The sequence below is a fragment of the Pelagibius sp. genome, from assembly GCF_028289705.1.
Classification (GTDB): domain Bacteria; phylum Pseudomonadota; class Alphaproteobacteria; order Kiloniellales; family Kiloniellaceae; genus Pelagibius.
This window is the reverse complement of the sequence record NZ_JANQOI010000129.1, coordinates 56,592-113,337: the sequence shown is the minus strand read 5'-3', so window position 1 is coordinate 113,337 and position 56,746 is coordinate 56,592. Positions and strand designations below refer to the sequence as shown.

Sequence of the window (56,746 nt, the reverse complement as noted above, 5' to 3'; positions counted from 1 at the left end):
TGAAGCCGTGGATTACCGAAGCCATGGGCAGGCAGAAGGTGGTCGCCCCGTCGTCGGTCTGCCAGGCGCTCTTGGCGACGTCGGAGAAGTTCTCCATGCCGGCCAGGCCGTTCAGCGACGCCAGGTGGCCCTTGTTGAACAGATCCAGCGAAGCGTCGAAGGGACGGCAGGTGATGAGGTCGCCGGCCGTGCCGCCGGAGAGCTTGGCATTGAGGCTGGCGTTGTAGTCGGCCGGCGGCGTCGGCGCGAAGACCACCTCGATGTCCGGGTGCTTCTTGGTGAAAGCCGGAATGATCGTCTCGTTCCAGATGTCGATGTCGTCGTTGCGCCAGCTTTCGATCTTCAGGGCAGTCTCAGCCATCGAAGCCGCCGGCAGGGTGATCAGGGCCGCGCTCAAGGCGAGCACTGCCGTCGCCGTCGTCGTAACCAGGTTGCGAAGTTGAAGTTTCACCATTCCTCTCCCTTTTCTTGGGTTTCTTATCGGCAATATCGTTGGCGCTGTCCTAGCTTGCCAAATTCAAGCGCTCCATGGCGACTCTCAGGTTGCCGCCGCTGGCGGCCAGAAGGTCGCGGGCCTGCGCCTCGCTTGCGCCCCGGGCGATGAGAATCGCGTCCTTGACGCGGCCCCGGCCGCGCTCGAGCGCGGCGTCCGCCTGAGCGGGTTCGACGGCGGCCACCTCGGCGACGATGCGGGCCCCGCGCCCCTTGAGCTTCTCGTTGTCGGCAACCAGGGAGACCATCAGCCCGTCCACCACATGGCCCAGCCGCGTCATCGCCAGCGACGAGAGCATGCCGAGCGTCGCCTTCTGGGCCGTTCCGGCATTGAGCCGCGTCGAGCCGGCAATGACCTCGGGGCCGCTGTCCAGGAGGATCGGCCGTTCCGCCGCCTGCAGCAGGGGGGTGTCGGCGCAGTTCGCGATCCCCACGGTCAGCGCCCCCGCGGCGCGGGCCGCGCGCGCGAGAGCCACCGTGAAGGGGGTCGTGCCACTGGCAGCCACAGCGATCACCGCGTCGGCCGGGCCAAGGCGGTGGTCTTTCACCGCCTGTTCGGCGCTCGCCGCATCGTCCTCGTCACCGCCGGTGATTTGCAGCCGCGCCTGATCGCCGCCGGCCATCAACAGCAGCAGACGCTCCGGCGGCCAGCCGAAGGTGGAGTTCATTTCCATGCCGTCCTGGATCGCCAGGAGCCCCGAGGTCCCCGCGCCGCCGTAGACCAGGCGACCGCCGCCCTCGCCAAGCCGCGCGGCGACCGCCGCTGCTGCGGCGGCGATGTTCGGCAGGGCCGGCCGCACGGCAGCGACGGCCGCCATCTGGCCGTCCCAGAAAGCCGCCAGCACCTCGGCGTCGGGCCAGAGATCGAGGCCCTTGTACCGCGGCGAAAACTCTTCGGTTGCCCGCATGTCGATCTGTTCCGGATCCACCACCCTGTCGTCCCACACAGACCGGGACGCTATGATGCCAATATAAAACCAAAACAATGCCATTGTCGAGAAGATTTTAACCTTTCCGGTTCACTAAAGTTGATGATCACGTATATATTGCTGATAATAAATGATTTTTCCATCCTCCGCTCTGATCTCTGTTTGGTGGCAGACAAAAAATCTTAACCATAATCGCTTAACACTTGAAATTGGATATCAATTGGTATTATCTAGAGCAAAGAACACGACGAGCCGGAGGACAGGCAGGCCCATGACGCAGCGGCAACTCTTTCTCGGCATCGACGGCGGCGGCACGAAGTGCAGCGCCCGCATCGTCGATGCGGAGAACCGGGTCGTCGGCGAGGGGCGCGCCGGTCCGGCCAACTCGCGCCTGGGGATCGACCGGGCGTTCCATGAAATCGAGAAGGCCGCCGCCGCGGCACTCGCCGATGCCGGCGCGGAGTCGGACGACCTGTCCCGTCTCCATGCCGGGGTCGGCCTGGCGGGGCTCTCCCTGCAGAGCGATCTGGAGAAGGCGGCGGCGCAGCCCCACCCCTTCGCCTCTCTGGCCATCGACACCGATGCCTTCGTCGCCTGCCTGGGCGCCCACGGCGGGGAGGACGGCGGCATCCTGGTGCTGGGCACCGGAAGCTGCGGCTGCGGCCTTCTGAACGGCGAGACCGTCACCGTCGGCGGCTGGGGCTTCCTGCTGGCCGATCACGGCAGCGGCGCCTCCGTCGGCCACCGGGCGGTGCGTGCGAGCCTGCTCGCCCACGACGGAGTGACCGCGCTTTCCGACTTGAGCCGCCAGGTCCTTTCGAAATTTGACGGATCGCCGGAGAAGGCGGTGCTCTGGGCTGCGGAGGCGAAGCCTGCCGACTTCGCCGAACTCGCCCCCACTGTCGCCGAGCATGCCGAGGCTGACGATCCGACGGCCTGCGACCTCATGCGAAAGACCGGGGAGGACGCGTCGATCCTGATCCGCGCCCTGGCCCGCAAGGGCCTGACCCGGATCGCTTTGGTCGGCGGCTTCTCCCCGGCGCTGCGGCCCTGGCTGGCCGAGGATGTCCGCCCCCTGCTGGTGGAGCCCCGGGGCGATGCTCTGGACGGCGCCCTCATCCTGGCGCGCCGTGGCCTGGCCCAGCAAGAGGCGCGGCCGTGACGGTGCTCCAACGGGTGATCAGCGAGCTGAAGGAGGAGGCGAACCTGGCCGCCGACAGCCCGACGCCGCTCTACCGCCGCCTGCAGCGGGGCATCCGCAAGGTCGTCGAACAGGGCGCCATCGGCGCCGAGGACGCCCTGCCCCCGGAGCGCGAACTGGCCCAGGGGCTGGGCGTTTCCCGCGTGACCGTCCGCAAGGCGCTGCGCCAACTCGTCGACGAGGGGCTGCTGGTGCAGCAGCGCGGCGCCGGCACCTTCGTCGCCTCCCGCGTCGAGCAGCCGCTCTCCAGCCTCACCGGTTTCACCGAGGACATGAGCGCGCGGGGCATGACGCCCGGCGTCGAGTGGCTGGACCGTTCCCTCGGCACGGCCATGCCCGAAGAAGCCCTGGCCCTCAACCTCTCCCCCGGCGCCGCCGTCTCGCGGCTCTACCGCATCCGCCTGGCGAACGACAAACCCATGTGCCTCGAACAGGCGACCCTGCCCCGCGATGTGCTGGACCAGCCCGAAGTGGTCGAGGAGTCCCTCTACGGCGTGCTGGAGAAAACCGGCCAGCGCCCGGTCCGGGCCCTGCAGCGCCTGCGCGCCCAGCTTCTGCAGTTCGAGCAGGCGCGCCTGCTGCAGGTCGAACCCGGAACGGCCTGTCTCTACATCGAGCGGCGGTCCTTCCTCGCCAACGGCCGTCCCGTCGAGTTCGTGCGCTCCCACTATCGCGGCGATTCCTACGACTTCGTCGCCGAGCTCAGGCTGTGAAATGAGAGCCTCATGACCCTCACCCAGACCCGAATGGCCGCGGAGACGCGGCAGGCCCCGGAGGTGGTGGCGCGCCAACTGGCCGCCAACACCGCGATCTGCGAGCGCCTGGCCGCGCGTTTCGGCTCCGCGCCGCCGCGGCTGGTGGCGACCTGCGCGCGGGGCAGCTCCGACCACGCCGCGACCTACGCCAAGTACCTCATCGAGACCGCCTTCGGCGTGCCGGTCATGTCCGCCGCGCCCTCGGTGGGCTCGGTCTACGGCGCCCGGATAGCCCTGGAGCAAAGCCTCTTCGTGGTCGTCTCCCAGTCTGGCAAGAGCCCCGACCTGGTGGCGAACGCCAGATGGGCCAAGGCGAACGGCGCCTTCGTGGTTGCGCTCGTGAACGTCGAGGACTCGCCGGTGGCCGAGGCGGCCGATGCGGTGCTGCCGCTGCGGGCCGGGCGCGAGGAGAGTGTCGCCGCCACCAAGTCCTATATCGCCGCCCTTGCGGCCATCGCCCAGATGACCGCCCATCTGTCCGGCGACAGCCGGCTGCAGGCCGCCCTGCAGGCTCTGCCCGGACAGCTCGAGGCCTCCCTCGCGCTCGACTGGGACCGGGCCGTCGCCCCCCTGGCCGCCGCCGGCGACCTGCTGGTGATCGGACGCGGCCTCAGCTTCGGCATCGCCCAGGAAGCGGCCCTGAAGTTCAAGGAAACCGCCTCGATCCACGCCGAGAGTTTCAGCGCGGCGGAGGTGATGCACGGCCCCCTGGCCCTGGTCGGGGAGGGTTTTCCCCTCCTGGCCTTCAGCCAGAACGACGAGACCCGCAGGTCCGTGCGGGAGCTGATCGCGGTGCTGCGCCAGAAGGGGGCGAAGGTCTTCGCGGCCGAGGAGGGTCCGCCGGCGCCGGAGCGCCTGCCGGTGGTGCCGGACATGCACCCGGCCACCGCGCCCATCGCCATGGTGCAGAGCTTCTATTGTCTCGCCAACGCCATCGCCCTCGCGCGCGGTCTCGATCCCGACCATCCGCCGCACCTGAAGAAGGTCACGGAGACAACCTGATGCGGCAGATCTTGGTCAACGGCCGGGTCTTCGACGGCGAGACTATCCTCGACGGACAGGCGGTGGTCCTGGACGGCGCGATCGTCGCGGCGGTGCTGCCGGCAAGCGATGCGCCCCACGACGCGGAGAGGGTCGATCTGCAGGGCGGGCTGCTGGCGCCGGGGTTCATCGATGTGCAGGTGAACGGCGGCGGCGGCGTCCTCTTCAACGACACGCCCACTGTCGAGGGCATTCGCGCCATCGCCGAGGCGCACCGCCGCTTTGGGACCACCGGGCTGCTGCCCACCCTGATCAGCGACCAGTGGCCGGTGATGACGCAGGCGGCCGAGGCGGTGGCGGCGGCGCTGGCGGAGGGCGTACCCGGCGTCCGCGGCGTCCACTTCGAAGGCCCTTACCTCAACGTGGAGCGCAAAGGCGTTCACAACGCACAGGTGATCCGCGCCGTCGATCCCGAGGCGCTGGCCCTTTTCGCCTCCGGCCGGCTCGGCCAGGTGGTGGTGACCCTGGCGCCGGAGAGGGTGGCGCCCGCATTCATCGAAGACCTCGTCGCCGCCGGCGTGAAGGTCTGCGCCGGCCACACGGCGGCGACCTACGAACAGGTTCGGCGTGGGCTGGAGGCCGGCATCACCGGCTTCACCCACCTCTTCAACGCCATGTCGCCGCTCACCAGCCGGGAGCCCGGGGTGGTCGGCGCGGCGCTGGAGGATACGGACTCCTGGTGCGGGCTCATCGCCGACGGCCACCACGTCCACGACGCGGCCCTGAAGGTCGCCATCGCCGCCAAGGCGCCGGGCCGGATGATGCTGGTCACCGACGCCATGCCCAGCGTCGGCGCCGCCATCAAGCGCTTCGAACTCGGTGGCCAGGAGATCGTCGTGGCGGACGGGCGCTGCGCCACGCCGGAGGGGCGTCTGGCGGGCTCCGACCTGGACATGGCCGGCGCCGTCCGCCACAGCATCCGGCATCTCGGCCTGCCGCCGGCAGAGGCCCTGCGCATGGCCGCGCTCTATCCCGCGGCCTTTCTCGGCCTGGAGGGGCGGCTCGGCCGCATCGCGGCGGACTTCGACGCCGACCTGGTGCTGCTGGACGACGACCTGCAGGTCCGTGAGACCTGGATCGGCGGCAATGCAAATTCGAGACGTTAGGGGAACTTCGATGTCAAAGGCGCTTTCGGTTCTGGTGGTCGGCCTCGGCAACATGGGACTTTCCCATGCCAGGGCCTATCACGGCATGGCCGGCTTCGAGATCGCCGGCCTCTGCAGCCGCCATGCGACCGGCCTGACCACGCTGCCGGAGGCGCTGGCCGGCTACCCGCGCTTCGACGACTACGCGCAGGCCCTGGCAGAACTCCGCCCCGATGCCGTCAGCATCAACACCTGGCCGGAAACGCACGCCGCCTATGCGACGATGGCGCTGGAGGCCGGGGCCCATGTCTTCCTCGAAAAGCCCCTGGCCGAAACGGTGGAAGAAGCCGAAGCGCTCGTCGCAAAGGCCCGCGAAACAAACCGCAAGCTGGTGGTCGGCTACATCCTGCGCCACCACCCCTCCTGGCAGAAGTTCGTGGAGCTGGCCCAAGGCCTCGGCAAGCCGCTGGTCATGCGCATGAACCTGAACCAGCAGAGCAGCGGCGACACCTGGACGGTCCACAAGCACCTCATGGACAGCATCTCGCCCCTGGTCGACTGCGGCGTGCACTACGTGGACATGATGTGCCTGATGACCCGGGCCAAACCCGTGCAGGTCCAAGCCATCGGCGCGCGTCTCACCGAGGAGGTGGCGCCGGAGATGTACAATTACGGCCAGCTTCAGGTGCGCTTCGACGACGGCTCGGTGGGCTGGTACGAGGCCGGCTGGGGCCCGATGATGAGCGAGACCGCCTTTTTCGTGAAGGACGCCATCGGCCCCAAGGGCTGCGTCAGCATCGTCGGCGTCGACGAAGGCACCGACAAGATGGCCTCCGACGACATCGACGCCCACACCAAGACCAACGCCCTGCGCCTGCACCACGGCGACCTGACTGCCGAGGGCCGCTTTGCCCGCGCCGACAGCATGATCACCATGGACGACGAGCCGGGCCACGACGAACTCTGCCTGCGCGAGCAGATCTTCTTCCGCGACGCGATCCTCGAAGACCGGAACCTCGACGACCACCTCGCCGACGCCGTCAACAGCCTAAGAATCGTCCTGGCGGCCGACCGCTCCATCAAGACCGGCGAGGTCGTGAGGCTGTGAGCCACGACTGCACGCCAACTCCCGGTTGACAACTAGTGCATATTGCACTAATTTTGCCACCGTCCGTGGTGAAGATCGCAGGTACTTCGCTTGTAACGAAAGAATCCTGTGATCGCTTGTTCCCGGACACGGAACATGTGCCGGTGGTGTAGAGTACGGTTACTTCTCCTCAAAGAGAGAGGTCGCGGGTTCGAATCCCGCCAGGTCGTACGACCTGTAGCTCAGTGGTAGAGCGCTACTGTACCGTTCTCGCCTGTTCCCCGGCTTCACGCACGGGCGCAACCCGAGGAGTACGAGGTCATGCGCCTGAACAGCCGGCGGGAGCCTTCTGCGGCGACGCATGAGGGCGCCCCCGCCAAGATCATCAATCCCGAGCAGCGACTGCGCCGTTCCGTTCTCTCCTGCCTGCTTTGGGAGGACGAGTTCTACGAGGACGGCGAGAGCATTGCCGATCGTATCGTGGCCGCCGCGGAGGCAGTGCCGCCTGCGGTTCTGGCCCAGGTCGCCCGCGAAGCCCGGCAGCAGTACAATCTGCGGCATGCGCCCTTGCTGCTGCTGACGGTGCTGGCGAAGACCGGCAGCGGAAACAGCTTCGTGTCCGAGACCATCGCAGACACGATCAGCCGTGCCGACGAGCTGTCCGAGTTCCTGGCTTTGTATTGGCGCAACGGCAAGACGCCTTTGGCCGCACAGGTCAAGAAGGGCCTTGCCAGAGCCTTCCGAAAGTTCGACGCCTATCAGCTCGCCAAGTACGACCGTGGCGGCCCGATCAAGCTGCGCGATGTCTTGTTCATGGTCCACGCCAAGCCCAGCGAAGGCCAGGCCGAGACCTTCCGGGCGCTGGCGGAGCGGGAGTTGGAGAGCCCGGACACCTGGGAAGTCGCCCTTTCCGGCGGCGCCGACAAGAAGAACACCTTCGAGCGGCTGATCCGGGAGGACAAGCTGGGCTACCTCGCCTTGCTGCGGAACCTCCGCAACATGGCCGAAGCCGGCTGCGACATGAGCCTGGTCCGCGATGCGATCATCGCGCGCAAGGGTGCGCGGCGAGTCCTGCCGTTCCGCTACGTTGCGGCGGCGCGGGCCTGCCCGCAGATGGAACCGGCGCTCGACGAGGCGTTGTCCGAGGCCATTGCGGAGATGCCGCCCCTCGAAGGCAAGACGCTTGTCGTGGTCGACGTGAGCACCTCCATGGATTCCGCGTTGTCGCGCAAGTCCGACATGACGCGCATGGACGCTGCAGCGGCGCTGGCCAGCATCATCCACGGCGATCTCCGGATGTTCTCCTTCTCCGCGGGTGGACGACGGTATTGGGGCGAGCGTTGGGATGGCCAGCCGGTCCTGGTCGAGGTGCCGCCGCGCCGGGGGATGGCGGGCGTCGCCGCCATCGTCACCTCTCAGCAGCGCGCTGGAACGCTGCTCGGCCAGGCGGTCAAGGAAGCCAACGCCATTCCCCACGACCGCCTGATCGTCATCACCGACGAACAGAGCCAAGACCGCGTTCCCGATCCGGTGGCGAAGCTGGCCTACATGATCAACGTTGCCAGCAACCAGAACGGCGTCGGTTATGGGCGATGGACGCACATCGACGGCTTCAGCGAACAGGTCTTGAGATTCATCGTTGAGTATGAAGCCGCAAGAACTGGCTGACTTGAGTCGGCAGATATTCGGTGATCGTGGCTGGCAGACGCGGTTGGCTGAAGCCTTGAATGTGGATGGCTCGACGGTGCGGCGCTGGGTTTCCGGCGCCGTCCCCGTTCCCGGCCCCGCCGAAGCCGCCGTGCGCTGCTTCGCCCGCGAAGCCGCCCGCCGCCGCGACGAGGCCGGCGAATGACGTCTCGGAACACCGACTCAGACTGACGGAAATGCCTGGCACATAGCCGGCACCTTTCGGAAATCAGATATCCGCCTAATCCTGCTAAGTCCTTGGAAGAATGGTGCCCAGGGGCGGAATCGAACCACCGACACCATGATTTTCAGTCATGTGCTCTACCAACTGAGCTACCTGGGCACGGGAGGGACGCCGGGGGGTGCGGCTGGGCCGCATGTGTTGGTAACCTCGGGCGTCTCCGGGCGCTGCGAACAGCGACGCAGGCTTATAGGCCCTGGGCCCGGCTCTGTCCAGCCCCGAGCCCTGAGATTCTTACGGTTTTTCAGGGCTCCAGGGTGAGCCGCAGGGTCAGGGCCTCGCCGTCGCGCAGAACGGTGATTTCCACCACCTCGCCGGGCCGCTTCATGTGGATGGCGCTCATCGCCTCGGCCACCTTGCGCACCGGCCGACCGTCGACGGCGGTGACCAGATCGCCGCGTTTCAGGCCCGCGGTCTCTCCGGCGCCGCCCGGCTGCACGCCCCAGAGGCGCAGGCCGGCCCACTGCGCCCGCTCCTCCCGCTTCAGGGGGGCGAGGCCGAGGCCGGGCTTGCCGCGCCGGACCTCGCCATGGGCCAGCAGGTCCTCCACCACCCGCCGCACCAGCTCGGCGGAGGCGGCGAAGTTGACGCCGATGTTGGCATCGCTGTCCCGGGTGAAGATGGCGGTGAGCAGCCCCACCAAGCGGCCCTGAGCGTCGACCAGCGCGCCACCGGAGGAGCCGGGATTGGCCACAGCATCGGTCTGAATGAAGTCCTCGATGGGATTGAAGCCCATGCCGGAGCGGTGCACCGCCGAGACCACGCCGCAGGTGACGGAACCATCGAGTCCGAACTGATTGCTGACCGCACAGACCGGGGCGGCCAGGGCCGGCTCCGGGCCGTAGGGCAAGGGCGGCAGCGATTCCGCGATTTTCAGGAGGGCCAGGTCGCTGGGCCGATCGCGGCCCACCACCTCGGCCGGCAGTTGCCGTCCGTCGGGCAGGCGCACGGTGATAGAGATGGCCTGGTCGACCACGTGGTCGGCGGTGACCAGATAGCCGTCCTCGGTGATGGCGACGGCAGAGCCTTCCCGCGCGAGGTCCGCCGGGCCCTGCTGCTGTCCGCCCGGGGGATCGCCGGGCCGGAAGGGCAGCACCGAGACGACGGACTGCAGCACTTTCGGCTCAAAGACCGCGGCGGCCGCACCACCGCCGTGCAGCGATGCGAGGGCCATGCCCAGCATCAGAAGGACCGGCAGGGCGCGCAGACCAGAGGACACCGCCACGCCTCAGAGTCCGTCTTCGTCGCGGTCCGGGGGCACCTCGCCGTCCGGCACCTCGTCGGTGGGCACGCGGTAACTGCCTTTCATCCAGCGCCCGAGGTCGATATCGGCGCAGCGCTTGGAGCAGAACGGCCGGAAGCGGTGGAGCGTCGGCTTCGAACAGATCGGACAGAGCCTGCGCAGCCCGTCCTTGCGCGGCAGGGGCACCACCCGCTGATCGTTGTGACGGCCGTCCTCGTCCATGCGTCCTCCCCCTGGCCCTCTTCCCAGCCCCTTCAGCCTAGCACGAGCTCGTAGCGCTCCACCAAGGGATCGGCGGTGACCGTGACGGCGCTGCCCAGGCGCTGCTCGACGGCGGCCAGGGCGGCGGCCTGCCCGCCCTTCAGGGCTTCCGCCACTGCCGGGGCCGCGCGCAGGCCGGGGGCCCTCACGGCGCGGCCCATTGCCGCAGCGGCCAGGGCGCGAAGGGCCTCGCAGGCAAGAGTCTCCGGCGTTTTCTCCCAACCGCTGCCGCCAAGGCCGCTGCGGCGGCACAGCACTTCATGCAGCGGCGGACGGCTACGCCGCCGCGTCATCTCCAGAAGGCCGGAGGGCGACAGGCCGAAGACCTGACAGGGCTCCGGGTCGCTCTCCACCGCGCGGCGCAGGGCCGCGGCCAGGGCCTTGCGGTCTTCGGCTTTCCTGAGGGCGAGAAAATCCACCACGATGAGGCCGGAAAGCGCGCGCAGCCGGAGCTGCCGGGCGATCTCCGGGACCGCCGCGTGGTTGACCTGCCGGGCCAGCGCCTCGGCCCCGCCGCGCCCGTCGTGGCGCCCCGCGTTGACGTCGATGGCCGTCAGGGTTTGGCCCGGCTCTATGAGCAGGAAGCTGCCGCCGGCGCAGTCGACCCGCGGCTGCAGCAGGGCCTCGACCTGCGTCTCCAATCCCTTGGTCTCGAACAGCGGTTCCCGGGCGGTGTGGAGCGAGAACTGGCAGCCGTCGGCGCCGGCTTCCCGCTCCAACTGTTTCAGCAGCGCGGCATCGTCGGCCACGACCCCGGTGACGGCCGCCGACCTCAGCAATCCGGCGAGCGGTGCGGCGCCGGCCGGCAGGCGTGCCGGTGCCCTATGGCCCTCGGCCCGGGCGGCCTCGGCGGCGCTTACCCTGGCGCTGACCCGCGCGCCCTTGCCGGCGGCCGGGGCGCGAACCACCTTCACCGTGAGCGCCGTTCCCTCGGGCGGAGGCGGCCCGATCATCTCCCGCTTCGGCAACAGCCCGGACCGCTCCAGCCCCAGATCGACGAAGGCGCCGTCCAGGCCCTTGTCGAAGCGCTCGACACGGGCGAGGAAGAGATCGCCGGCCTGGGGCGGCGCATCGCCGCGCAGGACCAGCAGCTCGACAAGCGCCTCGTCCCGGACCAGGGCGGCGCGGACTTCGCCCCCCAGGGCGGAGACGATCAACTCGCCCGGCATGGCCGGTTCATGGCCGGTAGCCCAGACCGGCCAGCAGGTTCCGGGTCTCCACCAGCGGCAGTCCCACCACGTTGGGATAGGAGCCGATGATGCGCGGGATGAAGGCCGCCGCGGCGCCCTGGATGGCATAGCCGCCGGCCTTGCCGCGCCACTCCCCACTCGCCAGGTAGTCGTCGATCTCCTGCCGGGAGAGCCGCTTGAAGACCACGGCGGTGGTGACCAGGGTCTCCGCATGGCGCCCGTCCGGTGCCCGCAGGGTGACCGCCCCCAGGACCCGGTGGCGCCGGCCGGAAAGCAGCGCAAGGCAGCGGCGCGCCGCCGCCTCGTCCTCCGGCTTGGGCAGGATGCGCCGGCCCACCGCGACCACGGTGTCGGCGGCCAGCACGAAGGCACCGGGGTGGCGCGCAGTCACCGCCGCTGCCTTCTCGGCGGCGATCCGCCGGGCATAGTGCGGCGGCAACTCACCCTTCCTCGGGGTCTCGTCGATATCGGCCGGATCGATGTCCGCCGGCATCAGGCCGATCTGTTGCAGGAGTTGCAGGCGCCGCGGCGATGCCGAGGCCAGCACCAGGGGCGCCGCCGCCGGCGGAGCGTCAGCCTCGGCAGGATGGTCAGTCTGATCGTGAGGGACGGCCATGCGATGGCCTGTCGGATTACTTGTAGCGGAAGGTGATGCGGCCCTTGGTGAGGTCGTAGGGCGTCATTTCCACGTTCACCCGGTCGCCCGCCAGAACGCGAATGCGGTGCTTGCGCATCTTGCCGGCGGTATGGGCCAGCACTTCATGATCGTTGTCGAGCTTTACCCGGAACATCGCATTGGGCAGCAGCTCAATGACGGTACCTTGGAACTCCAGCAAATCTTCCTTGGCCATCAGTCCTTCTATCTTGGCTATCTTGCCTGGCTATTTTGACAGTTCCGCCGCAGCGCTTCGCACCGCAGCCCCGATCCTCTCCGTGAACCCCGGCCTCTCACCCCGGGAAATCGCGGCGGATCATACAGAAAAGCTTTCGGAAGAACAAACGCCCCGATTCGCATGGGTTTGCCCCGCTTTCGCGCCAAGCAAAGGCTACTGATCGGGCTTCAGGTCGAGGGTGAAACGCGCTTCGATCCGCTTGCGCAACTGGTCCCGGACAGCCCGATAGGCATCCAGGCGGGTCTCCCGGTTTCCCTCGACCAGGGTGGGGTCGAAGGTGTTCCAGAACTCCACCTCGCAGGCCATGGTGCGGGTCATTTCGACGGCCCGGTGCTGGGCCTCCGGCGAAAGGGAGATGATCAGGTCGTAGGAGCTGTCCTCCAGATCGTCGAAGGACTTGCTGCGATGCCGGGAAAGATCGATGCCGATCTCGTCCATGACCTCGATGGCGAAGCCGTCGATCTCCTTCGCACGCACGCCCACGGAATCCACATAGATGCGGTGGCCCAGGAGATGCTTCAGCAGCGCCTCGCCCATGGGCGAGCGCACGGCGTTTTGGCTGCAGACGAAGAGCACCGCTTCGGGAAGATCGCCCATGCGGGCCTAACCGCGGATATGGAGCACGCAGATCAACGTGAACAGCCGGCGGGCGGTGGGGAAGTCGATCTCGATCTTCCCTTCCAGGCGTTCCCGCAGCAGTTCCGATCCGTCGTTGTGGAGGCCGCGCCGGCCCATGTCGATGGCCTCGATCTTCGCCGGGCTGGCGGTCTTGATGGCCTCGTAGTAGCTCTCGCAGACGGCGAAGTAATCTTTGATCACCCGACGAAAGGGCAGCAGCGGCAAGGTGACGACGCCCAGGCTCTCCTCCGCCTCGGTGCGGATGTCCCAGAGCAGGCGGTTTTCGGAGATCGAGAGGTGGAGATGGTAGGGCCCGGAGAAATCGCCGATCGGGCTGAAGGCGTTATCCTCCAGCAGATCGTAGATCGCAACCGCCCGCTCGTGTTCCGCCTCCGGGCTGCGGCGCACCACCGAGCTGTCGTCCAGGGTGATGTCGACCAGTTTCTGGGTGGCGTCCGCCGCCGGCTGTTCGCTGCCTTTTTCGTCGGTCATGCCGGCCCCGTCCTCGCCCCCGAAGGAGGTTCACCGAGACTCGGGATTGGCGGCCAGCCGCAAGGCGACGGAGGCCGCGTGGGCATCCAGGCCCTCGGCTTCGGCCAGGCGCACGGCAGCCGGCCCGATGGCCCGCAGCGAGTCGGCATCGCAGGCGATGAGCGAGGAGCGCTTCATGAAATCCAGCACCGAGAGGCCGGAGGAGAAACGCGCCGAACGCGCGGTGGGCAGCACGTGGTTCGGCCCCGCAAGATAGTCGCCGATGGCCTCCGGCGTGAAGCGGCCCAGGAAGATCGCCCCGGCATTGCGGACCTGCTTGGCCAGCGCCTCGGGCTCGGCCAGCGCCAGTTCCAGATGCTCCGGCGCGATGCGGTCGATCAGCGGCACCGCCGCGTCGAGCCGGTCGACGGTGATTACCGCGCCGTGGGCCTGCCAGCTCTCCCGCGCGATGGCGGTGCGCGGCAGGTCCTGAAGGCGCTGCTCGACCTCGGCCTCCACCGCATCGGCAAAGCCCTGGTCGTCGGTGATCAGGATGGCCTGGGCGGCGGTGTCGTGTTCGGCCTGGGAGAGCAGGTCGGCGGCAATGAAGTCCGGGCGGTTATCGGCATCGGCCACCACCAGGATCTCCGAGGGGCCGGCGATCATGTCGATGCCCACGGTCCCGAAGACCTGGCGCTTGGCGGCGGCCACATAGGCGTTGCCCGGCCCGACGATCTTGTCCACCGGGTCGATGGTTTCGGTCCCGAAGGCCAGCGCCGCCACCGCCTGGGCGCCGCCGACGCGGTAGACCTCGGTCACCCCGGCCAGCCGGGCGGCGGCCAGCACCAGCGGATTGACCGCACCATCGGGGGTCGGCACCGTCATGACCAGCCGCTCGACGCCGGCCACCTTGGCCGGCAGGGCATTCATCAGCACCGAGGAGGGATAGGCGGCGGTGCCGCCGGGAACATAGAGACCGGCGGCGGCAACGGCGGTCCAGCGGTGGCCCAGGCGCACCCCGGCGGGATCGCGGTAGTCCAGGTCCTCCGGCTTCTGGCGGCGGTGATAGTCGGAAATCCGCTCCGCCGCCAGCCGCAGCGCATCCAGGGTCGCCGGCTCGCAGCGCTCCTCGGCGGCGGCCAGCTCGGCTTCGGGAATGCGCAGGTCCTCAGCGGTCAAGGTCAGGCGGTCGAAGCGGGCGGTATAATCGAGCAAAGCAGCGTCGCCGCGGCTCCGCACATCGGCCACAATCTCGGCTACGGCCGCATCGACATCGGCGGCGGCCTCGCGCTTGCCGCCGAGAAAGGCGGCGAAGGCGGCCTCGAACCCCGGGTCCGCAGCGCTGAGCCTAAGCGGCATCGGCGACCTCGCGGAACCGCTCGACAAGATCGGACAGTTCCTCGGAGCGGGTCTTGAAGGCCGCGCGGTTGACGATCAGGCGGGAGGTGACCGTGGCGATGGTCTCCACCTCCACCAGATCGTTGGCCTTCAGGGTCGAGCCGGTGGAGACCAGATCGACGATGCGCCGGCAGAGGCCGAGGCCCGGTGCCAGCTCCATGGCGCCGTTCAGCTTGATGCATTCGGCCTGCACGCCCCGGGCGGCGAAATGCCGGCGGGTAATCCCGGGATACTTGGTGGCCACGCGGATGTGGCTCCAGCGGCTGGGATCGTCGCTTTCGGCGAGATGGCGCGGCGCGGCCACAGCCAGCCGGCAGTGGCCGATCTGCAGGTCGACCGGCGCATAGAGCTCCGGGTAGTCGAACTCCATCAGCACATCGTTGCCGGCCACCCCAAGATGGGCAGCCCCGAAGGCCACGAAGGTGGCCACGTCGAAGGAGCGCACCCGGATGATGTCCAGGCCCGGTCGGTTGGTGGAGAAGCGGAGCTGGCGCGCGTCGTCGTCGGAGAAGGCCGCTTCCGGGCGGATGCCGACCCGGGCCATCAGGGGCGTCAGCTCCTTCAGGATCCGGCCTTTCGGCACCGCCAGAATGAGGGCTTCGTTCGAGGTCACGCTTGGGCTCCGCGGCTGAAAATCGACCAATGCCGCCCTGGTATGGCGATTTTTCCCTGGAATTGCCACCGCCTTTTTCCGCCAGCGGCGCCCCGGCGGGACCGCCCGGGCCCGGGCCGCATATCAGGAGTCTGAGGGCGCTTCGCTCTCTTTGCGCTCGTGTTCGGGGCGCTCGTGTTCGGGGCGCTCGTGCTCGGGGCGCCAGCGTGTCGGCCAGGGCTGGCCGAGATCCTCCAGGTGGCAGCGCACCGCTTGGACGTCCAGGCGCACCGCCGCATCGCCGGAGAACAAGAGGGTGATGGCACGCGGCTGGGTGGTGATGGTCAGGAGGTTGAGGATCTCGTCCTTGCCGGGTCCCAGCCCGCGAAAACGCACCTTTTCCACTTTGTCGAAGCAGACCCCGCAGTTCACCCGTTCGAAGGGCGGGGGATCGTCGCTGTCGTCGAAACGCACGTCTTCACCCTCGGGCGTCGCTTCCGGGGCGGAGGGCGCTTCCCTGGCCGCCGGATCGTCCTGCTCCTTCGGCCACTGGAAGCGGTTGGCCACCATGACAAAACGCTTTTCCTTGGGCAGGAAGGTCATGTCGGCGCGCGGCACCAGGGCGTCCTGCAGCAAGGCCGCGATGACGTCCATATCCTCGGGATCGCGGGCGCGCAACTTCAGCGGCGGAGACTCGGCCATGGCGTCGTCTCCGGCCCTTAGTTCGGCGCCCGGCGGCGGGTGATGGCGGCGCCGCAGGCGGCGAGCTTCTGCTCCAGCCGCTCGTAGCCGCGGTCGAGGTGGTAGACCCGGTTCAGCACGGTCTCGCCCTCCGCCGCCAGGCCGGCGAGCACCAGCGAGACCGAGGCCCTGAGGTCGGTGGCCATGACTTCGGCACCGGTCAGGCGGTCCTGCCCGCGCACCATGGCCGAGGCGCCGTGAACGTTCACATTGGCCCCCATGCGGCTCAGCTCCGGCACATGCATGAAGCGGTTTTCGAAGATGGACTCGGTGATCATCGCGGCGCCTTCCGCAGTGGACATAAGCGCCATGGTCTGTGCCTGCAAGTCCGTCGGGAAGCCGGGATAGGGCTCGGTCATCACGTCGACGCCCTGGATGCGGCCGTTGGCGCGCTGCACCTTGAGGCCCCGGTTGGTTTCCTGGACCAGGACCCCCGCTTCGGTCAGCACCTCGATGACAGCGGAGAGGTGCTCGGCGCGGCCGCCGATCAGGTCCAGTTCCCCGTCGGTGATGGCCGCCGCCATGGCGTAGGTGCCGGTCTCGATGCGGTCGGCGACGACAGAGTGCTCGGCGCCGCGCAGCCGCTCGACCCCGCGCACGGTGATCCGGTCGCTGCCCAGGCCCTCGATCTCGGCGCCCATCTTGATGAGGCATTCGCCGAGGTCGGTCACCTCCGGCTCCCGGGCGGCGTTGACGAGCTGGGTCTCGCCCTTGGCCAGGGCCGCCGCCATCATCAGGTTCTCGGTCGCCCCCACCGAGACCTTGGGAAAGACCACGGCAGCGCCGGTCAACCCCTGGGGTGCGGCGGCGTAGATGTAGCCTTCCTTCAGCTCGATCTCGGCGCCCAAGAGCTCCAGGCCCTTGAGGTGCAGGTCGACGGGTCGGGTGCCGATGGCGCAGCCCCCGGGCAGGGAGACCTGGGCCCGGCCCTCCCGCGCCAGCAGCGGGCCCAGGACCAGCACCGAAGCGCGCATCTTGCGCACCAGATCATAGGGCGCGACCACCGAGTCGATGCGCTCGGCCCGCAGTTCCAGGACCCCGCCGTCGCTGCCGTTCTCCGCCCCGCCGTTCATGTGCAGGCCGACCCCGTGCTGGGCCAGCAGCCGCGCCATGGTCGAGATGTCCGCCAGATGGGGGACGTTGGAGAACACCAGGGTCTCCTGCGTCAGCAGGCTGGCCGCCATCAGCGGCAGGGCCGCGTTCTTCGCTCCGCTGATGCGGATCTCGCCTTTCAGCGGTTTGCCGCCCTGGATCACGATCTGGTCCATCTCGTACTCACTTCCGGGCCGGCGGACAGGTGCCGGCGGCCCTCTGCTTCAAAACGCTAGAGCCGCGGCAGGGTAACCCCGCGCTGGCCCATATACTTGCCCGCCCGGTCGGCATAGGAGACATCCGGCGCCGAGGCTCCCTTCAGAAAGAGGAACTGGCAGGCGCCCTCGTTGGCGTAGACCTTGGCCGGCAGGGGCGTGGTGTTGGAGAACTCCAGGGTCACATGGCCCTCCCACTCCGGCTCCAGCGGGGTCACGTTGACGATGATGCCGCAGCGCGCGTAGGTCGACTTGCCGAGGCAGATCACCAAAACGTCTCTCGGAATACGAAAGTACTCCACCGTACGGGCCAGGACGAAGGAGTTCGGCGGAATGATGCAGACGTCCGTCTCGCGCTCGACGAAGCTCTGTTCGGAGAAGTCCTTCGGGTCCACCAGGGCGTTGTCGACGTTGGTGAAAATCTTGAATTCGGGGGCTACCCGGGCGTCGTAGCCATAGGAGCTGACGCCGAAGGAGATGACGCCCTCGCGGCGCTGGGCCTCGACGAAGGGCTCGATCATGCCCTCGCGCGCGGCCATGTCACGAATCCAGCTGTCCGGCATGATGGCCATGGCCGTCACGCTCCCTTTCGCTTGCGTTTCAAGGGCCCGCTGAGGAGCAGACTCCGGCCGTCGCCGGGACTCCTGCGGGCGCTGGGGAACCGCGCGTTTCTACTGGAACGCTGCCCGGTCCACAAGCCGCCGCGCGCCAGGGCTGCCCCGGACCCGCCGCCGGAGCCGGTAGCAGAAGCTGTCACCGTGACCACAGGCTCACCTCAGTCGCGCTCCGGCCGGTCGCCGCCACCGCCCCCCGTTTTTTGGGTGTCGGAATCGGAGGCCTGGGAGTCGAGGCGTTCGCGCTGCTGGGCCTTGCGCTTGCGCAGGTTCTCGCGCAGGGCCGCGGCCAGGCGCTGATCGCGCTCCGAAACGCCCGTGGCGCCCGGCGCCCCCTTGGGGCCCTGCGCCCTGCCCGTCCGGCTGTCGTTTGGCATGGCGCGACACTGCCGCCCGATTGTGGCGAGGTCAAGGCCGCCCCGCCCTCGCGCCAAAGCTGGACTCAGGCCCGCGGAGCCGCGGAAACGCTCCCGTCCGCCGGCCCCATGGAACCCCTTGCCATCGCCGTGCGCTGGTGGCATGGTCCGCGCCATTCAGACCGTAGCCCTCTTGTGCCGCCGTAGCTCAGGGGTAGAGCACACCCTTGGTAAGGGTGGGGTCGGGTGTTCAATTCACCCCGGCGGCACCATTCCTTTGCAGACCCACCAATCGCCACCTGAGAGATTTGCCGCCGACCCAGCGGAACCCTTGGCATGATCGGCAAAAGCGGTTGTTCGCTTACACCGCGACCAATGGAAATGTGACGCCGAGCGCCCAGGCGAGAATCAGGCCGAGGGCGAGGCCGGGGGCCATCGCCGTGCCGCTGCGCCGTCCGACCCAGCGGCCCATGAGGCCGAAGATCAGAAAGAACAGCACGATCACCGGCAGCACCATGATGAGAAAGAACAGCCGCTCGAAGTCGAGGGCGACGGCAAGGCCGAGGGAGGCAAGAAGGGCAAGCCGGGCCGCGACGCGCCGCCAGAGCCGTGCCCGGCCCGCCTCGGTCAGCAGACTGTCGGCCAGCATGAAGGGCACTGCCCCCACCGCCAGGGCGAGGATGACCGGCACGCGGCCGAGGTGGGGCACGAAGCTGGCGGCGTAGCGATCCAGCGCAAGACCGAAGACGCCGATGCCGAAGACCGCCAGCGCGCAGGCCGGCAGCACGGCCAAGCGGCCGAAGCGCAGGCCGCGCCATTTCAACAAGGCGAGCGCGATCAGTCCGTAGACCAGCAGGTGCAGCGTAAGGTAATCCGCGACCAGCACCGGAAGAAGGCGTAGTTCAAGCGGGTAGAGCAGCAGCGGCGTCAGCACCGCCGGCACCAGGGTCGCCGCCGCGAAGCTGCTGGCGATCGGGGTTTCCGGGCGGCGGCGCCCTTCGGGCAGGAGCGCCGCCAAAGGCCAGGCGAGGAGCAGGATGGCGCCCAGCAGCAGAGCGATCCAGCCGCCGGTCGTAGCGACCGGACCACTGCTTCTGCGGCCGTAGGCGGCGTCGATCCAGGCGCGGGCCTCCCTCAGCGAGGTTGTGCTGTAGAGCACGCCGACGTGCTCGACCATCGGTGCCACCACGGCCCGGCGCAGCACGGCGCCTGCCGGGCTTGTCGCCGTTTCGCCCTCTTCGGCCTGCGGATCGACGCGGCGCAGGGCGTCCAGCGCCACCCTGCGCAGGCCCGGTTCCCAGGCGCCGGTGATCACCAGAAGCCGCTTGGGCAGATCGGCGGTCACCGCTTCCGAATACATCGACACGGCGACGACGGCGGCGATCCGCGGGTCGGCAATCGTCTGGCGCACCACGATGTCGGTGGCCATGGAATGGCCGAGCAGGGCAACGGGGCCGGATGCGTTCAGCCGGTCCCGGGCGGCATCGATGACCGCTGCGGTCTCCGCCACCAAGCGCCGGGTCGCGCCCTCGATCTCCGTCAGATCCCCGGACATGGGGACCGGGTTGCGTCCGTGACCCTGAAAATCGAAGCTGACGGCGGTGTAGCCGGCCTGTGCCAGGGTCAGGGCGAAAGCCTCCATCAACTGGCGCGAGCCGGCGAAGCCGTGGGCAATGACCACAAGGGGTCCGTTGGTCCCCGGTTGGCGGTAGACCGTCGCCGGCGTCTCCCCGGCGCGCAGCGGCGCGATGGCCAGCCCGGCGCGCGCGGCCTCCAATTGCCACAGGGCCAGCGCAATCAGCGCTGCTGCGACAATGCCGGTCAGGCGTTGGACCGCCGTCACCTCTCCCCCCTCTCGGCCGGGCTTGCCACCGCAGGCCGGAGACCCTCTGCGTTATCCTCGGGCCCCAATCCAAGACCGAAACGGGACGAGTGTCCAGATCGCCTGTCGCATTCGATTGTCCAATCGATGTAACATCGGTCCCGGGTTCGACGGAATCGTGAGGGTCAACGGAGCGATGACAGGACTGCAGACCAGCCACTTGCCTGCCCGGCGCGGGGGCGGTGTCTGACCATGGCCGATCTCTATCCCTTCTCCGCCATCGTCGAGCAGGAAGAGATGAAGCTGGCCCTGCTCATCGCGGTGATCGACCCCTCGATCGGCGGGGTCCTGGTGTTCGGACATCGCGGCACGGGCAAGTCGACGGCGGTGCGCGCGCTGGCCGCCCTGCTGCCCAAGATGCAGGTGGTGGCCGGTTGCCGCTATCACTGCGATCCGGCGGCCGAACCGCGGACCTGCGCCGACGACTGCGGCCTGCGCCGCGGGCGCAAGGCAGAGGAACTGAAGACCAAGTCGGTCGCCGTCCCGGTGGTCGACCTGCCGCTGGGGGCCACCGAGGACCGGGTGGTCGGCGCCCTCGATCTGGAGCGGGCGCTCACCGAGGGCGTGAAAGCCTTCGAGCCCGGTCTCCTGGCCCAGGCGCACCGTGGCTTTCTCTACATCGACGAGGCGAACCTGCTGGAAGACCATCTGGTCGACCTGCTGCTCGACGTCGCGGCGTCCGGCGAGAACGTCGTCGAGCGGGAGGGGCTGAGCGTGCGCCACGCCGCGCGCTTCGTCCTCGTCGGCAGCGGCAACCCCGAGGAAGGCGAACTGCGCCCGCAGCTTCTCGACCGCTTCGGCCTCTCGGTCGAGGTGACCACGCCGGAAGACCTGGCCAGCCGTGTCGAGGTGGTGCGCCGCCGCGACGACTTCGAGCGGAACCGGACCAGATTTCTCGCCAAGTGGAAACGCAAGGACGGTCAACTCCGCCGCCGCCTGGTGGCGGCCCGCGAGCGGCTGGACGACGTCGAGGTGCCGGAAAGTGCCCTGGAACGGGCCGCGGAACTCTGCATGAAGCTGGGGACCGATGGTCTGCGGGGCGAGCTGACGATGATCCGCGCGGCGCGGGCCTTCGCCGCCTTCCAAGGGGACAAGAGCCTTGGCGACGAACACCTGCGGCGGGTGGCGCCTGCCGCCCTGCGCCACCGGCTGCGCCGCGACCCCCTGGACGAGGCGGGCTCCGGCGTCAGGGTCGAGCGCGCCCTGGCGGAACTGTTCGGCGCATGACGGACGAGGCCCTCTCCCCCTGGCAGGATGCCGCCCTTGGCGCGGCGGCGCTGGCGGTGGACCCGGTGGGTCTGGGAGGCGCCGTTCTGCGGTCGCCACCTTCGCCGCTGCGCGATCACTGGCTGAGCCTGCTGCGCGGCTACCTGCCGAAAGAGACCCCCTGGCGCCGCGTGCCGCTGCATGTCACCGACGGGCGGCTGTTCGGCGGCCTCGACCTGGCGGCGACTTTGCGAGCCGGCCGGCCGCTGGCGGAACGTGGCCTGCTGGCCGAATGTGACGGCGGCATTCTGCTCCTCGCCTCGGCCGAGCGCGTCGCTGCGGCGACGGCAGCGCGGCTGACGGCCACCATGGACAGCGGCTTCGTCGCCGTCGAACGCGATGCCACCAAGGCCCGCCACCCGGCGCGCTTCGCAATCGTCGCCCTCGACGAAAGCCTCGACGACGAGGACGGCATGGCGTCGGCGCTCACCGACAGGCTGGCGCTGCACATCGACCTGAGTGGCATGGGCCGCTACGGAGACCTCTTGCCCGCCTTCACAGCGAACGATATCGAGCGGGCGCGGTCCCGCCTTGCAACCGTGGAGGCCGCGGAGAGCGACATCGAGCTGCTCTGCGGCATCGCGCTCGCCCTGGGGGTCGGCTCACTGCGCGGCGAAGCTCTGGCCCTGCGGTTCGCGCGGGTCCATGCGGCGCTCCATGGCCGCGCGGCCGTTGCGAAGGCCGACGCCGAAGCCGCAGCGCGGCTGGTCCTGGCGCCGCGCGCCACCTGCCTGCCGCAATCGGCAGAAGACGCTCCGCCACCGCAGGAACCGCCATCCCAGACAGAGTCGAGCGACGACAACGAGGCCGAGAGCGGCGGCGAGACCCCGCTCGAAGATCTGGTGCTGGCCGCCGCCGAGGCGGCCATTCCCCCCCGGCTGCTGGCACAGCTGCAGTCTGCTGCGGATCGCGCGAAGCCCCGCCGTGCTGCCGGCCGGGCCGGGGCACTGGGGGCCGCCCGGCAACGCGGCCGGCCCGTCGGGACACGCCGCGGCGATCTCGCCGGCGGCAACCGCCTGAACCTGGTCGAGACGCTGCGCACCGCGGCCCCCTGGCAGGCGCTGCGCCGCCGCCAGGCCGGTTCGGACAGCAAGGATCGCCGCATGGAGGTGCGCCGCGACGACTTTCGCATCGTGCGCTTCAAGCAGCGCAGCGAGTCCGTCACCATCTTCGTAGTCGACGCTTCCGGCTCCGCGGCCCTGCACCGCTTGGCGGAAGCGAAAGGCGCCGTCGAGCTGCTGCTGGCCGACTGCTACGCGCGGCGCGATCAGGTCGCCCTGATCGCCTTTCGCGGCCAGGACGCCGAGATCTTGCTGCCGCCCACCCGTTCGCTCGTCCGCGCGAAGCGCAGTCTGGCGGCTCTGCCCGGCGGTGGCGGGACACCCCTGGCCACCGCAATCGATGCGGCCCTGGTGCTGGCGGAAGCCGCGCGGCGAAAAGGGCAAACTCCGAACGTCGTGATGTTGACCGACGGGAGGGCGAACCTGGCCCGCGACGGCAGGGGCGGACGGCCGGAAGCGGAAGAGGACGCACTCTCCGCCGCCCGGGGTCTGCGGGCGGCCGGGGTCGCCGCGCTCTTCATCGATACATCACCCCGCGCCAATCCCTTCGCCCAGCACTTGGCGGCAGAGATGGGCGCGCACTACCTGGCGCTGCCGCAGGCCGACGCCCAAAGCCTCTCGTCCGCGGTTCGGGCCAACGCCTTGGCGGCGACACCGCCGCGTGCCGATCCCTGGAGGCCGTCCCCGTGAGCGCCTGGCCGCTCTGGGAGGAGGACGGCCGCGACTGGCCGAACCGCGACAGCAGCCAATTCGTCCTGGCCGGCGGCCTCGAGTGGCATGTGCAGTGCGCGGGCGCGGGCCCCTGCCTGCTGCTGCTGCACGGCACCGGTGCGGCGACCCACTCCTGGCGGGATCTGCTGCCGTTGCTGGCGCAGCGATTCTCGGTGGTGGCACCGGACCTGCCGGGCCATGGCTTCTCCCAGACCGCAGCCTTCCGCCGCATGTCCCTCGGCGCCATGGCCAGATCCATCGAAGACCTGCTGGCCACCCTTGAAGTGTCGCCGGCTTTGGTGGCCGGCCACTCGGCCGGCGCCGCGATCCTGGCGCGCATGTGCCTCGACCAGCGGATCGATGCCAAGGGCCTGATCAGCCTCAACGGGGCGTTCCTGGCGCTGCGCGGACTGCCGGGACGATTCTTTTCGCCGATTGCCAGGGCCCTGTCGTTGAGCGCCGCTGTCCCCCGCCTGTTTGCGCAGCGCGCGAGCGATCCATCGCTGGTCAACCGCCTGCTGCGGGAGACCGGCTCGCGCATCGATGCCGAGGGCGCACAGCTCTATCGCCGGCTGGCCCGCAAGCCGGCCCATGTCTCCGCCGCGCTCGACATGATGGCGAACTGGAACCTGGACCGCCTCGAAGCCGAGCTGCCGCGGCTGCCCGTCCCCCTGCTGCTGATCGTCGGCACCCGGGACCGCAGCGTCTCGCCGGCACAGGCGCGGCGCATCAAAGCCATGGTGCCCGCCGCCGAGTTGGTCTCGATGCCCGGCCTGGGTCACCTGGCCCATGAGGAAGAGCCGCAGCAAACGGCCGATCTCATCGCCCGCTTCGCCCGGGACGTGGAGGCGCTCCCCGCCTGAGGGGATGCCGCGTCAGGCCGGTTCGTCAGGGGAATCTCTCCCTGGCGTCAAGATAAAATAACAGTTATTGTTGTCATGTTGTGTTGACGCTTGCGAGAGAAAGCGACGCCGACGCGCGTCAGCCTGCGCCGACCGAGCCGGAGACTCAGGCGGACAGGCCGCATGCGGTGATCATCGGCAGCGGCTTCGGCGGTCTTGCCGCGGCGGTGCGGCTGGGCGCGCGCGGCTATCGCGTGACGGTGCTGGAGCGGCTCGATGCGCCCGGCGGACGGGCCTGCGTGTTCCACCAGGACGGCTTCACCTTCGATGCCGGCCCCACCATCGTCACGGCTCCCTTTCTGTTCGAAGAACTGTGGCAGCTCTGTGGCCGCCGCCTGGCCGACGATGTGGACCTGCGCCCGCTCGACCCCTTCTACCGGATCCGCTTCGACGACGGCGCGGTCTTCGACTACTCCGGCGATCCGGCGGCCATGCGCGAGACCGTCGCCCGCTTCTCGCCCCAAGACGTCGCGGGCTACGAGCGTTTCATGGCGGTGAGCGAGCGCCACTTCCGGATCGGCTTCGAGAAGCTGGGCAGCGCCGACTTCGGGTCCTGGACCGCCATGGCCCGGGTGCTGCCCGATCTCCTGAAACTGGAGGGTTATCGCAGCGTCTATGGTCTCGTCGCCAAGTACATCAAGGACGAGCGTCTGCGCACAGTGTTCAGCTTTCATCCCCTGCTGATCGGCGGCAATCCCTTCAGCGCCACCTCGGTCTACAGCCTGATCGCCTTTCTCGAACGCCGCTGGGGCGTGCACTTCGCCATGGGCGGCACCGGCCGCCTGGTGGCCGGTTTGGTGGACCTGATAAAGGGCCAGGGCGGGCGGCTGCGCTTCGGGGCGGAGGTCGGGCGCATCCTCGTGAAAAGCGGCCGCGCCGTCGGGGTCAGCCTCACATCCGGCGAGGTGGTTCCGGCGGAGATCGTCGTCTCCAACGCCGATACCGCCTGGACCTATCGCCATCTGCTGCCGGCGGAAGCGCGCAGCCGTTGGGGCGACCGGCGCCTGGAGCGTTCGCGCTATTCCATGAGCCTCTTCCTCTGGTACTTCGGAACCGACCGGCGCTACGACTCCGTCCCCCACCACAGCATCCTCCTGGGGCCGCGATACCGCGGCCTGGTCGCCGACATCTTCCGGCGCAAGGTCTTGGCGGAGGACTTCAGCCTCTACCTGCATCGGCCGACCGCCACCGATCCTTCCCTGGCGCCGCCGGGCTGCGATGCCTTCTACGTGCTCTCGCCGGTACCCAACCTGGAGGGCGCCGTCGACTGGCGCCAAAGCGCAGAGCCCTACCGTCAGCGCATCATGGCCTATCTCAGCGAAACGCTATTGCCCGGCCTGAATGACGCGGTCGTCTCCTCCCGGATCATGACCCCGCCGGATTTCGAGCAACGCTTGCTGTCCTATCGCGGTGCCGCTTTCGGCATGGAGCCGATCCTGACCCAAAGCGCCTGGTTCCGGCCCCACAACCGCAGCGAAGACATTGAAAACCTCTACATCGTCGGCGCCGGCACCCACCCGGGCGCCGGTCTGCCGGGCGTCCTCACATCAGCGCAAGTCCTCGACAAGGTGGTTCCCGATGCCGCAGCTTTTGCCTGAGAGAAAACGCTCCGCCAGCGACCTCGCGGCCTGCCGCGCGCTCCTGCGGGTCGGCTCCCGCTCCTTCTACGCCGCGTCCCTGCTGCTGCCGCGGGAGGTGCGCGACAACGCGACGGCCCTCTACGCCTTCTGCCGCCTGGCCGACGACGCGGTGGACCTGGGACACGACGGCTGCGATGCGCCCGCCGCGATCCTGGCGCGGCTGGAGAGGGTCTATGCCGGCCGGCCCGCGGACGACCCGGTGGAGCGGGCCTTCGCGGCCATGGCCGAGCGCTGTGCCCTGCCGCAAGAGCTGCCGGCCGCCCTCATCGAAGGACTGCAATGGGATGCCGAGGGGCGGCAGTACGAGACGCTCGCCGATCTGCAGGCCTATGCGGCACGGGTGGCGGGCACCGTCGGGGCGATGATGACCCTGGTCATGGGGGTGCGCGACGCCGAGGCGCTGGCGCGCGCCTGCGATCTGGGCGTCGCCATGCAGCTCACCAACATCGCCCGCGATGTGGGTGAGGATGCCCGCGCCGGGCGGCTCTACCTGCCGCGGCAGTGGCTGCGCGAGGCCGGGATCGATCCGGATGATTGGCTGGCGCAGCCGACCTTCGATGCTGCTCTTGCTTCCGTCGTCGCCCGCCTCCTGAACGCCGCGGCGCGGCTCTACGAACGCGCTGAATCCGGGATCGCCGCCCTGCCGTTGGGCTGCCGCCCGGCGATCTTCGCCGCGCGGCTGATCTATGCGGAGATCGGCGACCGGGTCGCGGACAACGGCTTCGACAGCCTGTCCCAAAGAGCCGTCGTGCCGAAGGGGCGCAAGGTTGGATTGATCCTCAAAGGCGCGGCAAGGACCGCGGGCCAAGGCATCTCCCTGCGCCGAAGCGCCTTGCGCAAGGCACTTGCCGAACCCGCCTTGGCACAGACCCGGTTCCTGGTTCAGGCCGTCCAGCCGGCCGCGGCGCCGGGATCCGCTGCGCTGCTGCCCTGGTGGGACCTCAACGCGCGGGTCTGCTGGGTGATCGCGCTGTTCGAGCGGCTGGAGCGCAGCGATCGCGATATGAGCGCCGCCGACGCGGCGCCCCGTGCGTGACAAGCGCCGAGACGGCCCTGTCCATGGCATTGACGGGGCGCGCAGAAAGGCTAGGTGACTAGGGTATGGACGGCCCCTCCTATCTGACCTTGCTGCTGTTTATCGGCGCCCTCATCGTCGTCGCCACCAGCGGCATGTATTTCCGCCCCGGCGATTGGTATGAGCGGCTTGCAAAGCCCTCCTGGCAGCCGCCGGGATGGCTGTTCGGCCCGGTCTGGATGATCCTCTATGCAATGATCGCCGTGTCGGGCTGGCTGGTCTGGTCCGAAGCCGGCTGGCTCGGCGCCGCCCTGCCGCTGGGCATCTACGCCGTGCAACTGGTGCTGAACTGGCTGTGGTCGGCGATCTTCTTCGGTCTCAAGCGCATCGGCCTCGCCCTGGCCGAGATGGTCGTGCTTTGGGCGTCCATCGTCGCCATGATCGTCACCTTCTATCCCATCCACGCAGGGGCGGCGCTGATGCTGCTGCCTTACCTGGCCTGGGTCAGCTTCGCCATGCTGCTCAATTTCACCATCTGGCGGCTGAACGACACTCGGCGGGTCGCTCTGTCGTGAGCGGCGAGTTCCTGATCCTGCTGGAGCTGGGCCTGTTCTACCTGATGGTGGCCGGCGCGGCCCTCTGGCAGCTCTATTCCGTCAGCAAACCCGATGACGGCCGCAAGGCCGACCCGGATCGCCGGCGTTAGCGGGACCGCGGTCCGGGCAGGTCACCCGCGCCGGGGCATGCGAAACGGCAAGAGGGCGCGGACCCAGGGCTTGCGAAAACGGTCGAGGTCCAGGCTCTCGTGGACCGCGATCACATCCTCTCCCATCAAGCGCGTGGCCAGCAGCGAGCGGGCATAGAAGGGACCGTCTTCGAGCGTGCGCAGAACGCGAGGCGCCCCGGGAGCTTCGGCCTGGGTGCCGCGGGCGATGCGCCAGAGGGTGCCGGGCAGAGGCGCCGCCGGCGGCGGAGTCATCTCTTCGATGACACCGTCGGCACCGACGTGAAGGGCCAGGGCCGTCCGCGCCCCGCTTCGCTCCCGCGCGTTGTACAGCAGCGCAGCGCCGCGTCCCAGGTGGGCCCGCGCCCAATCCCAGCGCGCGAAGGACGCCTCCAGCGGCAGGGTTCCGGCGTTGCTGTCGAAGTAGCCGCTGCCGTGCCAATTGAGAGCCGGCTTCTCCAGATCGAGCTCCACCCGCGCGCGCGGCGCGACCGGCCACCAATGGTGACAGCCCGCCGTATCGAGAACGATTTTCTGTCCGGTAAAGGCCTCGGGATAGAGGCGAATGGTCCCGCGCAGCCGCGACGGCAGGGGAACCGTCACCTCGTCGACCCGAACGGTGAGGCAATCGCCGCTCCAGGTCAGCGCGCTGGGGCCGATCTGCAGGTGGCGGGCGTCGCGCGTCAGAGACCCGCGGCCGCGTTCGGTCATCGCCCAGCGGTCGCCCCGCGGCCCGTAGAGTGCGAGGTTGACGGCACAGTGGTCGAGCGGATCGGCAGAGCCACGGCGGCGCGCCCAGGCATAGTAGGGCGAGAACACGCTGCCGATAAAGGCGATCAGCGTGAGCCCGTGGCAGCCATCGTCGCTCAGTGCATCGACATACCACCAGGCATAGCCACCGGATGGGACGGGGACCGTGAAACCAGGTCCTGGAGCAGGCTCGCCGCCGCCAGGCGCCCCGAGATCGCCGCCATGGGAATGCCCGGGCCCGGATGCACGCTGCCCCCCGCCAGGTAGAGCCCGGGCAGGCGGGTCCGCGCGCCCGGGCGGCTGAACGAGGCCTGCCAGCCGTGGGATGCCTGACCGTATAGTGCGCCGCCGCTGCCTGGGAAGAGCTGGTTGAAGTCGTGGGGCGTGGTCATCGTGGCGGCCGCCTCGTGCCGTTCGATATGAAGACCGCAGCCTTCCAAGCGGGCGAAGGTGTTTTCCGCGCATGAATTCGTCTCCAATGCGTCGAAGGACGGGCCGTCGCCGTATGCCGGAGCGTTGACGAGGCAGAACAGGCGTTCGGGGCCTTGCGGAGGCGCCTCGCCGGGATCGCCGCGATCCTGGGCACAGACATATACGGTTGGCGAGCGCGGCAGGCGGTGCTGTTCGAAGATGTCGGCGAACTCGGCCGGGTAATCCGATGAGAAGAACACGTTGTGGCGCAGCAGCGGGAAGCCGTCGGCCCTCGCCACAAGGGACCAGGTGACCGCGGAGAGCGAGCGCGCAGACGGGCTGGGCGCGGGCACTGCATCGGCAACACCCTGTCCCAGGAGCCCGGCGGCGGCCGCGGCCACATCGGCGTTGAGCAGCACCGCATCGGCCGCCAGGTCTTCCCCGCCGGCGAGCCGCACTCCCTCGACCCGACCGGCCGGCGCGCGCACCTCGGCGACCTCGGCGCCGTAGCGGATCTCGGCGCCCTGGCGGACGGCCAGGGCTGCCAGGGCCTCGGCCAGGCGCTGCATGCCCCCCTCGACCAGCCAGACGCCCTTCTGTTCGACATGGGCCACCAGCATCAGGGTCGCCGGCGCCACAAAGGGCGAAGACCCGCAGTAGGTGGCGTAGCGGGCGAAGAGCTGGCGCAGGCGCTGGTCGTGAAAATGCTCGCCCAGCGCCGACCAAAGGGTCTGAAAGGGCTTGATGCGCCACAGGCCGCCGAGCCCGCGCCAGCCGACGTTGCGGACCAGGCCCGTCGGGCTCGGGCGCTGCGCCTGCATGAAGGAGCGCTCCAAGGTGGTGTAGATCTCGCCGGCCCGGGTGCAGAACTCGAGAAAGCGGCGCGCTTCCGCGGCGCCAGCGAAGTCGCCGATGGCCTCGGCCGAGCGTGCCGTCTCGGCATGGAGATCGAGCCGTTCCGTGGCGTTCCAGGCATGACGCGCCAGAATCTCGGCCTGCTTCAGCCTCACGCAGTCGTCGAGGCCGGCACCGGCATCGTCGAAGATCTCGTCGAAGATCCAGCGCATGGTCAGGACCGTGGGCCCGGAATCGACGGCACGGCAGTCGGCCGGCGGACCCACGTGCAGCTCGCGCATCTTGCCGCCGGGTGCCGCGGCGCGCTCCAAGAGCGTGACCTCCAGGCCCCGGCGCGCCAGCTCCACAGCCGCCACCAGACCGGCAATCCCCGCTCCAACGATGATGATCCGCTCTCCGCTCACCTCCGGGTCCCGTCGCTCCTCCCCACAGTCTGCCCGTCACTGCGCCCGCAGCCCGATACGGCAGGCCCCGATACGACAGGCAAGGTCATTGACAAGCAAAAGAGAACTGTCCAATCTAACTTACACTATAGAATGACAATTAGAAATGACAGTCGAGGCTGAAATGGACACGGCGAGTCGGGAGGGGGCCATGCAGGCAGTCATGCACGTCGAGGGCACACTCGAGGCCGCCGTGCGGCGGGGAGAGGCGCCAGGCCATCCGCCCGGGCTGGCCGCGGCGATCCGCCACGCGGTGTTCCCGGGAGGGGCTCGCATTCGCCCGCAGCTCTGCCTCGCCGTCGCCGGCGCCTGTGGCGAGGGCGGTTCCCCGGTTGCCGCCACGGCCGCGGCCTCCATCGAGCTGCTGCACTGCGCCTCTCTCGTGCACGACGACCTGCCCTGCTTCGACGATGCCGATCTGCGCCGCGGCAAGGCCTCGGTCCACAAGGCCTTCGGCGAACGTCTCGCCGTGCTGGCCGGCGATGCCCTCATCGTCATGGCCTTCGAGGTCCTGGGACGCGGGGCGGCCACCCATCCCGAGCGCCTGGTCGAACTGCTGCGCATTGTCGGCGCCGCCGTCGGCACGCCGCATGGGATCTCGGCGGGCCAGGCCTGGGAGTGCGAGCCGGCGCTGGATCTGGTCCAGTACCAGCGGGCCAAGACCGGCGCGCTCTTTTCCGGCGCGACCATGGCCGGCGCCGCGGCGGCCGGCTTTGAAACAGCGCCCTGGCGGGCTCTCGGCGACGGTCTTGGCGAGGCCTATCAGGTGGCCGACGACATCCGCGATGTCTTCGGGAACCCGGATGACCTCGGCAAGCCGGTGGGCCAGGACGCCGCCCACGCGCGCCCCAATGCCGTGCACGCGCTGGGACTGGACGGGGCCGTCGACCGCCTGGAGGCGCTGGTCGCCGCGGCGGCCGAGTCGATCCCGATCTGTCCGGGGCGCAAGGCCCTGCGGTTGCGCATCATCGAGGAGGCGCAGCAATTCCTACCGAAGAAACTTCGGCGCGCCGCCTAGGGTCAAACCGCGCAGCACCGCCGATCACGTCACGCAAGACCGCCGGCAACCGGTACCGCTGGGATGACCGGCTGTTGGACCGGCTGTTGGATTTGCGCGACCGCCTGCTGGCAAACCAAAGCTTCCAGCGCTGGGCCTCGCGCTTTGCGCTGACCCGGCCCATCGCCCGGCACCGCAGCCGCGCCCTGTTCGATCTCTGCGCCGGTTTCGTCTACTCGCAGGTGCTGGCCGCCTGCGTGCGCCTGGAGCTCTTCGAGATTTTGTCCGAAGGGCCGCAGGAGCTGCACCCGCTGGCGCGGCGACTCGGCCTGGCACCGGATGCCGCCACCTGCCTGCTGGACGCGGCCATCGCGTTGAAGCTGGTCTCGCGGCGCGGCCACTTGCGCTACGGCCTCGGGGAGCTGGGGGCCGCGATGGTCGGCAACCCCGGCATTGCCGCCATGGTCGAGCACCATGCAATGCTCTATGCCGACCTGCGCGACCCCGTGGCGCTGCTGCGTGGCGAGCCGGCGGGCCGCTCCCTCGCCGCGTTCTGGCCCTACGCCGAGGCCGAACGTCCGGAGGACCTGGACGCCGACTCCGTGGCCGCCTACAGCCGGCTGATGGCCGCCTCCCAGCCCATGGTCGCGAGCCAGATCCTGGACGCCTATCCGCTGCGGCGCCATCGCTGTCTTCTGGACGTCGGCGGCGGCGAGGGCGCCTTTCTGGAAGCGGTCGCCGCGGAGGTTCCCGGCTTGGACCTGATGCTTTTCGACCTGCCGGCGGTCGCGGAACGGGCCGAGCGGCGCTTCGCGAGGCAAGCGGCGACAGAGCGAATCGGGGTCTTTGGCGGCGATTTCCTGAAGGACGAGTTGCCGCGCGGCGCCGACATCGTCTCGCTGGTGCGCATCCTGCACGACCATGACGACGCGCGCGTCCTCACCCTGCTGCGCGCCGCGCGCCGCGCCCTGCCGCCCGGCGGCACCTTGCTGCTGGCGGAGCCGATGGCCGAAACGCCGGGCGCCGAGCCGAGCGGCGGGGCCTATTTCGGCTTCTATCTGCTGGCCATGGGCCGCGGGCGGCCGAGGACCCCGGCCCAGCTCGCCGGCCTCGTCGAAGAGGCCGGCTTCGAGAAGCCGCATCTGCAGACCACAGGCAATCCGCTGCTGACGCGGGTGCTCACCGCCCGGGCCCCAGGCGAGGTCTCTGACAAGGTCTCTGGCAGGGCCTCCGGTCGATGAGCAATGTGTGTTCTGTTTTCTTGACATTCCAGAGTGTCCATATAAGCTGACACTTGGTCGAGAGATCATCCATAAGCCCTGATCCACAGGGCACGGAGGCCACCTTTGGAAACGCTCGCAGTTGTTCTAGAAAAGCCCGAGCGCCTAGTTCTTGATCGGCTTGAGCTTTCGCCGCCCGAAGCCGAAGACGTCGTCGTCGATATCGCCTGGAGCGGGGTCAGCACCGGAACCGAACGCCTGCTCTGGTCCGGCGACATGCCGGCCTTTCCGGGCATGGGTTATCCTCTGGTGCCCGGCTACGAATCGGTCGGCTGGATTGCCGAGGCCGGCGAGCGCTCCGGCGCCCGGGTCGGCGAATTCGTGTTCGTTCCCGGCGCGCGCTGCTTCGGCGAGGTGCGCGGTCTCTTCGGCGGAGCCGCGGCGCGGCTGGTCGTGGCCGGTGAACGCGTCATCGCCCTGGACAGCAAGCTCGGCGAGCGCGGCGTGCTGATGGCCCTGGCCGCGACGGCTCACCACGCCATCGCCGAGGGCTGCCCGGACCTCATCGTGGGGCACGGCGTTCTCGGGCGCCTCATCGCGCGGCTGGCCCTGGTCATGGGTGAGAGCGCACCGACGGTTTGGGAACAGAACCCGGATCGTGCCGCGACCGCCGAGGCCTATTCGGTCCTCCATCCCGACGACGACCCGCGGCAGGACTACAACCGGATCTGCGACGTTTCCGGCGACCACGGCATCCTGGACAGCCTCATCGGCCGTCTGGCCCCCGGCGGCGAGATCACGCTGGCCGGCTTCTACAGCAAACCGCTGTCCTTCGCCTTTCCCCCCGCGTTCCTTCGCGAGGCCCGGCTGCGGGTCTCGGCGGAATGGCGCGACACAGACCTGGCGGCTGTGTGCCGGCTCGTCGAGTCGGGGCAGTTGTCCCTGGACGGGCTGATTACCCATCGGGCGGAAGCCGCGCGGGCGGAACCCGCCTACCGCACGGCATTCAACGATTCCTCCTGCCTGAAGATGATCCTCGATTGGAGGCACTGCCAATGACCGAGACCAACGGACAATCCGGAGCCACCCTGCTGAAGTCCGCGCCAGACAGCGTGACGGAGGGCGATGCCCGTCTGCGGGACGAAGCGGCAATCGGGCCCGATCCCGTATCGACGGCGCCGGTGACCAAGGAAACCCAGATCATCGCCATCTACGGCAAGGGCGGGATCGGCAAGTCCTTCACCCTGGCAAACCTCTCCTACATGATGGCGCAGCAGGGCAAGCGGGTGCTGCTCATCGGCTGCGACCCCAAGAGCGACACCACCTCGCTGCTGTTCGGCGGGCGCAGTTGCCCGACCATCATCGAAACCTCCTCGCGCAAGAAGCTCGCCGGCGAGGAAGTCCAGATCGGCGACGTCTGCTTCAAGCGCGACGGAGTCTTCGCCATGGAACTGGGCGGTCCCGAGGTCGGCCGCGGCTGCGGCGGACGCGGCATCATCCACGGCTTCGAACTGTTGGAGAAACTGGGCTTCCACGACTGGGGCTTCGACTACGTGCTGCTCGACTTCCTGGGCGACGTGGTCTGCGGCGGCTTCGGCCTGCCGATTGCCCGCGACATGTGCCAGAAGGTCATCGTCGTCGGCTCCAACGACCTGCAGTCGCTCTACGTGGCCAACAACGTCTGTTCGGCCGTCGACTATTTCCGCAAGCTCGGCGGCAACGTCGGGGTCGCCGGCATGGTGGTGAACAAGGACGACGGCACCGGCGAGGCCCAGGCCTTTGCGGAGGCCGCCGGCATACCGGTGCTCGCCGCCATTCCCGCCCATGACGACATCCGCCGCAAGAGCGCCAACTACGAGATCGTCGGCAAGCCCGGCGGCGAATGGGCGCCGCTGTTCGAGGGCCTTGCCCAGCAGGCGGCCGAGGCCGGGCCGCAGCGGCCGACCCCCCTGACCCAGGACGGACTGTTGGGGCTCTTCGCCAGCGAGGCGGTGGGACGCGACGTGGTGCTCGATCCGGCCACGCCCGAAGACATGTGCGCCGGCGAGATCACCGAAAAGCCCTCTCTCGAAGTCGTCTACGAAGGGGTCTGACGGTCATGAGCCCCTACGACAACCCGCCGACAAGGCCGCCCGACCGAGCGCCTGACGAGCAAGCGGCTGCGCCCACGAAAGGCGGCGGCTGTCACGGCGGTCACGAGACCATGCTGAAGGCCGCAAAGGCAGCCGGCAAGACGGCGACTTTGGAACGGCTGGCCGAAGACTATCCGAAGGGCCCGCACGATCAGCCGCAGTCCATGTGCCCGGCCTTCGGCTCTCTGCGGGTGGGCCTGCGCATGCGCCGCACGGCGACCATCCTCTCCGGCTCGGCCTGCTGCGTCTACGGCCTCACCTTCACCTCCCACTTCTACGGCGCGCGCCGCACCGTGGGCTACGTGCCCTTCAATTCCGAGACCCTGGTCACCGGGCAGCTCTACGAGGACATCCGCAACGCAGTGACCGAGATGGCCGACCCGGAACACTATGACGCCGTGGTGGTCATCAACCTCTGTGTGCCAACAGCCTCGGGCATCCCCCTCGACCGCCTGCCGCGCGAGATCGACGGCGTGCGCGTCATCGGCATCGACGTGCCCGGCTTCGGCGTGCCCACCCATGCCGAGGCCAAGGACGTTCTGGCCGGCGCCATGCTGCGCTATGCGCGCGCCGAGGCGGAACAGGGGCCGGTGCAGCGCCCCCGGCAGAAGGACGGCCAGGACGCCGCGGACCGCCCGACGGTCACCCTGATCGGCGAGCTCTTTCCCGCCGATCCGGTGGGCATCGGCGCGCTGCTGGCGCCGCTCGGCCTGGCTGTCGGGCCGCAGTTGCCGTCGCGCGAGTGGCGCGACCTCTACGGCGCGCTGGACTGCCGCCTGGCCGCGGCGGTGCATCCCTTCTACACCGCCTCCGTGCGGGAGTTTCACGCCGCCGGGCGCAAGGTGATCGGCTCCGGTCCCGTCGGCGTGGAGGGCACCGCGGACTGGCTGCAGAGCGTCGGGGCCGCCGCAGGAGTCGCGGAGGCCACGATCGACGCTGCCAAGACCAAGGTGCTGCCGGCGATCCGCGCGGTGCTGGAGGCCAATCCCATCAAGGCGCGGGTCACCGTCTCGGGCTACGAAGGCTCCGAACTCCTGGTCGCGCGCCTGCTGGCCGAGGCCGGGGCGGAGGTGCCCTATGTCGGCACCGCCTGCCCGAAGACCCCGTGGAGCGAGGCGGACCGGGACTGGCTTGCGGCGCGCGGCACCCACGTGCAGTACCGCGCCGCGCTGGAGCAGGATCTGGCGGCCATGCGCGACGTGAAGCCCGACCTCGCCCTCGGCACCACGCCTCTGGTGCAGGCGGCGAAGGAAGAGGGCGTTCCGGCGATCTATTTCACCAACATGGTCTCTGCCCGGCCGCTCTTCGGACCGGCCGGTGCCGGTGCGCTGGCCGGCATCGTCGCGGCCCAGACCCGCGGGCGCGAACGCTTCCGCCAGATGAAGGGCTTCTTCGGCGATATCGGCAGCGGCGATTCAGCCGGCTACGGCGCGCAACCTGCCGCGCAGGGGGGTGATTGACCATGCTGGTGCTCGATCACGACCGTGCGGGGGGTTACTGGGGCGCCGTCTATGCCTTTTCGGCGATCAAGGGACTGCGCGTGGTGATCGACGGGCCTGTGGGCTGCGAGAACCTGCCGGTGACGGCGGTGCTGCACTACACCGATGCCCTGCCGCCCCACGAGCTGCCGGTGGTGGTCACCGGCCTCTCCGAAGACGAACTCACCATGAGCGGCACGGAAGAAGCGCTGCGCCGCGCCAGCGGCACGCAGGACCAGAAGCAGCCGGCCGTCGTGGTCACCGGCTCCATCGCCGAGATGATCGGCGGCGGCGTCACGCCCGAGGGCTCCAACCTGAAGCGCTTCCTGCCGCGCACCATCGACGAGGACCAGTGGCAGAGCGCCGACCGCGCCCTCTACTGGCTGTGGACCGAGTTCGCCGGCAAGAAGGCGATGAAGCGCCGCGAGAAGAAGCGCCCGGAAGGCGCCAAGCCCCGGGTCAACATCATCGGGCCGATCTACGGCACCTTCAACATGCCCTCCGACCTCGCGGAGATCCGCCGCCTCGTCGAGGGCATCGGCTGCGAGGTCAACCTGGTCTTCCCCCTGGGTGCCCATGTGAAAGACGTGGCGCGCCTGGCCGATGCCGAGGTCAACGTCTGTCTCTACCGCGAGTTCGGGCGCCAGCTCTGCGAAGCGCTCGATCGGCCCTATCTGCAGGCACCCATCGGCCTCTTCGCGACCACCAACTTCCTGCGCAAGCTGGGCGAGCTGACCGGGGTCGATCCGGAGCCCTTCATCGAGCAGGAAAAGCAGACCACCATCAAGCCGATCTGGGATCTCTGGCGCAGCGTGACCCAGGACTTCTTCGCCACCGGCTCCTTCGCCGTGGTCGCCTCGGACACCTACACCCGCGGCCTCAAGCGTTTCCTGGAAGAGGAGATGGGGGTGCCCTGCACCTTCTCCTTCTCGCGGACCGCCGGCAAAAAACCGGACAATGCCGCGGTGCGGACGGCGCTCAGGGATTCGCCGCCGCTGGTGCTCTTCGGCTCCTACAACGAACGCATGTATGCCGCCGAGCAGAACTGCCGCGCGGTCTACATCCCGGCCTCCTTCCCAGGCGCCATCGTCCGCCGGGCGACCGGCACACCCTTCATGGGCTATGCCGGGGCGACCTACATCATCCAGGAATACTGCAACGCCCTCTTCGACGCGCTGTTCCACATCCTGCCGCTCAGCAACGACCTCGACCGCGTGGAGGCCACGCCGGCGCGCGGCCAGAGCGCGGGCGCCTGCCGCTGGAGCGACGCGGCGCGCCGGGAACTGGAGGCGCATCTGGAACGCCAGCCTTTCCTGGTCCGTATCTCCGCCGCCAAACGCCTGCGCGATCGCATCGAGACCGACGCCAAGGCGGAGGGCGAAACGGAGGTCGACGAAGCGCGGGTGAAGCGCTCCCTCGCCGCGATGACCGAGGGGCAGACCGCATGACGATAACCCTCAACAGATCAGACCCTGCCCGCTGCGGCGCCCGTTCCGGCGCCGCTTCGGAGGCAGCGGTCCCAGAGCTCTTGCCCGGCGCCGCTGGGCAGAGGACTCGCCAAGGCCCTCGGGTCCGGGCGAACCCCGCCGCGTGGGATGAGCGCGGTAACGGCCACACGGCCATCCAGTTGGAGGCCATTTGAATGGCTAACGGCGAAGCAAGTGGCTCTCTGTCCGGATTGTCGGAAAATGAAGCCAGGGAATTCCACAAGTATTTCATGCAGGGGTTCCTGTATTTCCTCGGGCTAACACTGATAGCCCACATCCTCGTCTGGATCTGGCGCCCCTGGTTCTAGATCTAGATCGAAGAAGGAGAGAGAAATCATGTGGAGAATCTGGCTTCTATTCGATCCGCGCAGGGCGCTGATAGCGATCCTGACGTTCGCGTTCCTTATGGTGCTGGTGAACCATTTCGTTCAGCTAAGTACGGAACGCTACGGCAGCTGGCTCAACGCACCGGCCTCGACCAGCAGCGAGTGATCGCGGGGCCTTAGGCAGCGGGCGCGTCCTCTGGTCCGCCCGCTGCCACTTCAACTCCCCAGCGGAGTTGCAGTCTGTCTGATACGACGGAGAAGCAAGCCATGGCTATGCTCAGCTTTGAGAGAAAGTACCGCGTTCGCGGAGGGACGCTGATCGGCGGCGATATGTTCGACTTCTGGGTCGGTCCGTTCTATGTGGGCTTCTTCGGCGTCACGACCATCTTCTTCGCGGCCCTGGGCACCGTCCTGATCGTCTATGGTGCGAGCCAGGGCCCGACCTGGAACCTCTGGCAGATCAGCATCGCGCCGCCCGATCTGAAATACGGCCTGGGCCCGGCGCCGATGCTGGAGGGCGGCCTCTGGCAGGTGATCACGATCTGCGCCATCGGTGCCTTCGTTTCCTGGGCGCTGCGCGAAGTGGAGATCTGCCGCAAGCTTGGCATCGGTTACCACGTGCCCATCACCTTCGGTGCGGCGATCCTGGCCTATGTGACCCTGGTGGTCATCCGGCCGTTGCTGCTCGGCGCCTGGGGCCACGGCTTCCCCTACGGGATCTATAGCCACCTCGACTGGGTGTCCAACGTCGCCTATCAGCACCTCCACTTCATGTACAACCCGGCGCATATGGTGGCGGTCACCTTCTTCTTCACCACCACCCTGGCGCTGTCGCTCCACGGCGCGCTGGTGCTCTCCGCGGTCAATCCGGCCAAGGGCGAGAAGGTCAAGTCGCCGGAGCACGAGGACACCTTCTTCCGCGACGCCATCGGCTATTCCATCGGCACGCTGGGCATCCATCGCCTGGGGCTGCTCCTGGCCATCAACGCCGGTGTGTGGAGCGCAATCTGCATCGTCATCAGTGGACCCTTCTGGAACCGTAGCTGGCCGGAGTGGTGGGATTGGTGGCTGCGACTGCCGATCTGGTTCTGAGGGAAAGGCAAGGACCATGGCTGAATACCAGAACATCTTCACACGCGTTCAGGTCCGCGCCGGGCCCGATCACGGCGTCGACCTGCCGCGTCACGACTCCGACCGCGCGGGCAAGCCCTTCTTCGCCTATTGGTTCGGCAAGATCGGCAATGCCCAGATCGGCCCGATTTATCTGGGCTGGACCGGCATCGCCTCGCTGATCTTCGGCTTCGCGGCGATCGAGATCATCGGCCTCAACATGGCTGCCTCGGTGAACTGGGATCCGATCGAGTTCATCCGTCAACTGCCCTGGCTCGCCCTTGAGCCGCCGCCGCCGAAGTACGGATTCATGATCATCCCACCCCTTGCGGAAGGCGGATGGTGGGTGATCGCCGGCTTCTTCCTCACGACCGCCATCCTGCTATGGTGGGTCCGGACCTACCGGCGCGCGAAGGCGCTCGGCATGGGCACCCATGTGGCCTGGGCCTTCGCCTCGGCCATCTGGCTCTACCTGGTGCTCGGGTTCATCCGCCCGGCCCTCATGGGAAGCTGGGCGGAAGCCGTGCCCTTCGGCATCTTCCCCCACCTCGACTGGACGACCGCCTTCTCCCTGCGTTACGGGAACCTGCACTACAATCCCTTCCACGCCCTGTCGATCGTCTTCCTCTACGGATCGGTGCTGCTCTTCGCCATGCACGGGGCGACGATCCTGGCGGTCAGCCGCCTGGGCGGCGAGCGTGAGATCGAGCAGGTTACCGACCGCGGCACCGCCGCCGAACGGGCGGCACTCTTCTGGCGCTGGACCATGGGCTTCAACGCCACCATGGAGTCGATTCACCGCTGGGCATGGTGGTTTGCCGTGCTCACCCCGCTGACCGGGGGGATCGGGATCCTCCTGACCGGCACGGTGGTCGACAACTGGTACCTCTGGTCCGTGAAACACGGCGTCGCCCCGCCCTATCCAGACTTCTTCCAGGGCATGGGCGATCCGGCGATGGGAGCGGGACAATGAACATCTGGACAGCCTTGGTGGCCTTCGTGGCGGCGCTGCTGACCGTCGCCATGTTCGTGATGGCCGATTGGGACCTGCCGCCGGTGCAGAACACGCAGACCGGCTACCGCGGCACGGCGATGGCGGAGATCGACGACATCGAGCGGCTACAGGTCGAGATCGAGGCGAACCAGCTGCCCGACGTGCCCTGGGAACTCGACACCACCGGGCCGCGCGCTTCGGAGGTCTATGAGAACGTGCCTGCGCTGGGGCATCTCAGCTCCGACCAGTTCGACCGGCTGATGGCGGCGATCACGGAATGGGTCTCCCCGGAAGAGGGCTGCAGCTATTGCCACAACGACGACAACCTCGCCTCGGACGAGGTCTACACCAAGGTCGTGGCCCGGCGGATGCTGGAGATGACCTGGGAGATCAACGCCGACTGGGGCGAGCATGTCGCCGAGACCGGGGTCACCTGCTACACCTGCCACCGCGGCCACCCGGTGCCCGAGAACGTCTGGTTCCGGGAGGATGCGCCGGGGCCGACGCGGGGCTGGGCCGGCTATACCGCCGGGCAGAACACCGTGTCCGTCGGCCTTACCTCGCTGCAGACCGATCCCTTCTCGACCCTGCTCGGCGACGATGGCGAGATCCGCGTCGAAAGCCTGACAGCCTTGCCGACCGGCCATGAGGCTTCCATTCAGGAAACGGAGCGGACCTATTCGCTGATGGTCCACATGTCGGAGGCTCTGGGCGTCAACTGCACCTTCTGCCACAACACCCGGGCGGTGCAGGACTGGGCGCAGAGCACGCCCCAACGCACGACCGCATGGCATGGCATCGATATGGTGCGCGATCTGAATGCCATCTACCTCGACCCGCTGCAGCCGGTCTTCCCCGAGGCGCGCCTGGGGCCGCTTGGGGATGTTGCCAAGGCCAACTGCACGACCTGTCATCAGGGCGTCCAGAAGCCTCTCAACGGCGCCAGCATGCTCGGCGACTACCCCTCGCTGCGCAGTGCCCCCTGAGGGGAGCCGCTCGGCTTGACCGCGATGGTTGCCTCGGCGAAGCTTGAAGCGGCCAGCAGCGATCGGCTTCGGATATGGATGGAGACAGAGCGAGCCTGACGTTGACAATCGGAGGTCCGGACTCCCCGGGGGTAGGGAACCCGGGGCTGGCTGACTGTCTGAAGGAACGAACGGGCGACCTCCATCGTCAGGCCGAACGCAGCGGCATCATCGCCGATATCCTCCGCGGAAGCGCCAGCCGCCAGGACTACGTGGTGCTGCTGCGCAACCTGCACCCGGTCTACGCCGCGCTCGAACAGGCCTTGGAGTCGGCGCGCGGGCGCGATTCGCTGACCAGTCTGGCAGAGCCGGTGATCTATCGAACCGCCTGCATCGAACGCGATCTCCAAACTCTTTGGGGATCGGACTGGCGAGGCGCACTGCCGTTGCTGCCGGCCGCAAGCCGCTACGTCCGCCGTGTCGAAGCCGCCGCACAGGGCGATGGCGCGCGCCTCTACGGTCACGCCTATACGCGCTACCTCGGCGATCTCAATGGCGGACAGGTGCTGCGTGGCTTGCTGTCCCGCCGGCTCTCGCTCGGGCCCGAGGGCCTCTCTTTCTACGACTTCCCGCAGGTCGCCGATCTGCCCCGCTTCCGCGCGGCCTATCGGGAGGCGATCAATCGCGCGCCGCTGTCTCCCCTGCGCTTTCAGGCCGCCGTCGAGGAGGGGGTGCGCGCCTTCGCCCACAACATCGAGCTGTCGCTCGCCATCGGGGCCACCCGCGCGAACCTGGGCATGCGCTAGACTCTCTCATGTCTTGACGGAACCGGCCCGCTCCCCCACCCGGCAACCCATAGGATACTTGGGCTGGGTGGCCGGGTGGGGGAGCGGGCCGGAGCTGATTCGACGAAAGTCGAAAACGCGCTAACCCTCCTCTTCGGGGTCCTCCGCAGTCTCGGCCCCGCCATCGAACATCGCGTGCCACATCAGGTGCTCAAGAAGCTCTCTTGAGCGCGCCACCGAGGCTTGCACACTCTCCAGCTTCGCCGGGATCTGTGCCAGTTCCATGCTGTCGGTGATCTCGAGGGCGGCAAGCTGCGCGTTGCCGACCACAGAGGAAAGCAGATTGCGGTACAGCAGATCCGCTTTGGAGTTGAGTTGCAGACCATGCATCTGGTGACGCCCGATAAGACCTTCCTGGAAGCTGCGGCGGGCGTTCTCGGCCGCCTTGCGTTCGGTCAGATCGGTGAACAGGAAGACGAAGCCCAGCACTTGGTCGGGTGCAGACATGACGGCGTCTGCCCGAACCCTGAGCGGCACGGCTTCACTTTGCTGCAGGAGCAGCCGCACTTCGCCCCGCCAGATGTTCCGGTGACGAAGCAGGTCGTCGAGACTGCGCCGGACCGCGTCGGACTCGGCGAAGAGCGCCGGCAGGTCGTTGACGCTGGCGATCTCCTGCAGCTCGTCGTTCATCAGGCGCTTGAAGGCGGCGTTGACCAGCAGGATGCGCCCGTCCGGCGTCGCGGTGATCACCGGTTGTTCAGACAGCTTGACCTTGTCGCTCACCTGCTCGAGCTGCTGCTGGGCGATGACCATGCGCACGGAACGGAACTGCAGGACCACATCCGCCAGGGTGCTGCCAATCAGCCGCGCCGCGTTGAGGTTGGCCGGCGTCCAGGGGTCGGCGGTTCCCTCGACGACCTGGTGCCACTGCGAGAACGACCGCCGCGGAGAGAGGTCCGAGGGGTCGTTGCCGACGATCACCGGCTTGAAGGGGTTGCCGCCCCAGGTCACGGTGCGGATGCGCTCCGGCCGGAACCAGATCAGGTACTCGCCCGGCGCCCGCGAGAGCGGCATCGCCAGAAGCCCGCTGGCCACCGGTTTCAGGGCGGCGAAGGCCGGGTCCACGAGGCCCAGAGAGGCGACGGCCACCTCTCCTTTGGGCGTCTGCGCGTCGAGCCAGGCGCCGATACGCCGCAGTTCATGGGTGCCGGGCACCTCACCGGTCGTCCGCACCTCGCCCTCGAACAGCAGGGCCGCACCGCCCGCATCGAGCGGCTGCAGCAGAGAGCGCGCGTGACCGAAGAGGGCGGACTTCCAGTCGCCGTCCCGCGAGATGGCTTCGACCAGGCGCTGCTCCAGGCGCTGTACCATCAACTCGGCCTCGGCCTGAACGAAACTCTCCAGCGCCGCCAGGCGGGTGGCGACCGTCTCCGCCAGAAGCTCGACGACGACGCGCGTCTCATAGGGCACGCTGAGCGGCGCATAGTGATGGCAGGACACAAGGCCCCAGAGCCGGCCGGCAACCATCAGCGAAGCCACCAGCGTCGCGTTGACGCCCATGTTTTGCAGGTACTGGATGTGGATCGGCGACATGCTGCGCAGGGTGCAGAGCGACATGTCGAGATCCTCGCCCGTCAGCGGCGACTGGACCGGATCCAAGGGCACCGGCTCATAGTCGACATCCACCAGCACCCGCACCCGGTTCCGCTCGTAGAGGCGGCGGGCGATCTGCGGAATGTCGGAGGCGGGATAGCGGTTGCCGAGGTAGGGCTCCAGATGCTCCTCCCGGCGCTCGGCAAAGACCTCGCCGTGCCCTTCCTCGTCGAAGCGGTAGACCATGATCCGGTCAAATCCGGTCAGCTCCTTGAAGATGGTGGCCGCCTCGTTGCAGAGCTCGCTGAGGGAGACCGTCTCCAGAATCTTGCGCAGCGACCCTTCGAGGTGTTTGGAGAGGTTGAGCGAAGCGCCGGCCTCCTCCAGCTCGACGATCAATCCACCCTGCGGCGGACGATGCAGCAAGCCGTCGAACTCGCGGGCCGGCGATCCCAAGTGGCATCTCACGGCGATAGGGATGCGGTCCATTCGATCGTCCAGATGGCGCCTGACTTTCTCGGCCAGGTCGCCCTCGATGTCGTCAAGCCTCATCCCCAGAACGGATTCGCGGTTCAGGAAGGCGCCGGCGTTGGTGCTCGACTGGATGATCAGGAGTTCCGGCTCCTGGAGCACCAGCAGAGCACCATGCGGTTGGATCGAACCCGCAAGGTGAATCTGCTCACGTTCGCAGTTCGAGAGATCGGCTTCGCCGAAAGCCGGTGTTGCGGGATCTTGCTGGGTCACGCCGAGGCGTCGGCGCTTACGCTCTGTCCTCTGATGACGACGAAGAGCCGCCATCCAGGGCGTAGCGGTTCAGTTTCGCATAGAGGCTTTGACGGCTCAGACCCAGGAGCTCTGCGGCCGCCGTGCGGTTGCCGTTGGTCAGGTCGAGGGCCGATTCGATATAGTGGCGCTCCAGAATGCCGACAGTGTCCTTCACCAGCTCGCGCAGAGAGGTGTTGCCGATCTGCTCGGTCAGGGAACTCACCACCTTGCTCAGGTCCCGGTTGGGGGTGCTGTTGGTGAGCCGGCGGCTGACGTCGCGCAGAACGACCCCGACATACTGGGAGTCGCGCTCCCGCTCACCGCTCGCCGAAAGCTCGACCTCGGTCTCGGTGCCAAGCTCGCCGTGAACCGTCGTGGAGAAAAGCCGCACGTTGCCATGGCGCTGCACGTTGGCGAGAAGCACGGTCAAATCCGCGCCGGGCCGCCACAGCCAGCGGCTGAGGCTCTCGCCGATGACTGCGGACTCCGATCCCGCCTGCACCAGGTCGAGAAAGGCCTGGTTGACGCGAATCACGGTGCCGCGCCGGTCGAGCACGACGAAGGCATCGGGCACCCGCGCGATCAACTCGGCAATCGAAACGCTGTCGGCTTCGGGACCTGCCGGCGCTCCGCCGGATACCGGTGAGAACTGCAGCAGGAACATCGGGCCGGGGCCTGCGGTCATCAGCGAGGCACGGACCAGCCACGGCGTCCGGCTTTGACCCATATGGACCATGACGGCGGGGGCCTTGCCCTGGTCGCGGACCCGCTGGAGCATATCCTCGAAATGCCGGCGTTCCTTCGGCGCGACCTCCGCCAGGAACTCGCTGCCCTGTGGCGAAATGCCCAGCGCACGGATCGCTGCCGGATTGGCCTCTAGAATGTGCAGGTTCGAGGCACGAACCAAGAGCACCGCCTCGTTCGACGAATCGAACAGCAGGCGATAGCGCGTCTCCACCTCGCGAAGCTTCCAGTAGTCGCGCTCCATGGCCTGCTGCGCGGCCACGAGGCGCGACTGCAGCTCGGCCACGGCCTGCAGATTGCGGCCGATGGCAATGAGGCCCTCGCCCTCGCCAAGCCGGACGGCGGTGTATTCTATGGGAAGCTTGAGGCCGCTCGGGAAATGCTGGTTGAGCTGACGAAAGGCGGAGACGCCCTTGTCCCGCGCATCGTCCAGCATGTGCTTGATCTTGTCGCCGCCGACGTCGCCGACCGTCTCGCTCCAGGGGCGCCCGCGCAGGCTCTCGACATCGCTGTCGGGGATCGCCGGCGAAAGCGAGACACGCTGGATGGTCCCCTCCATGTCGAGATGCAGGGTGATGTCAGGTTGTGCGACGTTCAATCCATCCATGATCGATTGGGCTGCTGCGCCTTCCCTCAGGCATGATCGCGACCGGCGCCCATCGCCGATGGCATAAAATCCGACCGCCGCGGAATCCCGGAATAAGGACCCTCGGCGAAGCGATCAGGGTTCTCTCTAACCTGTTCCCCAGCACGCAGGCCTTATGCATGACGACCTGCTTATAAATGTTGTTTTACATGTTACGCCGAAGTCTGTCCATTATAGTGGACAGAGGCTGTCAGGGTGCAACCACAATTCACTGAAATGTTTGTGAATTCAGAGCAATAGTAACCGATTCACACCCCCTTTATGTTGTTATCCAAACCCCAACACAACCACCGATAGTCGGAGGCGAAGTTACCTCACGTCCGCCCGCCGGCTGGGTTTACAGGCCTCGTCGCTATCAGGCCGCCTCCCGGACCAGTTCGAACTCCGACCAGATCTCGCAGAGGGCCGCGACCAGGCGGTCCATATCGTCATCGCTGTGGAGCGGCGAGGGAGTCAGGCGCAGCCGTTCGGTCCCGCGTTCGACCGTCGGGTAGTTGATGGGCTGCACGTAGATGCCGTAGCGCTCCCACAGCAGATCCGTCACCGCCTTGCATTTGCAGGGCTCGCCGACCAGCACCGGGACGATATGGCTGTCCGAGGGCATCACCGGCAGGCCGGCCTGGGTGAGCAACCACTTGAGGCTGGCCGCACGCTCCTGATGACGGGCCCGTTCGATTTTGCTCCGCTTCAGATGGCGAACCGACGCCAGGGCGCCGGCAGCCACCGCCGGAGGCAGCGCAGTGGTGAAAATGAAGCCGGAGGCATAGCTGCGCACGAAATCGACCAGCGCGGCAGAGCCGGTGATGTATCCGCCGAGGACCCCGAAGGCCTTGCCGAGGGTGCCTTCGATGACCGTGACGCGGTCCATCAGGCCTTCGCGCTCCGCGATGCCGCCGCCGCGTGGCCCGTAGAGACCGACGGCATGGACTTCGTCGAGATAGGTCATGGCGCCGTAGCGCTCGGCCACGTCGCAGATCTCGGCAATGGGGGCGATATCGCCGTCCATGGAGTAGACCGATTCGAAGGCGACCAGCTTTGCGCGGTCCGGATCGAGGTCGGCCAGCTTGCGGGCCAAGTCTTCCGGGTCGTTGTGCTTGAAGATCCGCTTTTCCGCCCGCGAATGGCGGATGCCTTCGATCATCGAGGCGTGGTTCTTGGAGTCAGAGACGACGACACAGTCGGGCAGGCGCGCGGCCAGGGTGGTCAGGGCCGCCCAGTTGGAGACATAGCCGGAGGTAAAGAGCAGCGCCGCCTCTTTCTGATGCAGATCCGCGAGTTCCTGTTCCAGGAGCACGTGGTAGTGATTGGTGCCGGAGATATTCCGGGTTCCGCCGGCCCCCGCTCCGCAGCGATCGATCGCCTCGTGCATGGCTTTCAGGACGTCCGGATGCTGCCCCATGCCGAGGTAATCGTTGGAGCACCAAACCGTGACTTCGCCACAGGGCTCGCCGGGGTTCTCGCCCGGCTGTCGCGAAGGATGGCAGGTGGCCTGCGGAAACTTGCCGGCCCGGCGCTCCAGGTCGGCGAAGACGCGATAGCGCCCTTCCTGCCGAAGATCAGTAAGCTGCTGGTCGAAGAAGCTCTGGTAGTCCATTCTTCGTCTCCTTCCCACTTGGGTTCTCAATTCTCTGGGTCCGGCAGGCCGCGATGACGCAGCCCGCAATGCCGTTTTCCAGGGCCGGCCGGTCGAGGCCGCGGCCGATGGCTATGATCCGCGGGACCTCCTCCTCACCGGGGGCAAAGGCGGCCATGCTGACTTTTCCGCCGGCAAGGTCGAAATGCAGCCAGCCGCTCTCCGCGCGGGCGATGCCCTTGACCCGGTCGATCGCGCCGCCGGCGCCGGCCGCAATGCGGTGCAGGAATGCGTTGAGCGCCTCCGGATCGCAATCTCTGTCCAAGGCCGCGCTCCAGGTTTCCACGCCGAGGCTGGCCACGTTGTGATCCCCCTCTGCGCCGCGCTCGTGATTTCGGTCATGCTCCGCCGAGGGATCGTGCGTCTCCACGTCGAAGGGCACCGCCTTGCCGCGGGAGGAGAGCCACCAGCTCCAGAGCGAGGTGGCGGGCAGCGGCAGCACCAGGAACCAGTGCTCCAGGACGGCAAGGCCCAGCATGGTGGCCAGCAAGGTCAGGCCGGCGACCTCGAACGCGCTGGCGCCCGGCGCCACTACCAACAGCACCAGCCAGGTGAGGATGGCGGTGGAGACGGTGATCGATATGGGGAACAGCAGGTTCATGGGCTTCTTGGTGAGGAAGCCTTTCAGGAACTCCATGTGCTCGGGCAAAAACTCCTCGCTCAGATTGCGCACGCCGAGAAAGACGTTGAGCTTGGCACTCTGACGCATCCACCAGAGGATCATGAAGGTCCAGGTGCCCACCTGATTGGCGCCGTTCCAGGTGACGGCGACGACGATCACCGCCCCGGCGATGATGGCAAGCTCATGGTAGAGGATTGCTTGTATGGCGTGGCCGAAGTGCCGCCATCCGGAGCAGCCCTCAGGGCAGCTTGCTTTCCGCGGGCCCGTCACGAAGCCCATACAGAAACTGATCTCCTGCCAGCCCCAGACCAGGAGGCCGAAGGTAAAAGCCCAATAGGCACCGGCGACGCTGGTGTCGTTCTTGGTGACGGCGAGCCCGTAGACCGAAGCGGCCAGCAGGAGGGTGGCTCCCAACATACTCCAGCGGAAGGTGTGCCGCGGCAGACCATCCAGATAGAGGATCAGCCCGGTGGAGAACCACCAGACGAAAAGCGCGAAGAGTACGGGAAGGCCGTATTCTGTCATGCGCTTGCCTCTCGTCTCCCCCCTTGGCGGTTACCAGACCGGATCGAGCCGGACGTTCTGCGGCAGGGCGTGTTTGCGCGTCGGCAGGAGATAGAGCCGGGCAAAAGTCAAGGCGCCGGCGACCGCCAGCCCGGCGCGTTGCACGCCGCCGATCAGCCCACCCCTTTCCTTGGCGGCTTTGCTGGCCTCGGCGATACGCCGCAGACGCTCGAGGCCGGCGTGGAACGCCGGGTTGTCGAGATCGAGGCTCACCGGGAAGATCTGCTTGGAGATCTCCGTGGTGATCTCGAAGACCGTGAAGTCGAACTCGGTCGGATCGAGGCCGAGTGCCCGATTCAGCGCCGGCCGCGCGTGATCGCGCACATACATGGTGGCGAAGACGGCCAGCAGGAAGAAACGGATCCACAGCTTGTTGTGGCCACGCAGCAGCTTCGGATCGGCGCGCATGATCAGGGCGAAGGCCTCGCCGTGGCGGAACTCGTCGTTACACCAGGCCTCGAACCACTTGAAGATGGGATGGAAGCGATATTCCGGATTGCGCTCGAGCTGGCGATAGATGGTGATGTAACGGGCGTAGCCGATCTTCTCCGACAGATAGGTTGCATAGAAGATGAACTTCGGCTTGAAGAAGGTGTACTTCTTGGTCTTGCGCAAGAAGCCGAGCTCGATGCCCAGGTTGAAGTCCTTCAGGGCCTTGTTGATGAAGCCGGCATGGCGGGACTCGTCGCGGCTCATGGCCCCCATGAGGGCTTTGATGTCGGGGTTCTTCACCTTGGTCTTGATGTCGGCGTAGAGCACACAGCCGGAGAACTCCGCGGTGAGGGAGCTGACCAGGAAGTCGAGGAACTCCTCGCGCAGATCCTCCGGAAGGCTGTCGACATCGACGTTGAATTTCGGATCGCGGTCGAAATGATGGCGGTTGTTGTCCTCCTTGAACTCCGCCATCAGCGCATCCCACTCCCGGCGCACGGAACTGACATCCAGGCGGTCCATGGCCTCGAAGTCGGTGGTGTAGAAGCGCGGCGAGATGAGGTCTTCCGTGATCGCCTGGCGCGTCGTGACGTTGACGGCATCCTTGAGGCTGAGATCATCCATGGCGGTCTCCTCTGCGTTTGCCTGTGGCAAGCATCACTGTGTTTGGTCCTCTGACGCCAACAGCCGGGCGAAAGCGTGCAAATTGGTTGGTCCGAATCCGGCGAGTTGCACTTCGTTGCCGGTCGTCCGGTCTCGTAACGACAGGCGCCCATCGGTCCACCTGGTCAAGGTGTAGGGTGCGTCCAGTTCTATGGCTTGGCGCGTTCGTTCGCGGCCAAGGCCACGCACGATGCCAAGCAGAAAGCCCCCGTTCTCCGGCTCGAGGGTTGATGTCCCCGTATCGCTCAGAACGACGATTCTGCCGTCACCGCGCTCCTCGATACGCAGATCCTTGCTGGCGATCACTTCGGCCTCGGGAACGCCAACGCGCCCCAGGCCGCTGATCTGACTGAAGGCGGCCAGAGCGATCGCAATAGCAACCATGGCGCCGGCCGCGATCAGGACCGGCCGGGGAATGGCGTCCGCCTGGTGATGCGTCTCAGCCAAGGTAGTTTCTCCCTTCTCAAGAAGCCGCGGCGACCAGCGGGCGGCGCTGGCTGTCCGCGGAGGGCGCGGCCTGCGCGCGGCCCTCGACGGTCTGCAGCCCGGCTTCGGACTGTGCCGCGATCAGGGTTCGGACCAGGAGATCCGACACGGGGTCCGGATCCGGCAGGCAGCGCAGCGTCGGCTGCGGCCGCGACAGGTGCCAGGGCCGGGCATTGGGCCAGAGCGCCATATAGGCAATGCGCTCCTTCCCAATGAAGGTCATGGAGATATCGCCACTACCGTCCCGATGGAGCCGCTTGGCCGCCGTTGCGATCTTGGACAGCGGCAGGTTCACGGTGACATCCAAGGCAATGCCGGAGCGAATCACCACCCGCTTGTTGGTGATGGTGTAGACCGTGGAGCGGGCCGAAAGCCAAGCCAGCAAGCTGGGGATGGCAACGGCGGCGACGGCCAGGGGCGAGGCGATCAGCACGGCAACCGCGGCCGTGGCGAAGCCGCCGCCGTCGTGAAGCGTCGTCACGCCCTGCCAGAGCAGCAGCAACGTCACATAGACGGCGATCTTGCGGGTATGGAAGACGCGGCGCGCCAGGGAGCGCCAGGCCGGCGCACCCTGCCAGAGCATATGTTCTCCGGCTGGCAACTCCTCCGGCAGGCCGCGGACCGGTTCGAAGGCGAAATCGTCGTGGCCATGTGCAGCGCTGCTCATAGGATCGGCTCCTGACGCTGTGCCGTCGCATAGAGATTGCCGCCGGCGAAGTAGGCACAGATGCGGTCTTCTTCCAGAAGGGTCACCTGCTCCGGATTGCTGGTTGCAGGAATATCGGCGAACTGCGCGGCGGTGATCGCATTGATGCTCACCTGGCGCGGACCCTTCTTGCCGCCGGTCATGCGCACGCAGGTCATGGGCAGCAGGACGCGGCGCTGGCCCTCCGCGCCGGCGACCTCGGCCTCCAGGTAACGGATGAGGACCTCGGCACGGTCCACCCAGGCGTCGACCACCTTGCCGGCAACCTTCCCGTCGGCGGCGACCACGTCGCAGCCGCGCGGGTCCGGGTCGCGCGGCTCCAGGTAGAAGTCGCCGGCGACACGCAGGGGCACGATCTTCGGGGCGCCCTCAAGGGTCAGGTCCGGCGTGTCGGAGCGTTCCGCGTAGGATGCCGGCCCGACGGCATCGGTCATGGGATTTCCCGTGGGCATGAGCGGCGCGCCCGGGAAGTAGGACGACGGCTCAGCGTGCAAGGGGCGGGTGTCCTTTTCGGCGCGCGGTGCGGTCTGCGTGCCGCCGTGCGGCAGGAGGAAGGTCTTGGCCTCCGGCACACTGGGAAAGCCCTGCACGGTCACCCGGTCGGAGCGGTCCGATTCCAGGGGATAGCCTTCCCGCTTGTCCTCGCGCCGCAGATAGAAGATCAGCAGGGCGAAAAACACCCAGAAGAGATAGAGAGCGATCTGGGCAACGTCGATATAGCTGGTGAATGCGCCGGTTGGCATGGCAAACCTCCACAGACGAACGGACTAGCCGGGAAACTCGGCCAGCCCAAAGCGGTTCTTCGATGACGCGCCGTCTCTTTCTTTGGCGCGCACCAGGGGCCCGAGGGCGACGAGGGTGGCAAACAACAGGATGATTTCGATGTGGTAGACGGCGCCGTAGCCGACCGCCGGACCGGTGAGAACCGGGCCCAGCGCCCCGGCCGTCGCCAGTTCTGAGACGAGATCGCGGAGCATGCCGCCCAGGGCGATGGCGCCGCCGGCACAGCAGGCCTGAACCGCCCCCCAGGCGCCGAGCGCGATGCCGCTGTGGGCGCCCTGGGCCAGGGCCATCATGGCCGTCAGCGTGCCGACGGCGAAGAGCCCGCCGCCGAAGCCGATGAGCGCCGTGCCGGCGCGGAACAGCAAAGCCGAATGCAGCGGCGCGGACAGAATCACCAGGGCAAAGGCGGCGAGGCCGCAGACGGCGCCCCAACCCGCCAGGCGATGCGGTTCGGCGCCACGGCCCAGGCGGCGGGCGGCGAGGCCGAGACCGAGCAGCGTGCCGCCGGCCAGGAGGGCCGTCAGGACCGTCGTCGCCCCCACCGTGAGACCGAGGATCTGGCCGCCGTAGGGCTCCAGCAGAATGTCCTGCATGCTGAAGGCGGCGGTCCCCAGGCCGATGGCCACCAGCAGGCGCAGGACGCGGCCCTGGCGCACGAATCCCTGCCAGGTCTCGGCGAAGTCCGGCCGCGGCAGGGCCGGGTCGGTGCGCGCGGGATCGCGCACCTCCTGCTGCCAGAGCGCGAGGACGTTGAAGACCATGGTCACCACGGCCGCACCCTGGATCACCTTGATCAGCTTGACCGGGTTGAAGTCGGCCAGCAGCGCGCCAAAGACCAGGGCGCTGGCCACCATGCCGAGGAGCAGCATGACGTAAAGCAGTGCGACGACCCGCGGGCGCGACTCGGCGGGGGCCAGGTCCGTGGCCAGCGCGAGCCCCGCGGTCTGCGCCATGTGGAGGCCGATACCCACCATGAGGAACGCAAGGGCCGCGGCGCTCTGGCCGACGATCGGCGGCACGAAAATGACGTTGTCGCCGGAGAGCACCATCAGGGCGAAGGGCATGATGGAGAGGCCGCCGAACTGGATCAGGGTACCGGTCCAGATGTAGGGCACCCGCCGCCAGCCGAGCACCGATCGGTGATAGTCCGAGCGGAAGCCGATGAGGACACGCAACGGGGCGAAGATCAGCGGCAGGGCCACGGCCAAGGCGACGAACCAGGCCGGCACGCTGAGCTCCACGATCATGACCCGGTTCAGTACCCCGGTGATCAGAACCACGGCCATGCCGACCGAAACCTGGAACAGGGACAGGCGCAGCAGACGGCCGAGGGGTAGCTCCTTGGTTGCCGCATCGGCGAAGGGCAGGAACCTCGGCCCGAGCTGCTGCCATCCGCGGGCGATGAAGGTCTGCAGCCTCGTCATCCGCGCCTCAGTTCCACGGCTTGGGAGGTATAGAACCCGTTGACGACACGCTCGCTGTGGCCGATCTGCCAGCCGTCCAGACCCTCGGCCATCGCCAGACGGCGGCGCAGATCGATCTCCTTCAGAGGTTCGATCGCCGGGGCGCGATTGCCCCGCGGAAACAGGCGGCCCACCGCATGCATGACCGCCAGCGGTTTCGTGCGCGGCGCGAAGGTGAAGAGAAGGCTGCCGCCCGACCTCGCGGACAGACGCGTGAGCATGGCAACAGCGTCTTCGGCTTCGTAGTGGATGAGCGAATCCATCGCCACCACGTGATCGAAGGTGCCGAGCGCAGGGTCGGTCATGTCGCCGACCTGAAAGCGCAGCGACCCGGCGCCGAGATCGCGGGGCTGGCGCTCCTGCGCCAAACTCACCAGCGTGGGAGAGAGATCGACCGCCGTCACATCGGCCCCGCGCCGCGCCGCCTCAACGGCGAGCGCACCGGTGCCGCAGCCGGCGTCCAGCAGGCGCGTTCCGTGCAGATCCCGCGGCAGACAGCCGAGCAGTATGGAGCGCATGCGGTCCCGGCCCGCGCGCACGGTGGCGCGGATGCGCCCGACCGGTGCGTCGGAGGTCAGGCGCGACCAGGCCTCGGCCGCCGTGCGGTCGAAGTAGGTCTCGAGCTCGCCACGCCGTTCGATGTAAGACCCTGTCTGCACCACTGCCTCTCTTCAGTCGAAACCGAGAAAATCGAAGATTTCGCGATCCTTCATCGGGGCCGCCTCCAGCGGCTCGACGCCGGCCCAGAGCTGCTCTGCAAGCTGCAGGTACTCGCGTTTGACGGCATCGAGCTCGGACGACCCCTCCATCTCGAAGAGCGTCGACTTTTTCAGCCGGCTGCGCCGGATCACATCCAGGTCGGGAAAGTGCGCCAGGGTCCTGAGGCCGACCTGCTCGTTGAAGCGGTCGATCTCGTCGGTGGCCGCGCTGCGGTTGGCGATCACGCCGCCCAGGCGCACGTCGTAGTTCTTTGCCTTGGCGGTGATGGCCGCAACGATCCGGTTCATCGCGAAGATCGAGTCGAAGTCGTTGGCGGCGACGATCAGCGCCCGGTCGGCGTGTTGCAGGGGCGAGGCGAAACCGCCGCAGACGACATCGCCCAGAACGTCGAAGATCACCACGTCGGTGTCTTCCAGCAGGTGATGTTCTTTCAGAAGCTTGACGGTCTGGCCGACGACATAGCCGCCGCAGCCGGTGCCGGCCGGCGGCCCGCCGGCCTCGACGCACATGACGCCGTTGTAGCCTTCATAGACGAAGTCTTCGATGCGCAGCTCCTCGGGATGGAAATCGACCGATTCCAGGACGTCGATCACCGTGGGCATCAACTGCTTGGTCAGGGTGAAGGTGGAGTCGTGCTTGGGGTCGCAACCGATCTGCAGAACCCGCTTGCCGATCTTGGAAAAGGCCACCGCCAGATTGGAGGAGGTGGTCGACTTGCCGATCCCCCCTTTGCCGTAGACGGTGAAGACCTTGGCGCTGTCGATGGCCATATCCGGATCGAGCATCACCTGCACGCTGCCCTCGCCGTCGGGGCGCGAGCGGTTGCTGGTGAGGGTCCCGATGGGTTTGGTTGCGATGTTCATGCGGCTGCCTCCTGACCGACGCCTTCAAGTTTGTCCTCGAGGTCCTGCCCGGCCTTGCGCAGCGCGTCCAGGACGGCGGCGTCCGGCGTCCAGTACTGCCGTTCGTGGGCCTCCAGCAGGCGGTTGGCGACCTTGGCCGAGGCGATGGGATTGAGCGCGGCAAGGCGCTCGCGCATTGCCTCGTCCAGCACGAAGGTCTGGGTGATCTGCTGATAGATCCAGGGGCTGACCTGGCCGGTGGTCGCCGACCAGCCCATGGTGTTGGTGACATGCGCCTCGATCTGGCGCACCCCCTCGTGGCCATGCTGCAGCAGGCTCTCGTACCAGCGGGGGTTCAGCATGCGGGTGCGGGTTTCCAGGGCGACCTGTTCGTCCAGCGTGCGCACCTTTCCGCTGCCGTTGGTCTGGTCGCCGATATAGACCGGAACGCTGGCGCCGCGGGCGCGATGCACCGACCGGCTGATGCCGCCGAGAGTGTCGAAGTAGTGATCGATGGTCGTGACCCCGAGCTCGACCGACTCGAGGTTCTGGTAGGTCAGCTCGACATCGGCCAGCAGGCTGTTCATCAACTCGGTGCGCTGCGCGGGCTTGCCGTCGCGGCCGTAGGCGAAGCCCTTGCGCCGCGTGAAGGTGTTCGCCAGCTCGTCCTCGTCCTGCCAGCAGCCGTTGTCGATCAGGTGATTGACGTTGGACCCATAGGCGCCGTCGGCGTTGGAGAAGATGCGCAGCGCCGCTTCTTCGAGGTCGCAGCCCGTGGCCGCCTGGTAGGCGAGTGCGTGCTTGCGCAGGAAGTTCCGCTCCGGCGGCTCCTCGGCGCCGGCCGCCAGATAGGCGGCCTCGGCCAGCATTCTGGTCTGCAGCGGCAGCAGATCGCGGAAGATGCCGGACAGCGTGGCGATCACATCGATGCGCGGCCGCCCCAGTTCCTCCAGCGGGATCAGCTCGGCGCCGCAGAGTCTGCCGAAGCCGTCGAAGCGCGGCCGCGCGCCGATCAGCGCCATGACCTGGGAAATCGGGCCGCCTTCGCTCTTCAAGTTGTCGGTGCCCCACAAAACGAAGGCGATGGATTCGGGATAGGTTTCCCCTTCGGCCTGATGGCGTGCCAGCAGCCGTTCGGCCTGCTGTGCGCCCTCGGCGATGGCAAAGGCGCTGGGAATCCGCATGGGGTCGAAGCCGTGGAGGTTACGGCCTGTGGGCAGGATCGCCGGCGTGCGCAACAGATCGCCGCCGGGCACCGGCCTGATGAAGCCGCCGTCGAGTGCGTGCAGAACGGCCGGGATCTCATAGTCCTCGGTGAGCAGACAGTTGATCTCCCGCAGTTCCTCGACGCGGGCGCGATCCTCTTCGCTGTCCGGCCGGCCGCAGGCGGAGAGAACGGCCTCCGCCGAAGCGCCGTCGACCAGCGCCTCCATGGCAAGAGGTTGCGGCGCGGTGCCGGTCGCGGCCTCCATCATGGTCCCCAGCAACTCGACGCGCTCGCTGCGGGCCATGGGTTCGCCGACCACGTGCAGGCCGGCGGGAATGAGGGTGTCTTCGAGTTCGTGGACCTGTTGCTGCAATCCGTCGATCTCCGCTTCGCTGCTGCCGTCCCAGACCGGTTCGGCGGCAACGAGCTCGAGCGTGGCGGCCTGGGCCTGGATCAGGGCGGCGAGGCTGCCCCGCTCCGCCGCCGCCTCCGGCCCCAGCGCCCGCCAGCGCGTGAGCGAGTCCTGAAGGTCGACCAAGCCCTTGTAGAGCCCGGCGTGGCAGACCGCCGGCGTGCGGTAGCTGATCAGGGTCGCCGCCGCACGGCGCTTGGCGATGGTGCCCTCGGAGGGATTGTTGGCGGCATAGAGATAGATGTTGGGCAGATCGCCGATCAGCCGCTCCGGCCAGCACTTGTCGCTGAGACCGACCTGTTTGCCGGGCATGAACTCCAGAGCGCCGTGGGTTCCGAAGTGCAGCACGGCGTCGGCCCCGAAGTCCTCGCGGACAAAGCGGTAGAAGGCGGAAAAGGCGTGGGTCGGCGCGAAGCCCTGCTCGAAGAGCAGGCGCATGGGATCGCCCTCGTAGCCGAAGGCCGGCTGAATGCCCACGAAGACATTGCCGAAGCGCTCGCCCAGGACAAAGAGCGAGGCGCCGTCGCTCTGCAGGCGGCCCGGCGCCGGGCCCCACTGGGCCTCGATCTCGGTCAGCCAGCGCTCGCGGCGCACATGGTCGTCGGCGGCAATGCGCGCGTGGACGTTGGCATCGGTGCCGAATCGCTTGGCATTGCCACCGAGAATCCGTGACCGCAGCGCATCTACAGTGTCGGGCACGTCGACGCTGTAGCCCTCTAATTTCAGCCCCTGCAAGACACGGTGCAATGATCCAAAGACTGAGAGGTGCGCTGCGGTTCCGGTGCTCCCGCCGTTGGGCGGGAAATTGAACAGGACGATACCGACCTTGCGCTCGGCACGCGCCTTGTGGCGCAGGTCGATCATCCTGGCGACGCGCGCCGCCAGGGCTTCGGCGCGTTCCGGGTGGGCCTGCATGTCGCGCTTGCCCGGCGATCGGTCGTCGGTCTCGTGGCTGCGGCCGCCAAAAACCATGGGCGCGGTCGACCCGTCGAGCTCTGAGAGGGAGACCATCATGGTGGCCTCGATTGGCGTGAGCCCGCGCGATGAGGACTCCCATTCGTCGACGGTCTGGAACTCCAGGGCCTGCGCCGAGATGTAGGGGACATCCAA

Annotated in this window: 56 protein-coding genes and 2 tRNA genes (2 of these 58 only partly in view); 27 read left to right on the top strand and 31 right to left on the bottom strand. The window is 67.9% G+C overall.

Translation table 11 applies throughout. The annotated features are described in order from the left end of the window. Positions 1-451, bottom strand: partial view of an ABC transporter substrate-binding protein gene (locus Q0996_RS17010; RefSeq protein WP_322096739.1) — the 5' end (the start) only. Its footprint begins 830 nt before the window's first position; 451 of the gene's 1,281 nt are visible here — the first part of the coding sequence; its start codon is at positions 449-451; its stop codon lies beyond the left edge, outside the window. A 52-nt stretch (positions 452-503) separates the two neighbouring features. Further along, positions 504-1,421: an N-acetylmuramic acid 6-phosphate etherase gene (locus Q0996_RS17005; RefSeq protein ID WP_299622371.1), complete on the bottom strand. Its 918-nt coding sequence runs from the start codon at positions 1,419-1,421 to the stop codon at positions 504-506. 271 nt (positions 1,422-1,692) lie between these two features. Here Q0996_RS17005 and Q0996_RS17000 point away from each other — a divergent pair, with 271 nt between their 5' ends. The 7 genes from Q0996_RS17000 (at position 1,693) to Q0996_RS16970 (ending at position 8,442) form a co-directional block, all read left to right on the top strand. Beyond that, on the top strand, positions 1,693-2,583 hold the full coding sequence (locus Q0996_RS17000; RefSeq protein WP_299622368.1) for a BadF/BadG/BcrA/BcrD ATPase family protein: 891 nt from the start codon (positions 1,693-1,695) through the stop codon (positions 2,581-2,583). Further along, complete coding sequence (locus Q0996_RS16995) at positions 2,580-3,335, top strand: GntR family transcriptional regulator (RefSeq protein ID WP_299622365.1); 756 nt, start codon at positions 2,580-2,582, stop codon at positions 3,333-3,335. Before Q0996_RS17000 ends, Q0996_RS16995 begins: the two co-directional genes overlap by 4 nt. 12 nt (positions 3,336-3,347) lie before the next feature. Further along, positions 3,348-4,379 (top strand): SIS domain-containing protein, encoded by a 1,032-nt coding sequence (locus Q0996_RS16990; protein WP_299622362.1) that lies wholly within the window; start codon positions 3,348-3,350, stop codon positions 4,377-4,379. Continuing rightward, complete coding sequence (gene nagA, locus Q0996_RS16985; RefSeq protein WP_299622360.1) at positions 4,379-5,524, top strand: N-acetylglucosamine-6-phosphate deacetylase; 1,146 nt, start codon at positions 4,379-4,381, stop codon at positions 5,522-5,524. The genes Q0996_RS16990 and nagA overlap by 1 nt, the downstream gene beginning before the upstream one ends. A 10-nt stretch (positions 5,525-5,534) precedes the next feature. Further along, a complete protein-coding gene (locus Q0996_RS16980) occupies positions 5,535-6,611 on the top strand; it encodes a Gfo/Idh/MocA family protein (protein ID WP_299622357.1) in 1,077 nt (358 codons plus the stop codon). Positions 6,612-6,911: 300 nt separating this feature from the next. After that, a complete protein-coding gene (locus Q0996_RS16975; protein WP_299622355.1) occupies positions 6,912-8,258 on the top strand; it encodes a TROVE domain-containing protein in 1,347 nt (448 codons plus the stop codon). 43 nt (positions 8,259-8,301) lie between these two features. Beyond that, complete coding sequence (locus Q0996_RS16970; protein WP_299622352.1) at positions 8,302-8,442, top strand: hypothetical protein; 141 nt, start codon at positions 8,302-8,304, stop codon at positions 8,440-8,442. 101 nt (positions 8,443-8,543) lie between these two features. Here the strand turns inward: Q0996_RS16970 and Q0996_RS16965 are convergent. From Q0996_RS16965 to Q0996_RS16900, 14 genes are all read right to left on the bottom strand, one after another. Then, positions 8,544-8,619 (bottom strand) — tRNA-Phe (locus tag Q0996_RS16965). A gap of 142 nt (positions 8,620-8,761) precedes the next feature. Next, the gene (locus Q0996_RS16960) at positions 8,762-9,742 is read right to left on the bottom strand and encodes a S1C family serine protease (RefSeq protein ID WP_299622349.1); all 981 of its coding nucleotides are present in this window, start codon (positions 9,740-9,742) and stop codon (positions 8,762-8,764) included. A 3-nt stretch (positions 9,743-9,745) separates the two neighbouring features. Then, positions 9,746-9,982 carry a DNA gyrase inhibitor YacG gene (locus tag Q0996_RS16955; RefSeq protein WP_299622347.1) on the bottom strand — a complete coding sequence of 79 codons (237 nt, stop codon included), beginning with the start codon at positions 9,980-9,982 and terminating at the stop codon, positions 9,746-9,748. A 32-nt stretch (positions 9,983-10,014) separates the two neighbouring features. Continuing rightward, entirely contained in the window at positions 10,015-11,190 is a 1,176-nt protein-coding gene (locus Q0996_RS16950) for a ribonuclease E/G (RefSeq protein WP_299622345.1), read from the bottom strand. Between the two features lie 7 nt (positions 11,191-11,197). Beyond that, on the bottom strand, positions 11,198-11,827 hold the full coding sequence (locus Q0996_RS16945; protein WP_299622344.1) for a nucleoside triphosphate pyrophosphatase: 630 nt from the start codon (positions 11,825-11,827) through the stop codon (positions 11,198-11,200). A gap of 16 nt (positions 11,828-11,843) precedes the next feature. Continuing rightward, complete coding sequence (gene infA / locus Q0996_RS16940; protein WP_299622342.1) at positions 11,844-12,062, bottom strand: translation initiation factor IF-1; 219 nt, start codon at positions 12,060-12,062, stop codon at positions 11,844-11,846. A 195-nt stretch (positions 12,063-12,257) separates the two neighbouring features. After that, positions 12,258-12,701, bottom strand: a complete 444-nt coding sequence (locus Q0996_RS16935) for an arsenate reductase ArsC (protein ID WP_299622340.1) — start codon at positions 12,699-12,701, stop codon at positions 12,258-12,260. 6 nt (positions 12,702-12,707) lie between these two features. Continuing rightward, positions 12,708-13,214, bottom strand: coding sequence for a UPF0262 family protein (locus Q0996_RS16930; protein ID WP_299622338.1), 507 nt, complete (start codon positions 13,212-13,214; stop codon positions 12,708-12,710). A 30-nt stretch (positions 13,215-13,244) separates the two neighbouring features. After that, entirely contained in the window at positions 13,245-14,552 is a 1,308-nt protein-coding gene (gene hisD, locus Q0996_RS16925) for a histidinol dehydrogenase (protein WP_299622336.1), read from the bottom strand. Then, positions 14,542-15,204, bottom strand: coding sequence for an ATP phosphoribosyltransferase (hisG, locus tag Q0996_RS16920; RefSeq protein ID WP_299622334.1), 663 nt, complete (start codon positions 15,202-15,204; stop codon positions 14,542-14,544). Before hisG ends, hisD begins: the two co-directional genes overlap by 11 nt. A gap of 123 nt (positions 15,205-15,327) precedes the next feature. Further along, positions 15,328-15,885 (bottom strand): DUF2948 family protein, encoded by a 558-nt coding sequence (locus Q0996_RS16915; RefSeq protein WP_299622331.1) that lies wholly within the window; start codon positions 15,883-15,885, stop codon positions 15,328-15,330. A gap of 17 nt (positions 15,886-15,902) precedes the next feature. Then, positions 15,903-17,192 (bottom strand): UDP-N-acetylglucosamine 1-carboxyvinyltransferase, encoded by a 1,290-nt coding sequence (murA, locus tag Q0996_RS16910; protein ID WP_299622328.1) that lies wholly within the window; start codon positions 17,190-17,192, stop codon positions 15,903-15,905. Between the two features lie 56 nt (positions 17,193-17,248). After that, positions 17,249-17,803: a dCTP deaminase gene (gene dcd / locus Q0996_RS16905; RefSeq protein WP_299622325.1), complete on the bottom strand. Its 555-nt coding sequence runs from the start codon at positions 17,801-17,803 to the stop codon at positions 17,249-17,251. A gap of 203 nt (positions 17,804-18,006) precedes the next feature. Further along, complete coding sequence (locus tag Q0996_RS16900; RefSeq protein ID WP_299622322.1) at positions 18,007-18,222, bottom strand: hypothetical protein; 216 nt, start codon at positions 18,220-18,222, stop codon at positions 18,007-18,009. Positions 18,223-18,398: 176 nt separating this feature from the next. Between Q0996_RS16900 and Q0996_RS16895 the strand changes: the two genes are divergently transcribed. Next, positions 18,399-18,473 (top strand) — tRNA-Thr (locus Q0996_RS16895). 89 nt (positions 18,474-18,562) lie between these two features. Here Q0996_RS16895 and Q0996_RS16890 read toward each other — a convergent pair. Next, positions 18,563-20,044 carry an alpha/beta hydrolase gene (locus Q0996_RS16890; RefSeq protein WP_299622319.1) on the bottom strand — a complete coding sequence of 494 codons (1,482 nt, stop codon included), beginning with the start codon at positions 20,042-20,044 and terminating at the stop codon, positions 18,563-18,565. A 231-nt stretch (positions 20,045-20,275) separates the two neighbouring features. Here Q0996_RS16890 and bchI point away from each other — a divergent pair, with 231 nt between their 5' ends. From bchI to Q0996_RS16855, 7 genes are all read left to right on the top strand, one after another. Next, the gene (gene bchI, locus Q0996_RS16885) at positions 20,276-21,310 is read left to right on the top strand and encodes a magnesium chelatase ATPase subunit I (RefSeq protein ID WP_299622316.1); all 1,035 of its coding nucleotides are present in this window, start codon (positions 20,276-20,278) and stop codon (positions 21,308-21,310) included. Next, a complete protein-coding gene (locus tag Q0996_RS16880) occupies positions 21,307-23,100 on the top strand; it encodes a magnesium chelatase subunit D (protein WP_299622313.1) in 1,794 nt (597 codons plus the stop codon). Before bchI ends, Q0996_RS16880 begins: the two co-directional genes overlap by 4 nt. Then, positions 23,097-23,984, top strand: coding sequence for an alpha/beta fold hydrolase BchO (bchO, locus tag Q0996_RS16875; protein WP_299622310.1), 888 nt, complete (start codon positions 23,097-23,099; stop codon positions 23,982-23,984). Before Q0996_RS16880 ends, bchO begins: the two co-directional genes overlap by 4 nt. A 167-nt stretch (positions 23,985-24,151) precedes the next feature. Beyond that, positions 24,152-25,621: a phytoene desaturase gene (locus Q0996_RS16870; protein ID WP_299622380.1), complete on the top strand. Its 1,470-nt coding sequence runs from the start codon at positions 24,152-24,154 to the stop codon at positions 25,619-25,621. After that, positions 25,602-26,699, top strand: a complete 1,098-nt coding sequence (locus Q0996_RS16865; RefSeq protein WP_299622307.1) for a phytoene/squalene synthase family protein — start codon at positions 25,602-25,604, stop codon at positions 26,697-26,699. Before Q0996_RS16870 ends, Q0996_RS16865 begins: the two co-directional genes overlap by 20 nt. A gap of 65 nt (positions 26,700-26,764) precedes the next feature. Beyond that, on the top strand, positions 26,765-27,253 hold the full coding sequence (locus Q0996_RS16860) for a TspO/MBR family protein (RefSeq protein WP_299622305.1): 489 nt from the start codon (positions 26,765-26,767) through the stop codon (positions 27,251-27,253). Further along, positions 27,250-27,384, top strand: coding sequence for a hypothetical protein (locus tag Q0996_RS16855; protein ID WP_299622302.1), 135 nt, complete (start codon positions 27,250-27,252; stop codon positions 27,382-27,384). Before Q0996_RS16860 ends, Q0996_RS16855 begins: the two co-directional genes overlap by 4 nt. Before the next feature lie 21 nt (positions 27,385-27,405). Here the strand turns inward: Q0996_RS16855 and Q0996_RS16850 are convergent, their stop codons facing one another. Then, positions 27,406-28,221, bottom strand: a complete 816-nt coding sequence (locus tag Q0996_RS16850; protein WP_322096738.1) for a carotenoid 1,2-hydratase — start codon at positions 28,219-28,221, stop codon at positions 27,406-27,408. A 47-nt stretch (positions 28,222-28,268) separates the two neighbouring features. Continuing rightward, positions 28,269-29,822 (bottom strand): 1-hydroxycarotenoid 3,4-desaturase CrtD, encoded by a 1,554-nt coding sequence (crtD, locus tag Q0996_RS16845; protein WP_299622299.1) that lies wholly within the window; start codon positions 29,820-29,822, stop codon positions 28,269-28,271. Between the two features lie 190 nt (positions 29,823-30,012). On the opposite strand from crtD, the gene Q0996_RS16840 reads away from it, so the two are divergent. The 12 genes from Q0996_RS16840 to Q0996_RS16785 all read left to right on the top strand — a co-directional run bounded on the left by Q0996_RS16840 (position 30,013) and on the right by Q0996_RS16785 (position 41,376). Further along, the gene (locus Q0996_RS16840) at positions 30,013-30,879 is read left to right on the top strand and encodes a polyprenyl synthetase family protein (protein WP_299622296.1); all 867 of its coding nucleotides are present in this window, start codon (positions 30,013-30,015) and stop codon (positions 30,877-30,879) included. Between the two features lie 74 nt (positions 30,880-30,953). Beyond that, on the top strand, positions 30,954-32,099 hold the full coding sequence (locus Q0996_RS16835) for a methyltransferase (RefSeq protein ID WP_322096737.1): 1,146 nt from the start codon (positions 30,954-30,956) through the stop codon (positions 32,097-32,099). 105 nt (positions 32,100-32,204) lie between these two features. Continuing rightward, positions 32,205-33,137 (top strand): chlorophyll synthesis pathway protein BchC, encoded by a 933-nt coding sequence (gene bchC, locus Q0996_RS16830; protein WP_299622293.1) that lies wholly within the window; start codon positions 32,205-32,207, stop codon positions 33,135-33,137. After that, the gene (locus Q0996_RS16825) at positions 33,134-34,171 is read left to right on the top strand and encodes a chlorophyllide a reductase iron protein subunit X (RefSeq protein WP_299622290.1); all 1,038 of its coding nucleotides are present in this window, start codon (positions 33,134-33,136) and stop codon (positions 34,169-34,171) included. The genes bchC and Q0996_RS16825 overlap by 4 nt, the downstream gene beginning before the upstream one ends. Before the next feature lie 110 nt (positions 34,172-34,281). Then, positions 34,282-35,670, top strand: coding sequence for a chlorophyllide a reductase subunit Y (gene bchY / locus Q0996_RS16820; protein ID WP_322096740.1), 1,389 nt, complete (start codon positions 34,282-34,284; stop codon positions 35,668-35,670). A 2-nt stretch (positions 35,671-35,672) separates the two neighbouring features. Next, positions 35,673-37,136, top strand: coding sequence for a chlorophyllide a reductase subunit Z (gene bchZ / locus Q0996_RS16815; protein WP_299622284.1), 1,464 nt, complete (start codon positions 35,673-35,675; stop codon positions 37,134-37,136). A 194-nt stretch (positions 37,137-37,330) separates the two neighbouring features. After that, positions 37,331-37,483, top strand: coding sequence for a light-harvesting antenna LH1, beta subunit (gene pufB, locus Q0996_RS16810; protein ID WP_299622281.1), 153 nt, complete (start codon positions 37,331-37,333; stop codon positions 37,481-37,483). 28 nt (positions 37,484-37,511) lie between these two features. Then, a complete protein-coding gene (gene pufA / locus Q0996_RS16805) occupies positions 37,512-37,667 on the top strand; it encodes a light-harvesting antenna LH1, alpha subunit (protein ID WP_299622279.1) in 156 nt (51 codons plus the stop codon). A gap of 101 nt (positions 37,668-37,768) precedes the next feature. Beyond that, positions 37,769-38,593 carry a photosynthetic reaction center subunit L gene (gene pufL / locus Q0996_RS16800; protein ID WP_299622276.1) on the top strand — a complete coding sequence of 275 codons (825 nt, stop codon included), beginning with the start codon at positions 37,769-37,771 and terminating at the stop codon, positions 38,591-38,593. A gap of 16 nt (positions 38,594-38,609) precedes the next feature. After that, positions 38,610-39,584 carry a photosynthetic reaction center subunit M gene (pufM, locus tag Q0996_RS16795; RefSeq protein WP_299622273.1) on the top strand — a complete coding sequence of 325 codons (975 nt, stop codon included), beginning with the start codon at positions 38,610-38,612 and terminating at the stop codon, positions 39,582-39,584. Continuing rightward, positions 39,581-40,591: a photosynthetic reaction center cytochrome PufC gene (pufC, locus tag Q0996_RS16790; RefSeq protein WP_299622270.1), complete on the top strand. Its 1,011-nt coding sequence runs from the start codon at positions 39,581-39,583 to the stop codon at positions 40,589-40,591. Before pufM ends, pufC begins: the two co-directional genes overlap by 4 nt. Positions 40,592-40,692: 101 nt before the next feature. Then, a complete protein-coding gene (locus tag Q0996_RS16785; protein WP_299622267.1) occupies positions 40,693-41,376 on the top strand; it encodes a heme oxygenase (biliverdin-producing) in 684 nt (227 codons plus the stop codon). Between the two features lie 120 nt (positions 41,377-41,496). Here the strand turns inward: Q0996_RS16785 and Q0996_RS16780 are convergent, their stop codons facing one another. The 12 genes from Q0996_RS16780 to Q0996_RS16725 all read right to left on the bottom strand — a co-directional run. Beyond that, complete coding sequence (locus Q0996_RS16780) at positions 41,497-43,692, bottom strand: GAF domain-containing protein (protein WP_299622264.1); 2,196 nt, start codon at positions 43,690-43,692, stop codon at positions 41,497-41,499. 16 nt (positions 43,693-43,708) lie between these two features. Beyond that, positions 43,709-45,064 carry a transcriptional regulator PpsR gene (gene ppsR / locus Q0996_RS16775; RefSeq protein ID WP_299622261.1) on the bottom strand — a complete coding sequence of 452 codons (1,356 nt, stop codon included), beginning with the start codon at positions 45,062-45,064 and terminating at the stop codon, positions 43,709-43,711. A gap of 394 nt (positions 45,065-45,458) precedes the next feature. Continuing rightward, complete coding sequence (hemA, locus tag Q0996_RS16770) at positions 45,459-46,697, bottom strand: 5-aminolevulinate synthase (protein WP_299622258.1); 1,239 nt, start codon at positions 46,695-46,697, stop codon at positions 45,459-45,461. After that, positions 46,660-47,883: a putative photosynthetic complex assembly protein PuhE gene (puhE, locus tag Q0996_RS16765; protein ID WP_299622255.1), complete on the bottom strand. Its 1,224-nt coding sequence runs from the start codon at positions 47,881-47,883 to the stop codon at positions 46,660-46,662. The genes hemA and puhE overlap by 38 nt, the downstream gene beginning before the upstream one ends. A gap of 30 nt (positions 47,884-47,913) precedes the next feature. Next, positions 47,914-48,978, bottom strand: coding sequence for a magnesium-protoporphyrin IX monomethyl ester (oxidative) cyclase (gene acsF / locus Q0996_RS16760; protein WP_299622252.1), 1,065 nt, complete (start codon positions 48,976-48,978; stop codon positions 47,914-47,916). Between the two features lie 33 nt (positions 48,979-49,011). Further along, positions 49,012-49,464, bottom strand: a complete 453-nt coding sequence (gene puhC / locus Q0996_RS16755) for a photosynthetic complex assembly protein PuhC (RefSeq protein WP_299622249.1) — start codon at positions 49,462-49,464, stop codon at positions 49,012-49,014. Positions 49,465-49,480: 16 nt separating this feature from the next. Next, positions 49,481-50,170 (bottom strand): photosynthetic complex putative assembly protein PuhB, encoded by a 690-nt coding sequence (gene puhB, locus Q0996_RS16750; RefSeq protein ID WP_299622246.1) that lies wholly within the window; start codon positions 50,168-50,170, stop codon positions 49,481-49,483. Next, positions 50,167-50,952 carry a photosynthetic reaction center subunit H gene (gene puhA / locus Q0996_RS16745; protein ID WP_299622243.1) on the bottom strand — a complete coding sequence of 262 codons (786 nt, stop codon included), beginning with the start codon at positions 50,950-50,952 and terminating at the stop codon, positions 50,167-50,169. The genes puhB and puhA overlap by 4 nt, the downstream gene beginning before the upstream one ends. A gap of 24 nt (positions 50,953-50,976) precedes the next feature. Further along, a complete protein-coding gene (locus Q0996_RS16740; protein WP_299622240.1) occupies positions 50,977-52,416 on the bottom strand; it encodes a BCD family MFS transporter in 1,440 nt (479 codons plus the stop codon). Further along, entirely contained in the window at positions 52,413-53,114 is a 702-nt protein-coding gene (gene bchM / locus Q0996_RS16735) for a magnesium protoporphyrin IX methyltransferase (protein ID WP_299622237.1), read from the bottom strand. The genes Q0996_RS16740 and bchM overlap by 4 nt, the downstream gene beginning before the upstream one ends. 12 nt (positions 53,115-53,126) lie before the next feature. Then, positions 53,127-54,038: a ferredoxin:protochlorophyllide reductase (ATP-dependent) iron-sulfur ATP-binding protein gene (bchL, locus tag Q0996_RS16730; RefSeq protein WP_299622234.1), complete on the bottom strand. Its 912-nt coding sequence runs from the start codon at positions 54,036-54,038 to the stop codon at positions 53,127-53,129. After that, positions 54,035-56,746: the 3' portion of a magnesium chelatase subunit H gene (locus Q0996_RS16725; RefSeq protein ID WP_299622231.1), read on the bottom strand. 1,005 nt of this gene lie beyond the right edge of the window; only the last 2,712 of its 3,717 coding nucleotides appear in the window; its start codon lies off the right edge, out of view; its stop codon occupies positions 54,035-54,037. The genes bchL and Q0996_RS16725 overlap by 4 nt, the downstream gene beginning before the upstream one ends.

Bases quoted from the DNA above. Each gene is read 5' to 3' on its own strand.
- Q0996_RS17000 (WP_299622368.1), top strand. From the start codon at position 1,693: ATGACGCAGCGGCAACTCTTTCTCGGCATCGACGGCGGCGGCACGAAG.
- Q0996_RS16990 (WP_299622362.1), top strand. From the start codon at position 3,348: ATGACCCTCACCCAGACCCGAATGGCCGCGGAGACGCGGCAGGCCCCG.
- nagA (WP_299622360.1), top strand. From the start codon at position 4,379: ATGCGGCAGATCTTGGTCAACGGCCGGGTCTTCGACGGCGAGACTATC.
- Q0996_RS16980 (WP_299622357.1), top strand. From the start codon at position 5,535: ATGTCAAAGGCGCTTTCGGTTCTGGTGGTCGGCCTCGGCAACATGGGA.
- Q0996_RS16975 (WP_299622355.1), top strand. From the start codon at position 6,912: ATGCGCCTGAACAGCCGGCGGGAGCCTTCTGCGGCGACGCATGAGGGC.
- Q0996_RS16955 (WP_299622347.1), bottom strand. From the start codon at position 9,982: ATGGACGAGGACGGCCGTCACAACGATCAGCGGGTGGTGCCCCTGCCG.
- Q0996_RS16950 (WP_299622345.1), bottom strand. From the start codon at position 11,190: ATGCCGGGCGAGTTGATCGTCTCCGCCCTGGGGGGCGAAGTCCGCGCC.
- Q0996_RS16945 (WP_299622344.1), bottom strand. From the start codon at position 11,827: ATGGCCGTCCCTCACGATCAGACTGACCATCCTGCCGAGGCTGACGCT.
- infA (WP_299622342.1), bottom strand. From the start codon at position 12,062: ATGGCCAAGGAAGATTTGCTGGAGTTCCAAGGTACCGTCATTGAGCTG.
- Q0996_RS16935 (WP_299622340.1), bottom strand. From the start codon at position 12,701: ATGGGCGATCTTCCCGAAGCGGTGCTCTTCGTCTGCAGCCAAAACGCC.
- Q0996_RS16930 (WP_299622338.1), bottom strand. From the start codon at position 13,214: ATGACCGACGAAAAAGGCAGCGAACAGCCGGCGGCGGACGCCACCCAG.
- hisD (WP_299622336.1), bottom strand. From the start codon at position 14,552: ATGCCGCTTAGGCTCAGCGCTGCGGACCCGGGGTTCGAGGCCGCCTTC.
- Q0996_RS16915 (WP_299622331.1), bottom strand. From the start codon at position 15,885: ATGGCCGAGTCTCCGCCGCTGAAGTTGCGCGCCCGCGATCCCGAGGAT.
- murA (WP_299622328.1), bottom strand. From the start codon at position 17,192: ATGGACCAGATCGTGATCCAGGGCGGCAAACCGCTGAAAGGCGAGATC.
- dcd (WP_299622325.1), bottom strand. From the start codon at position 17,803: ATGGCCATCATGCCGGACAGCTGGATTCGTGACATGGCCGCGCGCGAG.
- Q0996_RS16900 (WP_299622322.1), bottom strand. From the start codon at position 18,222: ATGCCAAACGACAGCCGGACGGGCAGGGCGCAGGGCCCCAAGGGGGCG.
- bchI (WP_299622316.1), top strand. From the start codon at position 20,276: ATGGCCGATCTCTATCCCTTCTCCGCCATCGTCGAGCAGGAAGAGATG.
- Q0996_RS16880 (WP_299622313.1), top strand. From the start codon at position 21,307: ATGACGGACGAGGCCCTCTCCCCCTGGCAGGATGCCGCCCTTGGCGCG.
- Q0996_RS16865 (WP_299622307.1), top strand. From the start codon at position 25,602: ATGCCGCAGCTTTTGCCTGAGAGAAAACGCTCCGCCAGCGACCTCGCG.
- Q0996_RS16860 (WP_299622305.1), top strand. From the start codon at position 26,765: ATGGACGGCCCCTCCTATCTGACCTTGCTGCTGTTTATCGGCGCCCTC.
- Q0996_RS16840 (WP_299622296.1), top strand. From the start codon at position 30,013: ATGCAGGCAGTCATGCACGTCGAGGGCACACTCGAGGCCGCCGTGCGG.
- Q0996_RS16825 (WP_299622290.1), top strand. From the start codon at position 33,134: ATGACCGAGACCAACGGACAATCCGGAGCCACCCTGCTGAAGTCCGCG.
- bchY (WP_322096740.1), top strand. From the start codon at position 34,282: ATGCTGAAGGCCGCAAAGGCAGCCGGCAAGACGGCGACTTTGGAACGG.
- bchZ (WP_299622284.1), top strand. From the start codon at position 35,673: ATGCTGGTGCTCGATCACGACCGTGCGGGGGGTTACTGGGGCGCCGTC.
- pufB (WP_299622281.1), top strand. From the start codon at position 37,331: ATGGCTAACGGCGAAGCAAGTGGCTCTCTGTCCGGATTGTCGGAAAAT.
- pufA (WP_299622279.1), top strand. From the start codon at position 37,512: ATGTGGAGAATCTGGCTTCTATTCGATCCGCGCAGGGCGCTGATAGCG.
- pufL (WP_299622276.1), top strand. From the start codon at position 37,769: ATGGCTATGCTCAGCTTTGAGAGAAAGTACCGCGTTCGCGGAGGGACG.
- pufM (WP_299622273.1), top strand. From the start codon at position 38,610: ATGGCTGAATACCAGAACATCTTCACACGCGTTCAGGTCCGCGCCGGG.
- pufC (WP_299622270.1), top strand. From the start codon at position 39,581: ATGAACATCTGGACAGCCTTGGTGGCCTTCGTGGCGGCGCTGCTGACC.
- ppsR (WP_299622261.1), bottom strand. From the start codon at position 45,064: ATGGATGGATTGAACGTCGCACAACCTGACATCACCCTGCATCTCGAC.
- hemA (WP_299622258.1), bottom strand. From the start codon at position 46,697: ATGGACTACCAGAGCTTCTTCGACCAGCAGCTTACTGATCTTCGGCAG.
- puhE (WP_299622255.1), bottom strand. From the start codon at position 47,883: ATGACAGAATACGGCCTTCCCGTACTCTTCGCGCTTTTCGTCTGGTGG.
- acsF (WP_299622252.1), bottom strand. From the start codon at position 48,978: ATGGATGATCTCAGCCTCAAGGATGCCGTCAACGTCACGACGCGCCAG.
- puhB (WP_299622246.1), bottom strand. From the start codon at position 50,170: ATGAGCAGCGCTGCACATGGCCACGACGATTTCGCCTTCGAACCGGTC.
- puhA (WP_299622243.1), bottom strand. From the start codon at position 50,952: ATGCCAACCGGCGCATTCACCAGCTATATCGACGTTGCCCAGATCGCT.
- Q0996_RS16740 (WP_299622240.1), bottom strand. From the start codon at position 52,416: ATGACGAGGCTGCAGACCTTCATCGCCCGCGGATGGCAGCAGCTCGGG.
- bchL (WP_299622234.1), bottom strand. From the start codon at position 54,038: ATGAACATCGCAACCAAACCCATCGGGACCCTCACCAGCAACCGCTCG.